Origin of the sequence: Streptomyces sp. GESEQ-35, from assembly GCF_017948485.1 — a bacterium.
Lineage (GTDB): Bacteria > Actinomycetota > Actinomycetes > Streptomycetales > Streptomycetaceae > Streptomyces.
Window position 1 is genome coordinate 1 of record NZ_JAFFSX010000034.1, and the last position, 56,905, is coordinate 56,905.

Below are 56,905 nucleotides of genomic sequence, written 5' to 3' on the forward strand. Positions count from 1 at the left end.
AGAGGGACGAGGCGGTTCCTCGGCTCCGCAGCCCGCCTGTCCCCGGCCACCGTGACCCGCCTCACGCAGCAGCGGCAGGCCGACCACAAGACGTTCGGCGGACGCGATCTGGTCGTGACGTTTCGTCAGTTCCCGTGCCGCACGGTCGGTGGAGCGGCGGCAGTGGGTGAAAAGCCGCACGGCAAAGGGGAGTTGCCAGGGGTTGCGGCGGACCTGTTTCGGCAGCCGGTGGGGGACATGACCCGAGCTCGGGCCGTGCGAGGATCGGATTCATGCAGGAGCTGGAGTGCCGCAAAGGGGAAATCGACAGCCTCAGGCAGCGTGAGCTGATGCGCCTGGTTTTCCGGGGCACGACGTTCCCGGCGGGCCCGTGCGTCGCGTGCGCTGACGTTGCATGACCAGCGCTGACGCTTTCCTGGAGACTCTCGCGACAAGCGGCCTGCCGCCCTTGCGTGGCCGACGGCACGTCGGCGACGAATTCCGCGCCGACGTCGTGACCCGTGACCTGGGGCCCCTGAGGTTGGCCGAGCTGGTGACCCCGGAGGGCGAGTGCTTCCGGGACGCGCAGTCCGCTCGCGCCGAGGACAGCGAGCTGTGGCAGATCGAGCTGGTGACGCGAGGACGGGTGCGTGCCGAGCAGGGCGGCAGCACTGCTGTGCTCGGGCCCGCCGACCTGGTCCTGATCGACCCGGTGCGGCCGGTCCGGTTCGCCAGTACCGCGACCACGCACGTGACCATGCTGGTACCGCGGCGCTCGCTGCGGCTCAAACCGGACGACGCCGCCCGGCTGGCCGGAGTGCGCATTCGCGGTGACCGCGGCCCCGGGGCCCTGGTGTCCTCGCTCGCACGGGACATGGCGCGATCCCTGGACGGGTTCCGCGCCGACGAGGCGGACAGGTCGGCGGCCGCAGTGATCGAGCTGATCGCGGTGGCGCTCTCGGCTCAGCTGGGCAACTCACGTCCGGTTGCCGACGACGCGTTGCGCACCCGGATCGTCGGCTTCATCGAGGCGAGGCTGTCCGACCGGGATCTCGGCCCGGCGAAGGTGGCCGCGGCGCACCACATGTCCGTACGCCAACTGCACAAGCTTTTCGAGAACCAGCCTCTGACGGTGGCGGCCCTGATTCGCCGGCGGCGCCTGGAGCGGTGCCACGCTGACCTGGCCGGAACCGACCGCACTGTCGCAGCCGTCGCCGCCCACTGGGGGTTCGCCGATCCGGCGCACTTCAGCCGACTGTTCAAGGCCACCTACGGGTACAACGCGGTGGCACTCACGTCCAACTACCGCGCACAGATGGTCAATGCGTCCGCTGACCGGCCCGCCGAGGATGGTGACTGAAAGCGTAAATAGCAGAAAGGCGATCTCATGGAACAGTCGGTCGAAGCGATGAGCGCGATCCCGGCCCGGATGAACGAGGGTTGGAACCATGGTGACGCCACCGCGTTCGTCGCCGATTTCGCGGAGGACGCCGAGCTCGTGGACTTCGAGGGAACCGTTCACAAGGGACGCGAGGCGGTGATCGCTTTCAATCAGCCGCTCTTCGACACGGTACTGAAGGGGTCCCGGCTGGTGCGGGGCGAGGTGCCGTTCGCCCGGATCGTCCGCCCGGGCTGCGGCGTGGTGCACCACCGCGTCGGCATGGTGATGCCGGGCGAGCAGGAGCCGCTGTCGAGCCGCTACTTCATGCAACTGCTCACGGTGGTGTGGCAGAACGACCGTTGGGAGGTCGCGACGCTGCAGAACGCGCGCCTGATCTCGTTGGAAACCGCGATGGCCCTGGACGCTCAGGCCGCCGCCGAGTAAGGGGCACGAAAGGATCACGCCCGCCGGCAGACTGCTCACGCCCGTGGAGCAGACCCGCCGGGCCGGGTACGCCACGAGAGTCAAAGGTGCGGCGAACCATGAAAGCTAGGGCATTGTGGGCCCGACCCCATGACCGCACGTTCACGGGCAACGTCCTATGCGCTTACGCGGTGTTGCGGGCGTTGCGCGACGTGCGCCGAGGCCGGTCGTGCCGCGGCGGAGATTCTCTTCCGCCGTATGGCGGGCGACACGAGCTCGGACCAAGTCGTACGCCTGCGGACCCGGTTGATTCCGCGCGGCTCGGGCGAGAGCGTTCCCGGCAGGGACTGGGGCCACCGGACGCCCTACAGCCGGTGGCCGCCCTCAGGAGCGGCACGTGGTCACTTGCCCCAGCCGCCCCCGACCACCACGCTCGACAGGTACGAGTCGCGCAGTGCCGTGCGCAGGCCGGGGACGGCGTCGTCGACCCGTGCCGCGAGCGCCTTGAGCGTCTGCGCGTGCTCGCGCCGCTCCTTGCCGGTGAAGACGCTCGTCACCTCGGCCTCGGCGGCGAGTACGGCCATGGTGACCTCCTCCGTCGGGCTCGTCGAGGCGTGACCGGCTCCGCGCAGGACGGCGTCGCGTACCCCGTCCCGCAGGGTGCGTACCGGACGGGGGTCGTCGACGGTGACCCGGTCGACGGGGACCAGCCCGAGCCGCTTCTCGCGCCGGACCGTGATCGCGTGTGTCGCGGCGAGCTGGTCGCGGACGGGTTCCTCCGCCGTGTGCGCCTTGTTGTGCACGAGCGAGAGCCAGCCTTTGGGCCTGTCCGCGGACACGTCGTGCCATACGTCGGCCAGGAAGGGGTCGGACGGTGGCTCGACGGCCGGGCGGACGACCTTGCCGCCCTCGGCGACGAGCTTTCCGCCGAAGGTGAGTTCGGCGAATACGCCACGGTGCCAGAAAGGCGATTCTCGAACCGTCGGGCGAGATCGACGCGCCGGCGCGTACGGGGGCCTCGAAGAAGTCCTCGACGGTAATAGGCGACGGGCTCTTGCGCGGACCGGCGGTCATACGGAATCTCCCTGTGGGATGGTCTCGGGCGGAGTCGGCGACTTGCTCGGACGACTTGCTCGGACGACTTGCGGACGACTGGCTCGGCCACGGCTCGCTCAGGTGACGGCGTCGCCGGTGGCCGCGCGGATCGCCTGGGCGTACCGCCGCGCGAGGGCCTTCACGTCGCCGAACTCCGCGGGGTCGGCACCGGCGAGGATCGCGGCGCCGATGTGCTCGTCCATCACCCGCACGACCGACACGGCGGCGGCCGCGTGCATCCGTACCTCCAGGTCGTCGGACGGGCGATCGAGCCGGGAGCCGATGACCGAACTCATCTCTCGTTCCATCTCGTCGCAGGCCATCAGCCACGCCGTGCGGAGCGCCGGCTCGGTGTCGGCGAGGCGGATCATCTTCATCGCGAGCATCTCGTCGGCGAGGTCGACGGGCGGCTTCTCGTGGCCGAGCCTGGTCAGCTCCGCGGCGAGATGGTCCTCCAAGGAGGTCTCCCGGAGCCAGCCGCGGAGCACGCTCATCAACGTGACGACGCCCTGCATGACGATCGGCTCGGCACAGCTCTCCTTGCTGCGGAAGTGCCGCCAGATCGTCCGCGTGGACAGGCCCACGGCCTGGGCGATCTGGTCCCCGCTCGTCGCGGCCACCCCCTGCTCCCAGAAAAGGCGGGCCGCGTCCCGGGAGATCTCCAGCCGCAGTCGCGTACGGCGCACGTCACTCATGCCCCCGCCGCCGCTCTTCTCCGTAGCCATGGAGCCGCCAACCTTTCTTGCGTCCTTGAAGGACAGTTTGTCACTTAGTGACGCGTGATGCAAGATGGGGGCATCGGCAGGGGGTGAGGTGCAGGCGACTGCCCGGCCGGCTCTCCGGCCACCGGGATACGTAGCTTTCACCGACGCGAAGGCGTTCTTGGTCGCGCCATCGTCGGTAGCGGATCACGTCGTCCACGACATCTCTGGAACCGGGCGGGAGCTTGCCATGGATAGTGTCCGGGTCGTCATCGACTCGCCTGATCACCTCTCTCGTATCGGCCTTGCGCACCTGCTGGAAATCGAGACGGGCGGCAAGGTCGAGGTTCTCGGCCCAGGCGATCCGGCCCGGGCGCACGTCCTGCTGTACGCGACCCACCGGTTCGATCCCGCGTCGGCGACCCGACTACGCCGGAAGGCCGTCGAGTTGGGCGTCCCCGTCGTCCTCGTCGTCGACGACCTCGACGAAGGGGACCTGCTGACCACCGTGCAATGCCGCGTGGTCGCGGTCGTGCTCCGCTCGGCGATAACGACCGACTTGCTGACCGACTATGTCGTTTGTGCGGCTGCCGGTGGCGCGGCGATGCCGGCGGACATGCTCGGAAACCTCCTGACCCAGGTGCGCGAGCTCCGCGACGAGCTGATCGCGCAGCGCGGTATGAATGGACTCGGGCTGTCACAGCGGGAACTCGACGTGCTGCGGCTGCTGGCCGACGGGCACGACACCAGGGAGATCGGCGAGAAGCTCGCCTACTCGGAACGCACCATCAAGAATGTTCTGTCCACCGTCCTGAACCGGCTCGGCCTGCGCAACCGGACCCATGCGGTGGCCAGCGCGATCCGATCCGGTCTCCTGTGAGCCGACGAGCAGGCGCGGTTCGGCGGCCCAGAACAATGGACACCACCGTCCTGCAGTCCCCTCGCCGACGCCGTGGCCGGACGCGTGGTTCCGTAAGGGGGAGTGCGTAACACCGAGGGGGAGACAGCCGTCCGATGAATCAGATCCTGTTCGCCGGGGCCATCGGCCTCTTTCTGACCCTGATCGGCACCCCGCTGCTGATCAAGCTGCTGGCTCGCAAGGGGTACGGACAGTTCATCCGGGACGACGGGCCACGGAGCCATCACGGCAAGCGTGGAACGCCGACGATGGGCGGCATCGCCTTCATCCTGGCCACTCTCATCGCGTACGCACTGACCAAGGTCGTCACCGGCGAGGGCGTGACCTACCCGGGCCTGCTGGTCCTGTTCCTGATGGCGGGCATGGGCGCCGTCGGATTCCTCGACGACTACATCAAGATCGTCAAGCGGCGTTCGCTGGGGCTGCGGGCCGGGGCGAAGATGTCCGGCCAGCTGATCGTCGGCATCCTGTTCGCCGTCCTGGCCGTCCAGTTCGCGGACGACCGCGGCCAGACCCCGGCCTCCCTGAGGCTGTCCTTCGTCACCGACTTCGGCTGGACCATCGGGCCGGTGCTGTTCGTCGTGTGGGCGCTGTTCATGATCCTGGCCATGTCGAACGGGGTGAACCTGACGGACGGTCTGGACGGGCTGGCGACCGGCGCCTCGGTCATGGTCTTCGGCGGATACACCTTCATCGGCCTGTGGCAGTTCCAGAACTCGTGCGCCAACGCGATGAACCTCACCAACCCCGCCTCCTGTATGGAGGTCCGCGACCCGCTCGACCTCGCCGTCATCGCCTCGGCGCTCATGGGCGCCTGCTTCGGGTTCCTGTGGTGGAACACCTCACCCGCCAAGATTTTCATGGGTGACACCGGCTCACTCGCCCTCGGCGGCGCCCTGGCCGGCCTGGCCATCTGCTCGCGTACCCAACTGCTGCTCGCCCTGCTGGGCGGCCTGTTCGTCCTGATCACCCTGTCCGTGGTCATCCAGGTCGGCTCGTTCAAGACGACCGGCAGGCGGGTCTTCAAGATGGCGCCGCTACAGCATCACTTCGAACTCAAAGGCTGGTCCGAAGTTCTGGTCGTGGTCCGCTTCTGGACCATCCAGGGCGTGTGCGTCATCGTCGGTCTCGGCCTGTTCTATGCGGGATGGGCGACGGGCTGAGACGGGAGTTTGCCGGCAGGGTGCAGGCCGTGCGCGGCCTCGCGGTCCAGCGGAGCGCCAGGCCCGCGTCAACTGTGCTGGGCGTCAGGCTTGCACGGTAGGCCGGACGACGATCTCGCTGATGTCGATGCCGACAGGCTGCTCGATCGCGTAACCGATCGCTGATGCGATGGCGGTGGGCGGGATGGCGATCTCGTCGCGCTGTTGGGCGGTGGCCGCCGCTGCTTCGGGACTCGCCCCCTTGCCCACACCTTCCGTGTTGGTGAACCCCGGTGAGACGAGGGTGACACGCAGGTGGGGTCCCGACTCCTGCCGCAGGCCCTCGGTCAGCACCTTCACCGCCGTCTTGGTGGCCGCGTAGACGCCCTGCGGGGATTTCACGACGTAGGCCGCGGTGAGGCGACGTTGACGAACTGGCCGGAGCCCTGCCGCCGGAAGACGGGAAGTGCCGCCCCGATACCGTTCAGCAGGCCGGTGATATGTGTTGCGACCATGGCGTCCCAGTCGTCCTGACGCAGCTCGTCAAACGGTGACACCGCCATCGTGCCGGCGTTGGAGACCAGGACGTCGAGCCGGCCGAACCGGTCGACCGCCGTGTCCGTCAGGCGCTTGAGGTCCTCGCGGCGCGTCACGTCGATGACGGCCCCGACGGCCGAGCCGCCCTGGACCGTGATCTGGTCCACCACCGCGTTGAGCCGGTCTTCACGTCGGGCCCCGAGCACGAGCCGGGCCCCTTTGCCGGCGAGGTAGGTCGCCGTCGCCGCGCCGATGCCGCTGCTGGCACCTGTGATCGCTACGACCTTGAAGGCCCGTTCGTGAGGGCGGTCAAGTCCGTTACCTCGCAGGAGCTGCTTCGGCGTCGTCACGAATGCCCGGCGGCCCGTCGGCCGGCTCGCGGGGGAGCGTCATCGTCGACAGTGTCCCAATCGGCCTCTCGGGGGGCCTATTTCACCGCGCCGCTGAGCAGTCCGCCGACGTAGTACTTCTGTAGCAGCAGGTAGATGACCAGGCAGGGGACGATGGTCACCGCGACGCCGGCTTGGAGGACTCCCCAGTTGACGCTGCCGAGGTTGCCGCTGGCGAGGACGCTGAGGCTGACCGGGAGGGTGAATTTGTCCTGGTCGGTGACGAGGATCAGCGCTGCGAAGAACTCGTTCCAGCAGGCGAAGAAGGTGAGCAGCGCGGTGGTGATGAGGCCCGGTACGGCGACCGGCAGGACGACCCGGACCAGCGCGCTGAGGATTCCGCAGCCGTCGATCAGTGCGGCTTCTTCCAGGCTGCGGGGGATCGCCGAGAAGGAGTTGCGCATCAGGAACAGCCCGAAGGGGAGCTGGAAGGTGGTGTAGACGGCGGTCAGTCCGAGGAGCGAGTTCTGGAGTCCGAGGTTGTTGAGGAGCAGGTAGAGCGGGGTGATGATCGCCTGGAAGGGGATCATGAAGGTGGCCAGGGTGGCGAAGAAGAGGAGGTTGCTGCCGGGGAAGCGCAGCCGGGCGAAGCCGTAGCCCGCGACGGTGCTGAGGACCACCGTCGCCAGGGTGGCGCCCAGCGAGACGATCAGGCTGTTGCCGGCATTGGTCAGGATGTTGATCCCCGTGTCACCGCCCAGGGACCGGAAGTTGTCCAGGGACAGTTCGTGCGGATAAAGGGTCGGCGGCGCGGCGGCGGCCTCGCCCGGTGCCTTGAGACTCTGCGAGAGCATCACGTACAGCGGGTACAGGAACAGCACGGCCAAGCTGGCGCAGACGGCCCACCAGGCGGTCCGGGGCAGCGACTGGCGGATGGCGGCCGGCAGGTTCCTGGGGTCCTTGGGGTCCCTCTCCACCGGACTTCTCCTCAGGTTTCGGGTCCTCACTGGTCGGAAGAGCGCAGTAGCAGCATCTGCGCCGCGCTGACCCCGACGAGCGCGATCATGAGCAGGGCGGACAGGGCTGAGCCGTATCCGAGTTGGAACTTGATGAAGGACGTGCGGTAGATCTCGTAGACCGCGGTGATCGTCGAGTTCGACGGGCCGCCGCCGGTCATGACGTAGAACTGGTCGAAGGCGAGCAGCGAACCGGCGACGGAGAAGACCAGGACCAGGGCCAGTGTCGGGCGCAGCAGCGGCAGGATGACGTAACGGAAGGTCTGGAGGCGGCTCGCGCCGTCGATTCGGGCGGCCTCCTCCACATCGACGGGGATCGACTGGAGTCCGGTCAGCAGCAGCAGCATCTGAAGGCCGACGATTTTCCAGGTCACCATGCCGATGACCACGAGCAGCGCGGAGTTCGATCCGGCGAACCAGTTGGTCGTACGGCTGCCGAGGCCGAGATGGTCGGCGAGGTCACCGGCCGGACCGATGTCGGACTGGAACATGAAGAGCCACAGAAAGGCTGCCGAGGCGAGGCCGACCACGACCGGCAGGAAGTACACGGCCTGGAAGAAGCGGGCACCGCGGCGCCGTTGCCGGACCAGCAGGGCCAGTCCGAGGCCGAGGACGAACAGCACCGGTGTGGTGATGAGCGTGTACTTGACCGTGAAGACCACGGCGGTGCGGAACTCGGTGTCGTGCAGGGCGTCCCGGTAGTTCTCCAGGCCGATGAAGCGGTGCTCTCCCAGCAGTGGCCAGTTGTGGAGCGACATCCACAGCATCATGACGAGCGGGACGAAGAAGAAGAGCGTGATCAGCGCCAGGGCCGGTGTCGTCATCGCGATACCGGCCAGCCGGCGCCGCCCGGCCCGGGACAGTGACCGCCGGCGGCCGCGGTGGCGGTCTCCGTTCATGGCGCGTCGTCGATGATGGACTGGGCGGCCTTCTGCCCTTCCTCCTGCGCCTGGGCGATGTCGCCGTCGAAGACCGCCCGGTTGATCATTTTGACCCAGGGCCCGTTGCTGTCGTTGAACAGCGCGTTCTCGACCGTGCTGTACGGCGTACGGCCCTTCTCCATCGCCTCGCCGAGCACCTTGTACCGGGGATCGAGCGGGGTGTAGATCTTGTCGATCAGATCGGTGCGTACCGGAACGATGCCGTTGTCCGCGAGGACCGTCTGCGCCTGCTCGCCGGTCGTCCACTTGATGAACTCCTGTGCCTGCTCCTTGTTCTTCGCGTTCTTGGTGACGGCGATCTCGTCGCCGCCCGCGAAGGAGGCCGAGCCGCCGTTCTTGCCGGGCAGCGGAGCGACGCCGTAGTCGACTTTGTCGTCCTTGTTGAGGACCTGCACGAAGAAGGCGCCGAGCGGGGTCATGCCCAGCTTGCCGCTCTGGAACGCGGCGGGCTGGTTGGTTCCCGCATCGGTCCTGGACTGGGCCGGCATCGTGCCGTCGGTGTACAGCGTCCGGTAGAAGGTGAGGGCGTCGGTGACCTCGGGTGTGTCGAACAGGGCCTTCTTGCCGTCGGGGCTGAGCACATCGCCGCCGCTGGCCCAGATGTGCGGCGTGAACTCGAAGACCTGGCAGCCGCCGCACTGCCCGGCGATGGCATACCCGTAGGTGCCGTTGCCCAGCGCGCGGATCTTCTTCGCGGCAGAGACGATCTCCGCGTAGTTCGTCGGGGGCTTGTCCGGGTCGAGACCGGCCTTCCTGAACAGGCCCTTGTTGTAGAAGAGGACGGACGCTTCAGCGGTGAACGGCAGCGCGTACGTACGGTCGTTGTACGTGGCGAGCCTGCGGTGGGCCGCGCTCAGGCCGTCCTTGTACGGCAGCTCGTTCGCCAGCTCCGTGATGTCGTCGAGTACGCCGGTGGAGGCGAAGTACGGCAGATACACGAGGTCGATGGAGGCGACGTCGGGTCCGGAACCGCCCGCGGCCGCGGTGCCGAACTTCTGGACGAAGTTGGCCTGGGGGACGACGGTCACTTTCACCTTCGTGTCATGGTCCTTGTTCCAGGCGTCCGCGACGAGGCTGATGAAGCCCTTCTGGCTGTCGCGGGCCCACAGGGTGATGGTTCCCGAGTCGGAACCCGAGTCCGAGTCCGAGCCCGAGCCGCCGCACGCGGTGGCGAGCAGCGCCACGGACGTCAGCAGCACACCCGCTGCCCTTGCTCTGCTGGTTCTCATGACTGGCGGTCCTTAAGAGGTGGTGGGGGTCGCCTTCAGCTCGTGGGCAGCCAGACGCGCATGCTGCCGTCCTCGCGGTTGGCCCAGGCGTAGTAGGGGATGGCGGTCAGTTCGAGAGGTGGGTCCGTGGGGGTTTCCTTGGGACCGGTGGCTGGAGCCGTGCGGTACGGCCACCAGCCGCCGTGTCCGGCGGGGCGGGACCGCAGCCAGCCGGAGCCGATCACGGTGGTGACCCCGCCCAGCAGGTCGGGGCGGTGCTGGACGGTCAGTCCCGCAGTGGGGTCGAGCACGATGTCGTCCAGGCCGGGAGCACCGGGCTGGTCCACCTGCTCCAGGCAGTGGACGAGCGGGCCGCGTTCGACGGCCACGCAGCCCCGCACGGCGTCGACCCTGGGGTCGGCCTCGGTGAGCCGCGGCTCCATGCCGAGGTTCAGGACGACCGTGTCGCCGGGCTGCCACGCGCGGCGGATCCGCAGCCAGCCGTCCTGCGACACCTGGTCGGCGGGCTTGGCCCCGACCTCCAGCGTGTACTGCTCGCACCAGTGCGGCACCCGCAGCGACAGGGTCCACTCCCCGGTGCCCGCCTCGTCGACGGTCACCGCGATGCGGCCCTGCCAGGGGTAGTCGGTGTTCACCCGGACCGCGACCCGGCCGCCGTCGGTGAGTCCGCCGTACGAGCCGGTGGCGTACTGGTGCAGTTGTAGACCGTCGGCGTCGGTGGTGGCCAGGTAGTGGGGCAGGCTCGCGAGCAGCCGCATGACATTGGGCGGGCAGCAGGCGCAGGTGAACCACGGGGTGCGGCGCGCTGAGTTGTCCCCGCCCTGGGACTCGTAACCGTCGCGCACCTGGAGCGGGTTGACGTACAGCCAGCGCAGTCCGTCCAGGGAGACTCCGGCCAGGAAGCCGTTGAAGAGCGTGCGCTCGATCAGGTCCGAGTAGCGGGTCTCGCCGGTGAGCAGGGCCATCCGCCAGTTCCACTGGATCGAGGCGACGGCCGCGCAGGTCTCGCAGTACGCACGCTCGTTGGGCAGTTCGTACGGGTCGCCGAAGTCCTCCGACTCGTGGTGGGCGCCGAGGCCGCCGGTGAGATGCGTCTTGGTGGTGGTCATCGCCTCCCACAGCCGCTCCATCGCGGCGCGCAGTTCCGGCTCGCCGGTCTCGGCGGCCACGTCGGCGACACCGGCCAGCAGATAGAGCTGTCGTACGACATGGCCGGTCACGGTCTCGGCCTCCCGCACCGGGATGTGGTCCTGGCAGTACGCGGGGCCCGGGGCGACGGCGTGTGCGTCGCCCAGCATGGGGCGCCCGTCGCGCAGCAGGCCGTGCCCGCGCCGGTCGACGAAGTACCCGGCCAGGTCCAGATAGCGCCGCTCGCCGGTCTCCCGGTAGAGCTCCACCAGGGCGGTCTCGATCTCGGGGTGCCCGGGGATGCCGTCGACGGGCTTGCCGGGGCCGAAGGTGTCGTCGATGTGGTCGGCGAAGCGGCGGGCGACGGTGAGGAGATCCTCGCGTCCGGTGGCCCGGTGGTGGGCGACGGCGGCCTGGATGAGGTGGCCCGCGCAGTACAGCTCGTGGCCCCAGCGCAGCTCGACGAAGCGAAGTGTGGGTCTGACCACCTGGTAGTAGCTCTGAAGGTAGCCGTCGTCCTGCTGGGCTTCGGCCAGCAGGCGGATCATCCGGTCCATGTCCTCGGCCTGCGCGAACTCCTCCTTCCGGTCCGTGTCCGCCAGCTGCCAGGAGGCGGCCTCCAGCCACTTGGTCACATCGGTGTCGAGGAAGGGCAGCTCGCCCCGGTACTCGCCGGTCGCCGTTCCGGCGGCCAGCCGGAGGTTGTGCAGATTGCCGACGGAGTCCAGCAGGGCCGGGCCCTGGGGGATGCTCACCTCGGCGTTGACGCGTCGGCGCTCGTGCCAGAAACCGCCGGTGACGCGGGCGGACTCGGCCGGCCGCAGCGCGACCTGTGCCCGGTCACCGAGCCGGACGGGGCCCAGTGCGGGGGTGGGGGCGGGGGGCGGCCCCGGGGACGGAGGGAGAGACATGGACGTGCTCCCTGGGTGACGAGAATATCCGGGTTATTTATCTACATTCGCCTACAGACTGCTCCGTATCGTCGCGCCATGCGAGGTGCGGGGGTCTAGAGGTGCGGGGGCCTATGGGGCGTGGCGGCACCGGTGACGGCGCGCCGGTGGCGAGAACGCCGGTGCGCCGAGGGCGGGCGTGGAGCACTCTCTCGCGCCGGGGAGGCGGACGCCGTCCCGCTCGCGAGTGCGCGTGAGCCGCCTGCGGGGTGGGTGTTCCGGCCCCGGCCGTCGCTGCCCGGCGCGGTGGCCGGTTCGCACGGGGAGCGGCGAGGCGGGCGCCGGGAGCCGGAAGGCCGGCGAGGCGGGAGCCGGAAGACCGGCGAGGCGGGAGCCGGAAGACCGGCGAGGCGGAGTCGGCGTGGTCGGGTGGTGTCTGGTCCTGCCACGTCGGGCGGCGGAGTTCCCGGATCGCGGGATCTCGATGCCTGGTGCACTTTGGCCGGATATGGTGGTTGGAGCCTACAGAGCGCGACCCGACGGCTGCGGGGTGAGCGACGATGGCACATCACGACAGGGCTGTTGTTGCCACGCCCTTTGATCACGGTTCCTCGGCCGACATGGCCACGGCCACCGTGAGCCGGCAAGGCATCGTGACGAGCTGGAGCGAGGGCGCTCGGCGCCTGCTGGGCCACCCCGCCACGGAGGTCGTGGGCGGCCTCGTCACCGATTTGCTCGCCGTGGACCCCTCGGACGCCGCCTGGGCGGGACTGGCCGGGGCGGAGGCGTGGAGCGGGACAGCCGCCGTCCGCCATCGGGACGGTCGCCGGCTCGATCTCGGTGTGCGCGCCTTCCCGTCGCTGGACGGCGAGGGCAAGGCCAGCGGATTCGTCATGGCCTTCGCACCGGACCCGGTCGGGAACGGCGGCTACCGAGGGACGCTGGAGCGGTCGTTCACCCAGGCCCCGGTCGCCATGGCCATGTTCGACACCGAGCTGCGGTACCAGTGGCTCAACGACATCACCTGCGACATGATCGGCACCGGAAAGGCGCAGCTGCGCGGACGGCGGTACGCGGACACGGTGCCCGACGACGACGCCGGACGCGGATTCCTGCGACACCTGCGCCAAGTCGCCGAGACCGGGACACCGACGCGCTACGACGACATCGTCGCCGGACGTGCCTGGAACATCGAGATGTGGCCGGTCAAGGATCCCTCGGGCCGGGTACGCGGCGTCGGCACCGCCTCGTTCGACAGCAGCGAACAGCAATGGGCGCGGCAGCGGCTGGCTCTGCTGAACGAGGCCGGCACCAGCATCGGCACCACCCTGGACGTGGTGCGCACCGCCCAGGAACTGACCGAGCTGGTCGTGCCGCGGCTCGCCGACTTCGTCAGCGTGGACCTGCTCGACTCGGTCCTAGAGGGGGAGGAACCGACGGCGGAACTCATCGACGCGGCCGTCGTCCTGCGCCGGGTCGCGCACCGGTCCGCCGTCGAGGGTGTCCCCGAGGCCGCCGTCGAGCTGGGCGCGGTCGACACCTACCCGGCGTACTCACCGCCCGCCCGCTGTCTGGCCGCCGGCCGCTCCCTGCTGAGCGGGCTGGAGGATCCCGATTTCGTCCGGTGGATCGAGGGCGACGACGTCAGGACCGGCAACGTCAGGGGCGCGGGTGTCCACTCGGGCATGGCCGTACCGTTGCGCGCCCGCGGGATCACCCTCGGGGTGGCCGTCTTCTGGCGCCGACTGCGTCCGGAACCCTTCCGGCCGGACGACCTGGTCCTCGCCGAGGAACTCGCCGGCCGGGCCGCCGTCTGCGTGGACAACGCGCGGCGCTACACCCGCGAATACACCACCGCGCTCACGCTACAGCGCAGCCTGCTGCCTCGGGGACTTCCCGGGCAGGCGGCCGTCGAGGCCGCCTTCCGCTATCTGCCGGCGGGCTCCCGGGCCGATGCGGGGGGCGACTGGTTCGACCTGATCCCGTTGTCCGGAACCCGGGTCGCCCTCGTCGTCGGCGATGTGGTCGGCCACGGTGTCCGTGCCGCCGCCACCATGGGGAGCCTCCGTACGGCCGTCCGGACCCTCGCCGACGTCGACCTGCCGCCCGACGAACTCCTCACTCACCTCGATGACCTGGTCACTCACCTCGCCCCCGACGACGCCACGACCGCCCGCGACGAACAGGACACCGACGGGATCAGCGCCACCTGCCTGTACGCCGTCTACGACCCCGTCTCCCGCCGCTGCACCTTCGCCAGCGCCGGGCACCCTCCACCCAGCGTCCTCCACCCCGACGGCACCGTCGTCACCGTCAGCCTCTCCCCGGGCCCCCCGCTGGGCGTGGGCGGCCTGCCCTTCGAGGCCACCGAACTGGAACTGCCCGAAGGCAGCCTGATCGCCCTCTACACCGACGGCCTCCTCGAAGCCCGCGGCCGCGACATCGACGTGGGCCTCGCCCGGCTGCGCCAGACCCTGGCCTGCCCCTCCCCCTCGCTCGAGGTCACCTGCGACACCCTGATCGATTCGCTGCTGCCGGCCGCCCCCGCCCTTCGGCCGGGAGCCCCCGCTCACATCCCCCGCCCTGCCGACGACGTCGCCCTGCTCGTCGCGCGCACCCGGGCCCTGCACACCGACCAGGTCGCCACCTGGGGCCTGCCCCCCGATCCGGAGATCGTCGCCGACGCCCGGCTCCAGGCCTCCCGCCAGCTCCAGGCCTGGGGGCTGGAGGAAGCGGCGTTCGTCACCGAACTGGTGGTGAGCGAACTGGTCACCAACGCCATCCGATACGGCGCCGTCCCCATCCAGCTCAGGCTGATCCGCGACCGCACCCTGATCTGCGAGGTCTCCGACGGCAACAGCGCCGCTCCTCATCTGCGCCGCGCCCGCACCTTCGACGAGGGCGGGCGCGGGCTCCTCCTGGTCTCCCAGCTCACCCAGGGCTGGGGCACCCGCCAGACCACCGGCGGCAAGACCATCTGGGCCGAGCAGCTCCTGCCGACGAGCCACTCATGACGAACTACGCACGAGGAGACCGGTGAACACCGACGCCACCAAGGAGACTCCGCCGACCGGCCGGAGCCGCGCGCTCGGACTCGTCTTCCCGCCGGCCGGCGACCGCTACACGGGGATGCAGCTGGACTTCGTCGGCCGCGTGGCCGAGGCGGCCCAGGCATACGACTACGACGTGCTGCTCACCACCGGCAGGGAGGTCGGCGACGCCCCGTTCCAGCGGATCCTGGCCGGACACCGGTTGGACGGCCTGATCCTGATGGAGATCCGGTTGGAGGACGCCCGCGCCGTCCACCTCACCGAGCTGGGCTTCCCCTTTGTCGCCATCGGACAGCCCGGCCTGGAGAAGACCTGGTGGGTGGACCTGGACTGGGTTGCCCTCGGCCGTGCCTGCGTACGGCACCTGGCCGACCTGGGCCACAGCAGGATCGCCTTCGTCAACCGGTCGGAACAGCTCTTCAAGGCCGGGTACGAGTCCGCGCACCGTGGGCTCGAAGGGTTCGACCAAGGTGTGGAGGAGCTGGGGCTCACCGGACGCGCGTACCTCTGCGGGGACGACGCCGCCGCGGGCGAGACGTGCCTTGAGCGGATCCTGCTGGAGGACCCCGCCACCACCGCGCTGGTGACCCTGAACGAGGCGTCCCTGGGCGGCGTGTACCGCGGGCTGACCCGCGCCGGTCGCGTCGTACCGCGCGACTTCTCGGTTGTCGGCCTGTCGGCAGGGCCCTGGGCGGAATCGGTGACCCCGCCGCTCACCGCGGTCGACGAGCCGGTCGGCGAGATCTGCCGGGCCGCCGTCGAGCTGCTGATGGAGCAGCTGGACACGCCCGACGCCGCTCCCCGGCACGTCATGCTGAGACCGCTGGTCTCCATCCGCTCCAGTACCGGCCCCTGCCACTCGGTACCGGGTGCCGATTTCTGAGCCGAGCAGGCCCGCACACCACACCCGATCTCGTTGAGCACGATCTCGCACCCGGGGAACGGGTGGTGCCGTCGGTTTTCAGCTCGTGCTCGCCGATCGGGACGGCGGCACGCGCGTGTTCGGCCGGCTCGCATGCCTCGACGACGGGGACTCATCACCGCGGCTCCCCCGCGTGGTCAGCCGCGCAGGAAATACAGGACGGTCATGATCACGGCGGTGGACAGAATGACGCCCCGCAGCAGCCGGGCGGGGAGACGGCGGGCGAGGTGGGCGCCGGCGTAGCCTCCGGCCACCGCGCCGACCAGCATGGAAATGAGGACGAGCGGAGCGCTCAGGGTGTCCGAGGCGATGAGGAACAGCACGGTCGCGCTGAGATAGATGGCGGCGAGCTGCGCGATCCGCATCGGATTGCTGACCGCGGCGTCGAGACCGAGGCCGATGCTCCACAAGGCCATCATCATGATGCCTACGGCACCGCCGAAGTAACCGCCGTACACGGCGAGGAGGAACTGGCCGATCAGGACGGCGCGGGAACTCATGCCGACCGAGCGGCCGAGCGCGGTGTTCAACGCTTGCGAGAGGCGCCGTCCGAAGGCGAGGATCACCGTGGCGAAGGCGAGCAGCCACGGCGCCGCGGCGTCGAACGACGATGCCGGCAGCGCCAGGAGCAGACCGCCGCCGACTCCGCCGCCGATCACACTGACCGCTGTCAGCGACTTCGTGGACGTCGTCCCGACCGGGGCGAGTTCGCGTCGGTAGACCCACGCGCCGGCCACGGCCCCGGGCACGAGGGCGACACGGGACAACGCGTTCGCCGTCACCGGCGACAGGCCCAGTGCCACCAGGACGGGCAGCGCCACGAACGTGCCCCCGCCACCGATGGCGTTCAGCGCTCCGGCGGCGGCACCGGCCAGCAGGACAAGCAGTATCTCGGACACACGGCGAGCATCACCCCGTGGGAAGGGAGTCCACAATGCGTAATCGACGGACCCAGCCTTAGGCTGGGCCATAGGCTGATGCGGTGCGTTATGACTTGGACGACCTGCGGCTCTTTGTGCACATCGTGACGGAGGGCTCGATCACGGCGGGCGCTCACCAGATGCACCTGAGCCTGCCTTCGGCCAGCGCCAGGGTGCGCTCGCTGGAGCTGCACGCCGGTGTACCGCTGCTGATCCGCGGCCGGCGGGGCGTGCGGCCCACGCCGGCGGGGACGACCCTGGCCCGCCACGCACGCGACGTGCTCGCCCGGACCGCGCGGCTCGAAAGCGCCGTCGCGAGCTACACGCGGTCCCCGACCGCTCCGCTGACCCTGCTGGGCGGCGGCTCCGCGATGCATGGGCTCGTGCCGCGGGCCCTGGTCTCGTTCCTCCGCGCACACCCGGACGTCGACGTCACGGTGTCCGAGAGCCGCACCCCGCACACGGTACGGATGCTCGCGGACGGTGAGGCGGATCTGGGGGTCGTCCTCGACGACGAGGCCCGCGACCGCGGCCTGCCGATGGAACCCCTCGGCGACGACTCCCTGGTCGTGATCGGCCAGGCCGGAGGGATCCTCGACGGGCGGACCGCACTGACCTACGGCGAGGTCGCCGAGCACCCTCTCGTCGGGCTCGACGCCGACTCCTCGCTGCGCCGCTGGATCGAGAAGCACCTCGGGCCACACGCTCCGGTGGTGCGCTACCGCACCACCGTCGCCGACCTCAACGTCGTCGTCGCACTCGCTGCCGCCGGCGTTGGACTCGCCGTAGTGCCGCGTCGCGCCATCGACCGCCACCAGCCACTCGACATGTGCGAGCTCCAGGAACCCTGGGCCCGCCGCCACCATTTGCTGGCCTGGGGCGTCAAGGACCGAGCCTCACCGACGGCCACCGCGGCCCTCGCCCATCACCTGCGCCAAGCGGCACTGTCCGAACCTTCCTCCCACGACGCACTCGAAGACTCCGCCGGCCGGCCGCCCTTCCCTGACAGCTGACCGTTTCGCTCCGCATGGTTCCTGATGAACGCGGCGAACTGACACACCCCCACGAACACGGCCGCCGCCCCTGGGAGGGGACGGCGGCCGCTGACGGATCGGAGAGATCGAACGGATCGGGGAGATCAGAGAGCCCCGCCACGCAGCCTCGCGCTGATGGTCCTTCCAGCTCGCTGGACGACATCGGCGAGGCGGTCCAGCCGGTGCGCGGGATCGGTCACCACGCACAACGCCGCCACCGGGGAACCACCGAAACCGGTCAACGGCACGGCCACGCAGCACACGCCCGCCACCAACTCCTCCCGGTCGAATGCGACACCCTGGTCCCGGATCGCCTTCGCCTCCCGCTGCCAGGTGGCGGGAAGCGGCCCCAACGGCAGCCGCGGATGTGCTCCGGCCACCAGCACCTTGCCCGCCGCGGTACGCCACGGCCACGTGACCTCGTCACGCAGCCGATCGCGTACGTCATCCGGCGTGGACGACGTCCATTCCACGACCAGTGTCTGGCCCTCCCACAGCACGCTGACACCGACCATGGCATCCGTGACCTGCGCCAGACGGCGGGCCGGTTCCCGTGCGGCCGGCCGGAGTCCGGGGTGGGGCTGCCATCGCTGACCGAGCGAGAACATCCGTGGCCCCACCCGGTATCCGCCGGCGAAGCGTTCCACCGCCCCCACGTCCACCAGTTGTTCCAGTAGCCGGTAGGCGGTGGTTTTGGGCAGTCCGCAATCGGCTGCCAGCCTGGTCAAACCCGCGTCGCCGGCCCGCTCCACCGCTCCCAGCAGCCCGAAGGCGCCTTCCAGCACGCTCCGTCCACCGGTGTCCGCAGAGGGCACGTCGACCGACGCGGGCCGTCGGCCCCACGGCCTCACCGAAATCCCTTGCGTATCCCTCGTATCCGTCGAGTCGCATGTCGCCGTGCTGTGCCTCTCGTTCACGCTCATCGCCCCCGTCGCTGTCCCCCGTTTGCGACACCTGATTTCCTGGCGCCACAACCGTTGCGAAATCGCCGCGTGCATATGCGCTTTCGACCGCTGCATCAGCGTGGACCGCGAGCGTGGGGCGGAACGTTGTCGATAGCTTGTCGCTCAGCACTAGGACAGGTCCTAGGCCCTGTCGGATGCGCAACGGTGAAAAGCGATCTGCACGGGGGTGCGGACATGGTGGTGCATTTACGACTGCTGGGCCCGGTGGAATTCGCGGAACGCGGGCGGGCGAGAGAAGTAGGACCGCCGCAGCGCAGGGCCGTGCTGGCCGCGCTGGCCGTGGACACCGCAATGCCGGTGGCGGCCGACTTACTGATCCAACGCGTCTGGGGCACCGATCCCCCGGACGGGGCGCGCCGGGCACTGCACGCACACATCGCCCGGATCCGAAGGCTGTGCGAGACCACCGGCGACGCGGACAACGTGCGGTTTCGTCTGGTGCGCCGCTCGGGCGGATACCTCCTTGAGGCGGACCCGGACCGGGTGGACATCCTCCGTTTCCGGCATCTGGTAAACCAGGCACGCGAGGCAGGCCGGAGCGACAAGGAGCGGATGTCACTTCTGAGCGAGGCTCTCGGGCTCTGGCGCGGGGAGCCACTGGCAGGGCTGAGCGGCCAGTGGGCGGCCCGCGTGCGCGAGGCCTGGCGACGGCAGCACGTGGACGCCGCTGTGGAGTGGGCGCAGTTGGAGTTGCGCGCCGGTGGCACCGTCACCGTGACAGGGCTGCTCAGCGATCTGCTCGGCGAATATCCCATGGCGGAACCCCTCACCGAGGTGCTGATGCGTGCGCTGCACGCCGCCGATCGGGACGCGGAGGCACTTGGCTGCTACGCCGCTCTGCGGCAGCGCCTCGCAGAAGAACTCGGCTCCGACCCCGGGCCCGGCCTCCAGGCCGTACACCAGGCCATCCTGCGAGGAACCCTGCCCCAGCACTCACCCCGGCCGACGCACCACGGGACGGACGAACCCGCCACCGCCGCCCAGTCACCCGCCCCGGCGACGACATCCGCCGTCCCGGCCCACGGGGAGCACTTCTGGGGGCCGGCGGGCGGGGTGCCCGCGCAACTGCCCATGGGCGTACGTGGCTTCACCGGACGGCAGGAGGAGCTCGCCTACCTGGACGGAGTCCTCGCCTCGGCGGCCGACCAGCCGTCCGCCGTGGTGATCTCCGCGGTGTCCGGCACCGCGGGCGTGGGCAAGACCGCGCTGGCCGTGCACTGGGCGCGTACGGCACAAGGCGCCTTCCCCGACGGGCAGTTGTACGTCAACCTGCGGGGATTCGCCCCCGGAGGCCCGGCGATGAGCCCGGCGGAAGCCGTGCGGGGTTTTCTCGACGCCCTGGGTGTGGAGCCCAGCCGTATCCCCGCCCGGCTGGACGCGCAGGCAGGCCTGTACCGCAGTCTGCTGACCGGACGGCGGATGCTGGTGGTGCTGGACAACGCTCGTGACGCCGAACAGGTCAGGCCGCTCCTGCCCGGTGCGCCCGGCTGCATGGCGCTCGCGACCAGCCGACGGCAACTGACCGGACTGGCCGCGGCCGAGGGCGCCCACCTCCTCACGCTCGGGCTGCTCTCGCGCGCAGAGGCCCTGGACCTGCTGACCACGCGGCTCGGTCCGCACCGGACCGCGGCCGATCCCGCAGCCATCACGGAGATCATCGACCGCTGCGCCGGACTGCCCCTGGCACTGGCCATCGTGGCCGCCCGAGCCGCCGCGCAACCCGGTCTGCCGCTCGCCCGGCTCGCCCAGGAACTACGCCTTGCCGAGAGCCGGTTGGACGCGCTCGACGGAGGAGACCCGGCCAGCCGGATACGTGCAGTGTTCTCCTGGTCGTATCGCGCGCTGCACCCCGAGGCCGCCAAGCTGTTCCGGTTCCTGGGGCTGCACCCGGGACCGGACATCGGGCTACCGGCGGCAGCCGCACTGGCGGGCGTACCGGTGGCGGAAATCCGTGCTCCGCTCACGGAGCTGGTGCGCGGACACCTGCTCGCGGAGCCCGCTGAGGGCCGTTACTCCTTCCACGACCTGCTGCGCGCCTACGCTGCCGACCTGGTCGCCACACATGACGACGACGCCGTCGGCCGTGGTGCGACCCGTCGGATGCTGGACCACTATCTGCACACCGCCCACCGGGCCGACGTACTGCTGACTCCCCAGCCCCATCCGGAGCCGCTGCCTCCTGCCGACCCGGGCTCCGCGCCCATGGAGCTGTCGGACCACCAGCAGGCACAGACCTGGTTCACGGCCGAGTATCCGGTGCTGCTCGCCGCTGTGCGGAAGGCGACGGCCGCCGGATTCGACACCCACACCTACCGGCTCGCCTCAGCCATCACCACCTACCTCGACCGGCACGGACACTGGCAGGCGCTGGCCACCGTCCAGGCAACCGCCCTGGAGGCCGCACGACGCCGGGAGGACACAGCGGGCCAGGCCGAGGCCCACCGCGGCTTCGGCCTGGCCCAGGACCGGCTGAACCGGCGCGACGAAGCACGCACCCACTACCTGCTCGCCCTGCAGCTGTTCGGCGCACTCGGAAACCATCCCGGACAGGCCCGCACCCACCAGCACCTCGCGCGGATGACCGCCGCTCAGCAACTCCACCAGCAGGCCCTCGACCACGCCCATCACAGCCTCACGCACTACCGGGCCGCCGGAGACAGGGCGGGGCAGTCGGCCGCGCTCAACCACGTCGGATGGCTGCACGCGCAACTCGGCGCCCAGGAGCAGGCCTTGGTGCACTGCCGGCAGTCACTCGCGCTGGCCCAGGAAACCGGCGACCTCAACGGGCAGGCCCATACATGGGACAGCCTCGGCTACATTCACCACCGCCTCGGCCGGTATGCCGGGGCCGTCGACTGCTACCGGCAGGCCATCGGACTCTTCCGCCGGACCGGCGACCTGCACAGCGAAGTCGCGGGCCTGGTCTGCCTCGGCGACATCCACCGTGCCACCGACCGCCACGACGCCGCCCACAGCGCCTGGAGCCGCGCCCTGGCCATCGCCGACGAACTCGGTCTCCCGGACACGGATCCGCAGCGTGCCGGCCTGCTCCACCGGCTCCGCCCCCTCCAGGTCCGCGCCTTGCCCCGGTCCGCTCAACGGAACCGGCCGTGACACGGCCGGTCCCCGGCACCACGCTGCCTACCGGCAATTCATCGCACATCGGTTCATAAAACGTCGGAACTCGCACGACACGACTTCAGAAACACACGGGGGTGTGTGCATGCAGATCGTGGACAACGTTGGCTTGTCCGAACTCGTGGGCCGTGACCTGGAACGTCACGTACTGGAAGAGGCGCTGGACGAGGCCCGTCACGGGCGCGGCCACACGGTTCTCATCACCGGCGAGGACGGCATCGGGAAGTCCCGACTGGCCCTGGAAGCGGCCCGGTCCGGACGCCGGCACGGTATGCGGGTGCTCGAAGGGCGGACGAGCCCGGTCGGCCCGACGGTGGCGCTGCGGCCCCTGGCCGAGGCGCTGGCGTGTCTGTTCCGCGACGGACAGGGGCCCGACGGTAAGGCCCTCGGCTCCTACCGCGCCGTCCTGGGCGGCCTCGTACCCGAGTACGCGCCCGCCGCCGAGCGTGAACTCCCGCCCGCCGAAGGGCCCGATGACGCCGAGCCGGACGCATCCCCGGTCCTGCTGGCCGAGTCCGTCCTCCGTCTGGTCGCGGCTGCCGGGGAAGGCCGGGGCAGCCTGCTCGTTCTCGAAGACCTCCACGACGCCGACGTCGGCACGCTGGCCGTGGTGGAGTACCTGGCGGACAACCTCGCCCGCCAGGGCATCGTCCTCCTCGTCACGTTCCGTTCCGGTCCGGGCGCCCCCTGGGACCTGGCCCGCGCCCTGACCCGGCGGCGCAGCGGCACGCTCCTGGTGCTGCGCAGGCTCGACCGCGCCGAAGTCGAACGGCTCGCCGCGTCCCATCCGGACACGGGCGTCACGGCCCTGCCCGCCGAACTGCTCGACGACCTGTACCGCGACAGCGGCGGCAACCCGTTCATCGCCGAGGAACTGCTGCGCACCATGGTCGCCACCGGCCACTTGGCGCACGGCCCCCAGGGGCATCGGCCGGTACCGGGTGCCGACGCCGGGGTCCCGCTCGCCGTCGAGCACAGCATCGTCCAGCGCGTCGGCCGGCTCGGGCCCGAAGCGCACCGGCTGCTGTCGGCGGCGGGCGTGATCGGCGAGCGGTTCCCCGTCTCGGTGCTCCGGCAGGCCCTGGGTATGACGGAGACCGAGATGTTCGGGTATCTGCGATCGGCCGTCGCGGCCGACCTGCTCACCGCCGACGGACCGACCTCCGACTGGTACGCCTTCCGCGGCCCGATGACCGTCGCGGCCCTGCTGAGCCGGCTCACCCCGACGGACCGGGCCGCCCTGGCCGGGCAGGCCGCCGAGGCGGTGGGTGAACTGCATCCCGGACTGCCGGGCGAGTGGTGTCTCTTCGGCGCCGCCCTCAAGCGCTCCGCCGACGACCGGCCGGGCGCCGCGAGGCTGTTCGCCGAGGCCGGTCGGCGGGCGCTCATGGGAGGCCGGGCCGAAGCCGCGGTCGGCCCGCTGACACAGGCATGGGAACTCCTGGACGACTGTGACGACACCCGGTTGCGGGCCGACGTCCTGGCCGAGCTGATGTCGGCGCTGGCGGCGAGCGGCCGGACCGAGCGCGGCCTGGGGCTCGCCGCCGCCCTGGACGAGCTGGGCGGCCCGGCCGTGGACGCGGAACGCGTGGCGACCCTGCACACTCGGCTCGCCTGGCTGTACCACGCCGACGGGCAGCGGGCCGAAGGGCTGACCCATGTCGAGGCCGCGCTCACCGTGCTGGGCCCGGACGCGGAGGACCGGCAGACCGCTCAGGTCGAGGCCGTATGGGCCCGGCTGATCGTGGACTCACCGGAGCGGGCGCAGCAGCTCGCCACCCAGGCCGTCGGCAAGGCCGAGCGGGCGGGCCTGCCGGCGCTCGCCTGCCTGGCATGGCAGGTACGTGGTCTCGTCGCACAGCAGCGAGGCTCGCGCGACGCGGCCCTCTGCTTCGACCACATGCAGGCCGTGGCCGACGGCCACGGACTGCCCCTGTGGCGGATGCGCGCGATGTTCCACCGCGCCGGTCAGCAGTGGCTGGTCTCCGGAGACCGGGCCGCACTCGTCCGGGTACGTCGGCACGCCGGGCACCTGGGCGCGACGGCGCTGCGCACCGGCGTCGACCTTCTGCTGTCCCTGGACCACGTCCTGCGCGGCGAGTACACAACGGCCGACGCCCTGACCGAGGCCGAGGCGGGGAGGGCCGTTCTCTCCGGCAGCGACGCGCGGTTCCTTACGGCGGTCCGCGCGATCAGCGCTGCCCACCAGGGGCGGCTCGACGCGCCGGAACACGTGCCCGTTGGAGGAGAGGTCGAGCCGTCACCGTGGACGCCGCTCACCCGGGGGCTGGGCGAGGCGGTGCGCGCGCTGTTGGCGGAGGACCGTGACCGGGCCCGCCTCGACCTGGCCGATGCGGCGGCCGAGGAGGCCGTACTGCCCGCGCCCTATCCGCTGGCCGGACAGTACGGGCTGGCCCTGCTGCTGGATGTGCTGGCGAAGGACGCCGACTGGCCGCGCTATCACGAAGTGGCCGCCACCGAGGCGAGTCAACTGCGGTGGAACCGGCACTTCTTGCTGCTGGCGAAGGCCGTCCTGCTGGGCCGTGAAGGGCGGGGCGCGGAGGCGGCCGTCGCCAGGGAGGAGGCCACGGCGCTCGGGGAGCCGTACGTGATGGCCGCACATCTTGGTCTGCGGCTGGTCGCCGAGGCCGCCTGCGCCGACCACTGGGGCGAACCGGTGCGGTGGCTGCGCAGGGCCGAGGAGTACTTCCACCAGGCAGGGTTTCCGGTGGTCGCGCGGGTCTGCCGCACACTGCTGCGGCGCACGGGTGTGGTGGTGCCGCAGCGCGTGGACGCCGGCCGGGTGCCGCAGCGGCTCCGGTTTCTCGGCGTGACGGAACGGGAGTACGAGGTACTCCTCCTGATGACGGACCGGCCGGACAACCGCAGCCTGGCCGCCCGGCTGTTCATCTCCCCGCGTACGGTCGAAAAGCACGTCGCGAGCCTGATCCTCAAGACCGACCAGCCCAACCGGGCGGCGCTCAACGCGTACGCGGCCCGAATACACCGGGACGAGCGGTAGACGCCGTGGGCGGCCCTGAGAGCCGAAGAGCCGCCCACGGCAGTCTCAGTCGCCCGACTGAAGGTTCTTCTCCAGCCACGTGACGACGGTCTCCACCACCTCCTCGGGCGGCGGCATGGTGATCCCCTGCGCGTTCTCGCGCCGCCAGAGCTCGTAGACCACCTGCTCCTGCGGATCGACCACGGTGTGGCCGTCGGCACGCAGCGTGGCGACGTGGCGCCTGGTGGGTTCCTTGACCCACATGGAGCGGTTCATGTTCGGGAAGAAGATCGCCGGCCGGTCCGCGGCCAGCAGGACTGTCTGCGCCGGAGTGGCGGCCAGGCCCAGTGCGGCGGCGGCGAGCGTGTTGGCGGTGGCGGGAAGCACGACGATCGCCGCGGACCGCTTCGCGAACTCGGTGGGATTGAGTGCCGGGTCGTCGCTGGTGTAGGCCTCGTCGGCATGCCAGGCGGCGACCTGCGGCTGGATGAACCGCGTGGCGCTGCCGGTGAGCAGCACCCGCAGGTCCAGGTCGATCTCCTGGCGCAACCACATGAGGTAGACGGGGAGTTGACTCGCCGCGCTGGATCCGCAGGCGATCACTGACAGAGCGTCATCTCGCATGTGCTCACCCTGCCCCCGCCGGGCTCCGTCCACATGGGGGCCAGGCCCCCATGTGCGGTCTCCGCGCGCCTCAGGAATATGGGGGCATTCACCCCATGTCGTACGGCGGCGCCGCTGGCAGTGTCGATGTCGTTCACCGGGCCGCGCTTCCGGCGGCCTCTCCGTGACAGCAGCGATCAGCGCAGGGAGGTGAATCACATGAAGAAGATCTCGGTCCGCAAGCCCGGGTCCATCAAGCTCACGTCTTCGGCGTCGCTCTACAGCCCCGACGGGTGCTGACGTAGCCGGTCCGTACCCGTACTCGCCGTGGGTCGTCGGGTGGGGTACGGACCGCATCACTTGCAGACGCCCTTCGAGCCGGCGAGGAGGCCCGGGTCACTCATGACAGCCGTCGAATTCCACCCGCTGACGTTCGTCGACGAACCCGACGGCGTAGTGGTGGGCCGCTCCGACACGCAGTCCTACGCCGTGTTGCCCGACGACGGCGCGGCCCTGCTGCGCCGGCTCGCCTCCGGTATGACCCTGGAGGAAGCCGCCCAGTGGTACCACGCGGAGTTCGGCGAGTCCGTCGACATGACCGACTTCCTCGACACCTTGCGCGAGCTGGGCTTCGTCAGGGAGGGAACGGACGAACCCGCCCGACTGGCGCCCCTGCGGCTGCGGCGACTGGGCGCGTGGGCGTTCTCGCCGGCGGCCTGGGTCGCATATACGGCCCTCGTCACCGCGTGCGTCGTCATGCTGGTGACGCACCCGGGGGTCAGGCCCCACGTGGACCACGTGTTCTTCAGCCCTTCGCTCGTCGTCGTGCAGGTGTCGCTGGCGCTGGCCCAGGTCCCGGCTGTGAGCTGGCACGAGTTCTTCCATGTCCTGGCCGGGCGGCGGCTCGGAGTGCCGACCCGGCTGTCGATGAGCCGGCGGTTGTACTTCCTGGTGGTGGAGACCGACCTCGACGGGCTGTACGGCGTCCCGAGGCGGAAGCGGTACCTGCCGTTCCTCGCCGGGATGCTGGCCGACGTGCTGTTGTTCAGCGCGCTGACCGTGCTCGCGGTGTCGGGGCCGTCGTGGGCGGCCGGGCCGTCGCTGGCCGTCGCCTACACGACTCTGCTCCGCCTGGCCTGGCAGTTCTACTTCTTTCTGCGCACCGACCTGTACTACGTGCTCACCACCCTGCTCGGCTGCTCCGCCCTGCACGACGCCACGTCCACCTATCTGCGCACGAGGCTGAGCAGGCTGCCGGGAGTACGGCCGCCCGACCGCGGCGACGAGTCGCAGTGGTCGCCGCGGGACAGGCTCATGGCTCCCTGGTTCGCGTTGGTGACGGTCTGCGGCGTGGGTTTCCTGCTGGCCACCGCCGTGCTGGCCGTCGTACCGCTGCTGTGGGGCTTTGCCACCCGGATCGGACCGGAGCTGGCACACGGCACGGCCGGCGGAGCCGGGTTCTGGGACTCCGTCGTGTCGCTCACCCTGTTCGCCGTCGAAGTCGCCCTCCTGGTCCTGGTCTCGCGCCGCGAGGCGGCACGCAAGGGCACACACTCGCGATCGAAGGAGACTCCATGAACATCCGACTGTGGCGCTGCGGGCCCGACGCAGCGATTCTGGAACCGGCCGATGTGACGGTCAGCTGCCATCGGCGGCTGCGTGGTCCGTACACCGGGACCGGCAGCCTGATGCGGGCGCTGGTACCCGCGGTGTACGAACGGTGGCCCGGCCTGGTGGGCGACCACGCCATCGAGATCCTCTCCGTGGCGCCGGAGCTGAAGGAGCGCATCGGGGCCGCGCCGGGGACCCTGACGTCGTTGGCCGTGCCCGAGGAGCAGACACGTATCTACGCGCCGGTACGCACCCGTCGGCTGGCCCACGGCCTGGTCGAGTTCCTGGCCGCCTACGTCGCGCTGAGCGGTCTTGGCACCCTCCGGCTGGAGTTCGGGGACGTCGACGAGGCCGACCACACCGACCAGGAGTTTCTGGCGATCCTGCTACGGCGCACTCAGGGACGTCCGATCGCCGTCACCGTCGGCACCCGGGGCGCGGAACTCGTGGACGAACTCGCTGCCGCGCTCAGCCGGTACGCCCGTCCCGTCGACACACCCGTCGAGGACTCCGCCGCCGGGACCGTCCGCGATCAGGACCAGTTGCTCCGCGCGTACATCGACTCGGACGGCACTTCCGGCAACCCGGACGAACAGGGCGCCTACCGAGCCGCCGATCCCGCCGTCCGGGCCGAACTCCACGACGAACGGGCCGCGGAGCTCGTACGCCAAGGTGACTGGAGCCTGCGTCTCGGAGCCGTCCCCTACCACCTCGAACATGGCCGCGACCCGGCGGAGGCGGGTGGCGAGGCCTTCCTCGATGCCGCGTCCTACTGCGCCCGCATGGGGTTCTGGCACGTGGTACTCGACCTCTCCCCGCGAGGCAGGGCGGCGGCCGGCCCCGAACGGGCGGAGACCTACTGGCACCTCACCGGCAAGATGTCCACGGCACTCGCCCTCCTGGGCCGCAGCGCTGAGGCCGAACGCTTCTACCTGGAGGTGCGAGGCCGGTACAGCCAGCCGCTGGCCCAGACCTTCAGCGGCTACGCCCTGGCCATGCTCTACACCCGCCTTCACCCACCGGAGCGGCGGGACCACCACCTTGCGAAGGCCTACGTCAACAGCTCGGTCGCCGTGGCGGCCCTGCTGCCGGACCCCGAACTGCGGACCTTCCACACGGTCTTCCAGCGGAACGGGCTCGCCCTGGTCGAGATGCACCTGGGCAACCTCGACGAGTCCTTCCGCCTGGTGGACGAGGGGCTGCGACAGATGGACCGGGAACTTCCGCCCGAACGGCACCGGGTCCACCGGTCGGCCCTGATCCACAACCGGGCCAGGGTCCTCGCGGCCCTCGGCCGGCTCCCCGAAGCCCTGGCCGACTTCACCGGGGTCATCGAGATCGACCCGAACTACCCCGACTACTACCTCGATCGTGCCGCCCTCCTGCAGAAGCTGGGTGACACCTCCGCCGCCCTGGCGGACTACGACACGGCGATCACGCTGGGTCCGCCGTTCTGGGAAATCCACTTCAACCGAGCCGACCTGCGGTCCCGGCTGGGCGACACCGACGGCGCGATCGCCGACCTGGCGCGCGTCGTCGAACTCGAAGCCGACCAGCTCGACGCCCGCGTCAACCTCATCGGCCTGCTCCTCGAAACCGGCGATGCCGACGCAGTGGACCCCCTCCTCAAGGAGGGCCTGCGACTCGCCCCCGGCGACGCGCGCCTGATCCTGGTACGCGGCCAACTCGCGTGGGAGTCCGACCGTGCAGACCTGGCCCGGCAGGACTTCGACCTGGCGCTGGAGGCGGACCCGGAGCTGGTTCCGGCGCTGGCGAGCCGCGCCGCGCTCGCCGTCGAAACCGGCGACTTCGACGCGGCGCTGAGCGACCTGACCCGCGCCGTCGAGACCGACCCCGACAACTCCGACCTGTTGTACAACCGCGGTTACGTGTACCAGGCGGCGGAACGCTGGGCGGCCGCTGTCGCCGACTACACGCAGGCGCTGGGCCTCCCTGACGCCGACGTGGGCGAACTGCTCCGGCAGCGGTCCGTGTGCCACCGAGAGCTGGGCGACCCGGCTTCGGAGCGCGCCGACCTGGACGCCGCTCGCACGGCGTCCGGCCAAGCCGTACCGGCCGGTGCGGCATGACCGCCCTCCCGCTGCCACCCGACGTGGCCCCGGCCCCGGGGCCCCTCCAGGACGACTTCCACCGGTTCATGCGCACGTGGGCCACGGGGATCGCCGTGGTCACCGGCCGACGGGCGGAGCGGCCCATGGGCTGCACGGTCACCGCGATCACCTCGGTGTCGCTGCGACCGGCGCTGCTGCTGGTTTCGCTGGCCCGGGGCAGCCGTACCCTGGCCGCGATCCAGGAACAGGGCGTGTTCGGCGTCAACGTGCTCTCCGCGGAACAGACCGGTCTCGCCGGCCACTTCGCCACGGCCCCCGGCGACCGGTTCGCGGAGGTGCCCCACCACTTCGTCGAAGGTGTGCCGCTCCTGAACGAGGCGCTGGCCACCGCCGTCTGCCAGGTCGAGCACACCATCACCGTGGCCGACCACACACTGGTTCTGGGCCACCCCGGCCGATACGGCGGCATCCGCGATCTCACGCCACTGATCCGCTTCGGGGGCGGCAACGTGCACCTGCCGAAATCCTGAGAGGTGCCGATCCTCACCATGGCGAGCGACGACATGATCGTCATCGCGTTCCGGGGACCGAGCCGACGAACATCAAGGACTGGCTGGACCGCTCACTCAGGTCACTCGGCTGTGCTCCCCAGCCCCGCGTCCCGTGCCAGCAGCGCCGCCTGGACGCGGTTCTCGCACCCGAGCTTCGTCAGGATCCGGCTGACGTACGTCTTCACCGTGGCCTCGCTGACGTGGATCCGTGTCCCGGCGTCGGCGTTCGAGAGGCCCTCGCCCAGCAGCGCGAGGACCTCCAGCTCCCGCTCGCTCAGGGACGCCAGCCGCCGTCGCGCTTCCTCGCCGCGCGCCGCCGCCTGCCCCGAGGCGAGCGAGTCGACCACATGTCGGGTGGCACCCGGGGAGAGATAGGCGTCCCCAGCCGCGGCGGCCCGTACCGCCTGGATCAGCTCGCCCGGCGCCGAGTCCTTCAGCAGAAATCCGGCGCCGCCGTGGCTCAGTGCGCGCAGGACGTTCTCGCGTTCGCCGAAGGTCGTCAGGATGAGCGGCCGTACGGTCGGCGCGGCACGCCGCAGCTCGGCCAGGGCGGACAGGCCGTCCAGCACCGGCATCTGGATGTCGAGCAGGGCCACGTCGACGGCGTGGGCCCGGACCAGGTCGACCGCCTCGCGGCCGTTGCCGGCCTCCGCAACGACGTCGATGTCGTCGGCGGAGGTGAGGATCATCCTGATACCCGCCCGGATGAGCGGTTCGTCATCCGCGACGAGGACCCTGATCACAACTCTCCCGCAAGGCTTCTGGTGAGGACGCGAAGAACGCCCCCACCTTACTCACGGCCCAAGGCACGCCATCTGACTAGGACTTGACCGTGTACGACTGCTTCTCGATCAGCTTTCCGTCCTTGAAGCAGAACCGGAAGACGGGCTCGTCGTCCAGGTTGTTGGCTATCTCCGTCGACATCAGGACCAGGCAGTCCGCGTCCTTCGGCTTCGCGGGCCCCTTGTCGCGCAGACCGTCGGTCAGGAACGACTTGCCGTCCGGCAGCTTGCCGCGTACCGCGGTCTCGGATTCGCCGACCTTCACCGACCTGTAGACGGACGGTTCGATCATGGCCTTGTTGCCCTCGTCCCACAGCTTGGCGACGCCCCAGACGGCCAGCGCTCCGAGACCGACGGTGATCACGAGTGCGGCGCCGCACCCGATCGCGATGCTCTTCTTCTTGCGTCCCATGGCGAGGTCGAGCTCCTTCTGCTTCTCCGGCGGACCGGACCAGTCGATGACCGCTCCACCGTCGCCGGGCCGCACCCCCTCGCTCTGCCCCCGGAAGTCGTTGGTCGCCGCGACGAACGTCGTCACGGACCCCGGGTCGTCTCCGTCGTGCGGCGCCTGCGACCCGTACGGCAGTACGCCCGCGACCCGGAATCCGCCGCCCGCCGCCGGCCCGGCGTGCACCATGCCGCCGACCAGCCGGGCCCGTTCCGTCAGTCCGGTCAGCCCCTGCCCGCCGCTCACCAGGAGCCGCCGCCCGCCACCGGCCGTCACGGGCACCGGCCCGTTGGCGACCTCGACGACCAGCGAGTCCGGCTCGTACCGCAGCTCCACGACGATCGCGGCCCCCGGCGCGTGCTTCAGCGCGTTGGTCAGCGCCTCCTGCACGATCCGGTACGCCGCATGGTCCGCGGCGGGAGCCAGCGCCCGCGCCTCGCCCGCCCGCCGCAGCTCTACGGCCGCCCCCGCGCCCCGCGACGCCTCCACCAGGCCGTCGATCCCGGCCACGCCCCGGGCCGCTGCCGCAGCCTCGCTCTCCCGCTCCTGCGCGTGCGTACCGTCGCGCAGGATGCCGACGGCCTCGCGCAGCTCGTGCATCGCGGCCACGGACGCGTCCCGCAGCACGCCGACGGCCTCGCGCTGCCCGTCCGTCAGCGTCCGGTCCACCTCCAGCGCGCCGGTGTGCACGGCGATCAGCGCCAGCTGGTGACCGAGGCTGTCATGCATGTCCTGGGCTATCCGCTGGCGCTCCCGCAGACGTGCATGGGACTCGATGATCTCGCGTTCACGCAGCAGTTGGGCGTTGTGCTCGTGCAGCGCGTGCATCAGCGTGCGGCGTTGGGTGCGGTAGCGGGCGGCGAGGCCGGGCACGACGGTCGTCGCCAGGAACGCGAGCGTGGTGAACACCAGCGTCGGCGCCGCCGAGAGCACGGAACCCTCCTGGAGGACGGACAGCCCCGCATAGAGGACGTACGAGACCGCGAACGCCGCCAGCGCCCGCCGCGGCGCCTTGATCCTCGGGCCGGCCGACCAGCCCGCGATCATCAACAGGACCCAGAAGCCGCTGAGTACGCCGGCGAGCGCGCCCGCGAGAACGAGCGCGCTCGCCGGGAGCGCCCGCCGCAGCAGGGATATCGCGGCAGCGGCAACCGCCACGGCGACCGTCGGCAGAGTGCCGTCGTCCACCACGCTCAGCACCCCGAACAGGGCGGCCACGATGGCCAGGACCGTCTCTCCGACGATCCGTCGCCGGGACCACATCCCCTTCGCGACCAGGCGTTCGAGGGCATCGCGGGCCGTCGTCGTCACATTCACAGGCCAACCGTAGGGGCCGACGCCCGTGCCCACAGCATCCGTTCGTCGCACCCGCGTCCGACGAAAGTCGTACCGGGCGGCGGATCTCCTCCCTCACTTCCGGCAGGCCGGATTCCCGTTGGGCAGCCTTCCGGACTCCAGGTACGCGTTCACCTTCGCGTCCACGCAGGCGTTGCCGTACTCGCCGTACACGCCGTGGCCGATGGCTCCGTGCAGGGTCAGCAGACGGGAGCCGGTCAGCAGGCGGTGCATGGCCCTGCTGCCCCGGTAGGTGGTGGCGGCGTCGCCGGTGGCGGAGACGATCAGTGCCGGGGTGTCGTTCGCGATCCGGGTCGGCTGCTCGCGCGGCGGCTCGGGCCAGAAGGCGCACGGGGCGATGTTGTTGTTCACCGGTCCGAAGAGGGGATGGCGGTCCCGGCTGCGCTCGATGTCGCGCCAGTAGACCTCGGGGTCCCGTGGCGCGGCCACGTCGCCGCAGATGATCGCCGCCGCGGGGCTGCCGAAGTGCGAGCTCGCGGGGTCGAGCACGAACTGGAGGGCGCCCTCCAGCTCCGGGGTCGGCGCGACGACGATCCCCTTCGCCGCCTTGTCCAGGACCCGCACGGTGCCCGAGAACGCGGCCCGGTCGCCCTCGCGGTCGCTGCCGACGCCGTTCGAGATCAGATACGGCACCACGTGCTCGTCGACCTCATGGGAACCGACGCGCAACGGCCGGTCCGTCGCCGCCTCGACGATCCGCCCCACGGTGGCGAGCACGGCGTGCCGACTCGCGCCCAGGCCGTAGTCGTCGTGCCGCGCCGCGGCCCAGGACGCCCACGCGCGCAGCGCCCGCTCGGTGGGGACCTCCCTGCCCCGCAGCAGTCGGGGACCCCACGTGCCCGGATCGCCGGCGCTGTCGAGCACCACCCGGTCCGTCCGGCCGGGGAACATCTGGAGATAGACGGCGCCGAGATAGGCGCCGTAGGAGTAGCCGAGGTAGGAGATCCGGCGCTCGCCCAGCACCGTCCGGACGATGTCCATGTCGCGGGCGGTGTTGCGGGTGGTGGCGTACGGCAGCACAGCGCCGTGCCGGGCGGCGCACCGCTCGGCCAGGTCCCGCTGGAAGGAGACCTGGCGGTCGAACGCGGCTCGGCCGGTCCCGGCCGAGCGGATCCAGATACCGGTGGGCCAGCCGCAGCCGAGTGGCTGACTGCGCCCCACGAACCGTGGGTCCATGCCGATCAGGTCGTACCGCGAGCCGACCTCGCCCAGGTACGTACGCGTCTCCAGCGGCATGCCGAGGGTCGGCTCGGCGGGACCGCCGGAGTTGAGCATCAGGGTGCCGATCCGGTGCGCCCGGTCGGCCGCGGGTAACTTGGACAGGGCGATCTCCATGGTCGGGCCCGTCGGCCGGGTGTAGTCCATGGGGACGGTGACCCGGGCGCACCGGGCTCCGGCACCGTCAAGCGCGGTACCCACCTCGTCGTCCGATCCCTGGCGGCACTCTGTCCAGGTGACGTGCTGGCGGTAGTAGGCGGCGAGTTCCGTTCCGGGGTCGTCGGCGGCGTGTGCCGCTGTGCCCGAGGCGGCAAGGGTCAGGACCCCGGCGGCCGCGCCCAGGCGCTTCGCCAGAGAACCCCAAGGCAGCGCACGGGTGAGTGTTTTGCGTGTTTTCGTCGTCATGACGGCGAAGCTAGGTCCGGGGTGCCGGGCGAACAAGGGTGCGGACCGGCTTGCGGTCGGAGGTGGCGGCTGAGTTCGGCCGGGCCGGGGCCAAGGCCCGGCGCCCGCCGGTCACTTCGCGTCCGCATAACACTCCACCACCGCGGTGGTGAACGGAAACCGCACCGGCGTCTGACCGAACGTCAGCCGTCCCGCGAGGTCCGACGCCTCCCGGATCGCCGCCACGACCGCCTCGGCCTCCTCCTCGGGACAGTGCACGATCACCTCGTCGTGCTGGAAGAACACCAGCTCGGCCGGCATCCGCGCACAGGCCTGCCGCAGCGCGGCGAGCAGCAGCAGGGCCCAGTCGGCGGCGCTGCCCTGGACGACGAAGTTGCGGGCGAAGCGGCCGCGAGCACGGGCGTTCGTGGAGGCGTAGCCCGGCACCCAGCCGTCGCTGCCGGGCGGCGCGTCGACCGGGTCGTCCTGCGGAATCCCCGCCTCCTCCGCCGTGTCGTCGGTCGCGCCGGCCGCCGGGGGACACGTACGCCCCAGCCAGGTCCGTACGAGCCGCCCCTCCTCGCCCTCCCGCGCCGCGTCGTCGACGTACGCCACCGCCTTGGGGAAGCGGCGTCGGAGGGCGGCGAGGTTCTTCAGGCCGTCGCCGGACGTCTGTCCGTACACCGCTCCCAGGACGGCGAGCTTGGCCTGGGCGCGGTCGCCGGAGAAGGCGCGGTCGGAGACGGACTGGTACAGGTCGGTCTCCCGGCCGGCCACCTCCATCAGCCCGGGGTCGCGGGAGATGGCCGCGAGGACGCGCGGCTCCATCTGGTCGGCGTCGGCGACGACCAGCCGCCAGCCGGGATCGGCGACCACCGCGCGCCGGATGACCTTGGGGATCTGGAGGGCGCCCCCGCCGTTGGTCACCCAGCGGCCGGTGACGGTCCCGCCCGCGAGGAACTCGGGCCGGAACCGGCCGTCCCGGACCCAGTCCTGGAGCCAGGACCAGCCGTGGGCGACCCAGATGCGGTACAGCTTCTTGTACTCGATCAGTGGCTTCACGGCCGGGTGGTCGATGGACTCGATCTCCCAGCGGCGGGTCGATCTGACCTTGATCCCGGCCTGTGCGAAGGCCTTGACGACGTCGGCCGGCAGATCGGGTCGCACCCGGCGCCCGAACGCGGCCGACACCTCGTCCGCCAGCTCGGCCAGCCGCCGGGGCTCCCCACCGCCCGCGTACCGCTCGCCGAGCAGTTCGTGCAGCACCTGGCGGTGGACGTCGGCGCTCCACGGCAGCCCCGCCCGGTTCATTTCGGCGGCGACCAGCATCCCCGCCGACTCGGCGGCCGTCAGCAGCCGCATCCGCTGCGGGTGCGCCGCCCGGTCGTGCCGGCGCTGCTGCTCGGCGTAGACCTCGACGAGGTCGGCCAGCGGCACATGTGCGGACTGCGGCTCGAAGAGGGGCGACTGCGCGCCGGGTTCGGCGGAGCGCTGGGGCGGATCGGGCGGTACGGGGCCGCCGCGCAGCCGGGCCAGCGCGGCGGCGGCCGAGTGGGGCTCGCCCAACCGGCCCTCGTGGCCGAGCAGGAGGGTCTCGGCGTCCTCGATGTCGTAGCACCGCTCCACTCGCACCCCCGTGGCGAGCAGGCGCGGGTAGACCTCGGCGGTGGAACGCCAGACCCAGCGTGTGACCTCCGGCCGGCCGCGCACCGCCGCGGCGAGGTCGGGCTCCCGCACGACCGGTGCGGCGGGCAGCCCGTCCGGGCCGAGGGGGGCGAGCTCCGCGCCGCCGTCCTCGGCCGGAGCGAGTGCCCAGCGGTCGGTCATGCTGCGAGTGTGGCACCCGGGTCTGACAACGCCGTCAGCTCTGGGCTTCGCCGCCTTCCCCACCGTTCTCGTCGGCCTCGCTGATCTTCAGGAACTGGGAGAGCAGCTCGACGATGTACTCCTCCACCACCTGCTTGGTGAGGCCGAGGCCGGACAGGACGCCCGTGCCGTTCTCGAACTCCAGCAGGGCCAGCAGGATGTGCTCGGTGCCGATGTAGTTGTGGCCGAGGCGAAGTGCCTCACGGAACGTCAGCTCCAACACCTTCTTGGCGTCGGAACCGTAGGGGACGAGGTCGGGGACCTCGTCGGCGGCGGGGGGCAGGGCGGCGGTTGCGGCCTGGCGTACGGAGTCCAGGGTGATGCCCTGCGCCGTGAGCGCCTTCGCCGCGAGGCCGTCCGGGTCGACCAGCAGCCCGAGGACCAGGTGCTCGGGGCGGCCCTCGGCGTTGCGGGCGGCGATGGCCTCGTTGTGGGCGGCCATCACCGTGTTGCGGGCGCGCGGGGTGTAGCGGCCGAAGCCCTGTTGCGGGTCGAGGTCGGCCGACTCCTTCGGCACGAACCGCTTCTGCGCGGCCTGCCGGGTGACGCCCATGCTCTTGCCGATGTCGGTCCAGGACGCGCCGGACCGTCGTGCCTGGTCCACGAAGTGGCCGATCAGGTGATCGGCCACCTCGCCGAGGTGATCGCCGGCGATCACCGCGTCCTGGAGCTGGTCGAGGGGCTCGTCGTGGACCTTCTTGATGGCCGCGATGAGTTCGTCGAGACGTACGGATGACGTGATGGTCGGGTTCGTCGACATGTGTCAACCGTAGGTTGCGCTCCTGGGGGTGTCAACCGCCGGTTGACACCCTCGCGTGACTACTTCGGGGACGAGGCAACCAGCCGCACCGCCAACCCCGTGAACACCGTCCCGCTGAAGATGTTCAGCCCCCGGGCCACCCGCCGGCTCCGGCGGAGCAGCCTCGACAGCTTCCCGGAGAGCAGCCCGATGGACCCGTCCACCGCGAAGCCCATGACCACGATCGTGACCCCGAGGACCAGGAACTGCCCCTGTACATGGCCGAGTTCCGGATTCACGAACTGCGGCAGAAAGGCGACGTTGAAGAGGATCACCTTGGGGTTGAGCAGATTGGTCACCGCTCCCTGCCAGAACGCCCGGCCCCGTCCGGCCCCGGCACCCTTCCCCTCCTCCACCGGCACCGCCCGGTCCCGGAACGCCTTCACCGCCAGGTACAGCAGATACGCCGCCCCCGCCCAGCGCAGCACGTGGTACAGCGCGGGCAGTGCCAGGAACAGCGCCGACAGACCGAGCGCCGCGGCGACCGCGTGCACGAACATCGCGCACGCGACTCCGAACGCGGCCATCACCCCCGCCGTGGGACCGGCCCGGCCGCCCATCGCCACGATGAACATCATGTCGGGGCCGGGAGTGACACAGAGCGCGAAGGCGGCGACCAGAAACGTCGCGTACAAAGACATGTCCACCATGCGCGCCATGCTTGGAGCTGCGGATCAGGACGGCGACCGAGTTTCGGTGTGTGAGACGGCTCCATGGCACGATCGCCGGGTGAGCAGCACGTCCAGCACCGTCGAACGAGCCTTCCGGTCCGCCCTCTACGGCGACACCGACACCGCCCTCGACACCGGCGCGTCCCTCCTCGCCGCCGACCCGGGCGCGGATGCCGAACTCGGGCGACGGGGCGAGGAGTTCGTGGCGACGGCCTGGCGGCGCGGCTGGCAGCCCGCCGACGTCGTACGCCTTGTGCGGCGCGAGCTGGACGACGTACACGAGCGCCTCGTATCGGCCCTCATCCGGGCGCAGGCGTCGCAGGACCGACCGCGCGGCCCCCGCTGGACCGCACAACTCGACGAGCTGACCGCCGAAGACGCGCCCCGCACCGACCGGTTCTCGCACGCGACGGCGGTCCTGGAGCTGTACCGGCTGCTGCTGCGGCTGCCCGCGCTGGAGCCGCTGGACGAGCCGCGGCGGCAGCACCGGCCCGCGTCCCGCATGCTCACCCGGATCCGCGCCCTGCTCGCCAAGGCGGAGGCGACCGGATACCCACAGGAAGCGGAGGCGCTCAGCGCCAAGGCGCAGGAGCTGATGGCCCGGCACAGCATCGACGAGGCGCTGCTGTCCGCCGAGTCGCCCGCGGCGGACACACCGGGCGCCTGCCGGATCGGGGTCGAGCCGCCGTACGAGCAGGCCAAGGCGGTGCTGCTGGACGCGGTCGCCACCGCCAACCACTGCCGGGCCGTGTGGAACGAACCCCTCGGTTTCTCCACGGTCGTCGGCTTCGAACCCGACCTGGAGGCGGTCGAACTCCTCTACACCTCGCTGCTCGTGCAGGCGCAGACCGCGATGACGAAGGCGGAGGCCGCCCAGCGTGCGGGCGGACGCAAGCGGACCAAGACCTTCCGGCAGTCCTTCCTCGCGGCCTACGCCCACCGCGTCGGCACCCGCCTCGCAGCCGCCGCCGAGACCCAGGTGACCGGCGACCTGCTCCCGGTCCTCGCCTCCCGCGAACTCGCCGTCACCGGCCGCCTCGACCGTATGTTCCCGGAGACGACCACCACCCGGCTGCGCGGGGTCGGCGACGCGGCGGGCTGGACGGAGGGCGCCGAGGCGGCGGACCGGGCGCAGGTCGGGCGCCACAAGCCCCTGCGCTGAACCTCAGTCGCCGGCCTGCGTGAACCCGCTCAGCGAGGCGTCCGGCTCGCTTCCGCTCTTCAGCGCGACGACGCCGTACCCCCAAGGGAAGTCCCGGGGGCTGGTGTCGCCGGGCAGGTAGACCTTCAGCGTCTTCGCGGCGAGGCTCTTCCCGGCGCCCTCCTCGCCCCGCACATAGGTGAGAGTGAAGGACACGCCCGTGTCCTTGGCAAGGGTCAGTTTCTGTGACTTCGCGGCCTTGTCCACGGGGACCGTGCTGGTGGAGGCCCCGGTGTCCAGGTCGGCGGCAGGCAGGCCGTCCAGGGTGCACTCGGCGTCGCGGTTGATGATCGTGACGGGGAGGTTGCCGGTGTCCCCGGCGGCAGGTGCGGTGTTGGCGGGCCCGACCTGCACGGTGACGTTGTGCATCTTGCAGGGCGCACCGGGCTTGGTGCTCTCCTGGACGTCTCGCTCCTTGCCGCTGCCGCTGCCGCTGCCGCCGCCGTCGTCGCTACAGGCGGTCAGCAGAAAGGCCGCGGCGAGGGCGGTGACGGCGAGAGGTGTGGCGCGCATGGGGTTCCTCACGGGCGTGGGCGATCGCGTGCATGGATCATCACGCATGAACCTGAGGCGCGGTTGCCGACCCCCCCGCCCCGGAATCTCCCGGGGCCCCGGGAATCAGCCGAGGCTCGCCGTGGGCAGCCCCGAAGGCAGCTGTCCGCCCGCGGCCTTGGTGTACGTCTCCTCACCGAGCCCGTTCTTCCATGTCACCTTGAGCGTCGTCCCGTCGACGGAGTCGACCGTCCCCGCCGCCCGGTCCTTGTTGCCGTCGGTGCACTTCAGCTTGATCGTCTGCGTGCCGGACTCCTCGCCCGCGGTCCCGCTGCACACGGTCCCGCCGGTGGCGAAGAGCCCGGCCTGCGTGCCGGTGATGACCAGCGCGACGGCCTGGCCGTCGGTGGTGGCGAGCCAACTGCCCGCAAGGTCGTCGGACGCGGACGCCGACCCGCCGGTGCCGCCGCCCGTGTCCGCCGTTTCCGTCGCGGAGGCGGACGCGCTGGGGTCTGGCGTGGAGTCGTCGTCCGAGCCGCCGCCACCGCAGGCGGTCAGTATCAGCGCCCCCACCACACCCGCGACCGCGAGCCGCACGTTCGTCACCGAAGTCACTGCAAGCTCCCAAGCTCTGGCCGGAAGGATCGCAGCAAGCTACCAGTACTTACCGGTAGGGGGACCTACCAGGAGGACTTCCGGACCCCCGGCAGGTACCCCGCGTGCGCCTGTCCGCGCAGATTCACCCGCGACAGCCCGAAAGCGCGGAAGTAGCCGCGGGGCCGCCCGTCCACGCTGTCGCGGTTGCGCACACGCGTGGCGGCGGCATCGCGCGGCTGCCCGCGCAACTCCTTCTGGGCGGCGAGCCGTTCGGCGTCCGTCGAGGACGGCCGCCGGATGATCTCCTTCAGCTCGGCCCGGCGCTCGGCGTACCGCGCGACGATCTCCTGCCGCTTCCCGTTCTTGACGATCTTGCTCTTCTTCGCCATCAGACCTTGACCCCCCGCGCGCGGATACGGGCCACCGCGGCCTCGATGCCGATCGTGTCGACGGTCTTGATGCCCTTCGTGCTCAGCCTCAGCCGGACGTGGCGGCCCTCGGCGGGCAGCCAGTAGCGCTTGGACTGGATGTTCGGGTCGAAGCGACGGGAGTGCCGCCGGTGCGAGTGGGAGATCGTGTTGCCGAAGCCGGGCCGGGCGCCGGTCAGCATGCAGTGGGCGGACAAGGGTGACGCACCTCTCTCGATGGGGTAGTGCAAATGGAAGTCGTTTTCAGTAAGATACCAGCATGGCACGCAACGAACTCCGACCGGTCATCAAGCTCCGGTCCACGGCGGGGACCGGCTACACGTACGTGACCCGCAAGAACCGCCGCAGCGACCCGGACCGTATGACCCTGCGCAAGTACGACCCGGTCGCCGGCCGTCACGTCGACTTCCGAGAGGAGCGCTGAACCACCGCCATGCGCAAGGAAATCCACCCCGAGTACGGTCCTGTCGTCTTCCGCGACCGGGCGGCGAGCTACGCCTTCCTGACCCGCTCGACGATGACCAGCGACAGGACCATCGACTGGGAGGACGGCAACACCTACCCGGTCGTCGACGTCGAGATCTCGAACGTCAGCCACCCCTTCTACACCGGCACCGCCCGCGTCCTGGACACCGCCGGCCGCGTCGAGCGCTTCGAGCGCCGGTACGGAAAGAAGGGTTGATGCTGTCCGTCGCCATCGTCGGCGGGCTGCACGCCGACGCCCGCGAGGCGGCCGTCGAGCGGCTGCTCGCCGACGTGCCCGGCAGCGTCGTACTCCACCACGACCTGGCGACGGCCGCCGCCGGCACGGTCGTACGAACGGTCCGGGACGCCACCGGCATCCTGTCCGCCGGCGAGGCCCCGCTGGTCAACGACTGTGCCTGCTGCGCGCTGCGCGAAGACCTGGTGCCCGAACTCCTGCGCCTGAGGGATGCCGGGACCACCCGGCTCGCGGTCGTCGAGCTGTGGGACTCCGTCGAGCCCAAGGCGATGGCCGAGGTGGTCGCGGCCGGCGGGCTCACCGTCACCGGCGTGATCACCGCGGTCGACCCCGCGCTGCTGCTGCCGTACCTCGGCAACGGCGACGACCTGGCCGAGGGCGGCCTCGCCGCCGCGGCCACCGACCAGCGGACCGTCGCCGACACCTTCGCGCGCCAGCTGGAGTACGCCACGGTCCTCGCCCTCGTCGACTCCCCGGAGGCCGACGACGAGGACCGCGAGCTGCTCGCGCAGCTGCATCCGACGGCCCGTCAGGTCCCGATCGGCGGTACGGACCCGACACTCGCACACGCCGCCCTCGCCGGTTTCGACGTAGAGGCCGCCGCCGCGGCCCAGCACCCGGCGTGCGCCCTCCTCCCCGCCGACGCCGACGCGCACGGCGTCTCCACCTTCGTCTGGCACCGTCGCCGGCCCTTCCACCCGGAGCGGCTGTACGCGGCACTGGAGGACCTGACCTGCGCGGCCGCCCGCAGCCGGGGGCGGTTCTGGCTCGCCGACAAGCCGGACACGCTGCTGCACTGGGACGCGGCGGGCGGTGCCCTGTGCGTGGAGAGCGTGGGCCCCTGGCTCGCCTCCCTGCCGGACGCGGCCTGGGAGATGGTGCCGCCGGTGCGCCGCGCGGCCGCGGCGCTGGACTGGCACCCCGAGCACGGCGACTGCTGCCAGCACCTGGTCTTCACGTCCCCCGGCCTCGACCGCGACGGACTTCAACTGCTGCTGGAGTCCTGTCTGCTCACCGACGCCGAGTACGCCGCCGGGCGGGACGCCTGGAAGCAGCTGCCGCCCGCCTTCGACGCCTTCCTGGAGGTCTGACCCCATGGCCCGCAAGCCCGAACGCAAGCCCGCCAAGAACCGCCCCAACCCGCTGGACCAGGCCAAGGTCGAGTACATCGACTACAAGGACACCGACCTGCTGCGGAAGTTCATCTCCGACCGCGGCAAGATCCGCAGCCGCCGTGTCACCCGCATCTCCGCCCAGCAGCAGCGACTGCTGGCCCGCGCCATCAAGAACGCGCGGGAGATGGCGCTGTTGCCGTACGCCAGCAGGTGAGGACCCATAGGTAGGGAATTTCCTACGGTTGACGCGTAGGGAATTCCCTACCTATTCTGGGGTCCATGACCATCACACACGCTTCTTTCGTCACGCTTCCCGTCTCCGACCAGGACCGCGCCCTGCGCTTCTACACGGACGTCCTGGGCTTCGAGGTCACCGCCGACCGGGACATGCCCCAGGGGCGCTGGCTCCAGGTGGCCCCCAAGGGCGCGCAGACCGTCTTCACGCTCTCCGGTCCGGGCATGGGTGGTTTCCGGCCCGGTGAGACCCGGGGGATCATGTTGGTCACGACCGATGTCGACGCGGACTGCGCCCGGCTCACCGCGGCCGGGATCACCGTGCAGGGTCCGGAAGAGCTCCCCTGGGGCCGGATGGCCTCCGTCACGGACCCCGACGGCAACGGTCTGATGCTGCTGACGGAGAAGGAAGGCTTCTGACCGCACCATGACCACGACCGGGGCCGGGACGGACACCGCCGCCGAGGACCGCGTCTTCGCCGCGCTCGCCAACGCCACGCGCCGCGAGGTGCTGCGGCTGCTGCGCGACGGCGGACCCCAGTCCGTCCAGACCCTGGCCGAGCACTTCGACATGCGGCGCCCCAGCCTCTCCGAGCACCTGAAGGTGCTGCGGGACGCCGGCCTCGTCTCCGAGCAGCGCTCCGGCCGGCAGCGCATCTACCGCCTCGAAGCGGCTCCGCTCGCAGAGGTACAGGACTGGCTCCATCCGTACGAGCGGTTCTGGCGCGGTCGTATGAAGAAACTCGGCGAGCTGCTCGACCGCATGCCCGACGATGACGCGACATGAGCACCGCACCCGATGACGACCTCCGGGTCATCCGCGTGGACCAGTACTTCCCGCACCCGCCCGCCAAGGTCTGGCGCGCCCTCACCGACCCCGAGCTGCTCGTGCAGTGGCAGATGCAGGGGTCGGAGGGCTTCCGGCTCGAGATCGGCCACCGCTACACGCTGACGACCGTCCCGCGCCCCAACACCGGCTTCTCCGGCACCGTGGAGGTGCGCGTCCTCGCCTACGACGTCGAGCGGATGCTGAGCGTCCACTGGGCCGACAACGATCCGGGCAACCCGACGGACTGGACCATCACCTGGACGTTGGAACAGGAAGGGCGCGGAACGCGTCTGTTCCTAGTACACGAGGGATTCGACCCGGACGACCCGGCGCAGCTGATGGCACGGAAGATCATGGACGGCGGCTGGCGGTCGCATGTCATGCGATCTCTGGGGCAGACGCTGGAAAAGCTTCGGTAAGGGGTCGTCCGGGCTGTAACCGCAGGAACACCCCGCGTGCACGTGCATCTGCCCATGCGTCTGCACGGGAACAAGGTTATGATCCGGGTCAAGTTGACCATTGCATCAATGGCCTCACCAGCCAGTGCACCACCGGGGAGCGACCTGTGGAACACGACGTGTACGACGTGTACGACGTTGCCGACGCGTCCGGCGTGTACAACGGCATGGCCGCCACCCAACTGCACGGGGTGGCCTGGCAGAAGAGCAGGCACAGCAACTCGCAGGGTTCCTGCGTGGAGTTCGCGCGGCTGCCCGGCGGCGACGTCGCGGTGCGCAACTCGCGCTTCCCGGACGGTCCCGCGCTCGTCTACACGCGCGCGGAGATCGAGGCGATGCTTCTGGGTATCAAGGACGGCGAGTTCGACCACTTGGCAGCGGGCTGAGACCCGGTCGGCCGGGTGGCAACTGAGGGCGGTCGTCCCCTGACCTTGCGTAACGCGCGTAGAACCGCGGCCCGAAAGAGGGCCGCGGTTCCTCACTCGGAAGAATGCGGTGTCGGCAGCAGGAACAGCGCCCAGACGACCTTGCCGCCCAGCGTGCCGGCGAGCGGATGCCAGCCCCAGCTGTCACTGAACGAGTCGACCAGGAACAGACCGCGGCCGGATTCCGCCGAGAAGTCGTCCGAATCGCGCGCGACCGGACTGTCATCGCTCGGGTCGCGCACCGCGCACACCAGCCGCTCGGTCCAGCGCATCAGGTGCAGCCGCACGGGCGGTATCTGCTCCCCGATGAGCGGGGCGGGTGCCGGCAGGGCATGTCGCAGGGCGTTGGTGACCAGTTCGGAGACGACCAGGCACACGTCGTCGAAGCGGTCGCCCAGGTCCCACTGGTCGAGCGTTCTGCCGGTGAACTGCCGCGCCTCGCGCACCGCTTCGTAGCGGGCTGGCAGGGCACAGGAGGCGGCGTTGGACACGGCCGCGGGATCCAGCGGCGGAAGGCCCTGCCGTAACGGCTCGAGCATGGTCGATCCATTCGTCCCCATGCGAGGCACTCCCGGGAATCGCGGTCGTTGCGATGCAGATGCAGCGGTGACGCGGGACCATGGTTTCTGATGAGCCAACCAGATGCAAGGGCAGATGCACGTGCACGCGACCGAATTGGACCCTCCCGTACCGCTTCTTGGTCATTTTTTCTGCCCACTTCTCTCCTGTTGAGTGCCTCTCCTCCCTTGAACCTGAGTGGAATCTTTGGCTTCTTTCCATCTCTGTAATCGGACGAGTACTGCTCGGAGTGTTTTAGTGGCAGACTTCGGGCCCTGAAGACGGTTGGGGAGGCTGGCGAACGTGAGCGCGGGAGAGCCCGGATCGGTGGTGCGGCGGATGCTGCTCGGCTCGCAACTCAGGCGACTGCGTGAGACGCGCGGCATCACACGCGAGGCGGCGGGGTACTCCATCCGCGCCTCCGAGTCGAAGATCAGCCGGATGGAACTGGGCCGGGTGAGCTTCAAGACGCGGGACGTCGAGGATCTGCTGACGTTGTACGGCATCATGGACGAGGCGGAGCGAACCTCGCTGCTCTCCCTCGCCAGGGAGGCCAACGTGGCGGGCTGGTGGCACAGTTATTCGGACGTCCTGCCCAGCTGGTTCCCCACATATGTGGGCCTGGAGGGCGCGTGCTCCCTCATCCGCGCCTACGAAGTCCAGTTCGTGCACGGCCTGCTCCAGACCGAGGCGTACGCCCGCGCGGTCGTCCGGCGCGGTATGAAGGGCGCGAGCGCGGCGGACGTGGAGCGCCGGGTGGCGCTGCGCCTGGAGCGGCAGAAGTACCTCGTCGACGAGAGCGGCCCCGAGTTCCACATCGTCCTCGACGAGGCCGCCCTGCGCCGCCCGTACGGCGACCGCGAGGTGATGCGCGATCAGCTCCAGCACCTCATCGAGGTGTCCGAGCGGTCCAACGTACGGCTTCAGATCATGCCGTTCAGCTTCGGCGGCCACTCCGGCGAGAGCGGCGCGTTCACCATCCTCAGCTTCCCCGAGTCCGACCTGTCGGACGTCGTCTACCTGGAGCAGCTCACCAGCGCGCTGTACCTCGACAAGCACGAGGACGTGGCCCAGTACGAGAAGGCGCTCAAGGAGCTCCAGCAGGACAGCCCGGGGCCGGACGAGAGCCGCGATCTTCTCCGGGGTCTTCTTCAACTCTCTTGAAACACAAGTACGATGACTTGTGATCAGACCGTGAAGTCGATCGACGACGAGCGCTGTCGATCGGGTGTCTGCTAGGGATTGAGGGATCACATGTCGTCCTACTTCACCGACCTGGCTCAGCAGTACATCGACGGTGAGTGGCGCCCGGGGACAGGTTCCTGGGACATCATCGACTTCAACCCGTACGACGGTGAGAAGCTGGCGTCGATCACCATAGCCACGGTCGACGAGGTCGACGAGGCGTACCAGGCGGCCGCCCGCGCCCAGAAGGAGTGGGGCGCGACCAATCCGTATGCGCGGCGCGGGGTGTTCGAGAAGGCTCTGCGACTGATCGAGGAGCGCGAGCAGGAGATCACCGAGGTGATCATCGCGGAGCTCGGCGGCACGCATCTGAAGGCCGGCTTCGAACTCCACCTCGCCAAGGAGTTCCTGCGCGAGGCGATCCACCTGGCGCTGCGCCCCGAGGGCAAGATCATCCCGTCTCCGGTGGACGGCAAGGAGAACCGCGTCTACCGCGTGCCGGTCGGTGTCGTGGGCGTGATCAGCCCCTTCAACTTCCCCTTCCTGCTCTCCCTCAAGTCGGTCGCCCCGGCCCTCGCGCTGGGCAACGGCGTCGTCCTCAAGCCGCACCAGAACACACCGATCTGCGGTGGTTCCCTGGTCGCGAAGATATTCGAGGACGCGGGTCTCCCGGCCGGTCTGCTCAACGTCGTCATCACGGACATCGCCGAGATCGGCGACGCCTTCATCGAGCACCCGGTCCCGAAGGTCATCTCCTTCACCGGCTCCGACAAGGTGGGCCGCCATGTCGCCACCGTCTGCGCCTCGCTCTTCAAGCGCTCGATCCTCGAACTGGGCGGCAACAGCGCGATCGTGGTGCTCGACGACGCCGACATCGACTACGCGGTCGACGCGGCGGTCTTCAGCAGGTACGTCCATCAGGGCCAGGTCTGCATGGCCGCCAACCGTGTCCTGGTGGACCGCTCGGTCGCCGACGCGTTCACCGAGAAGTTCGTCGCCAAGGTCCGGACGCTGAAGGTCGGCGACCCGCGCGACCCGCAGACGATCATCGGCCCGGTCATCAACTCCTCGCAGGCGGACGCCCTTTCGGCCACCGTCGAGCAGGCGATCGCCGACGGCGCGACGGCCCTGGTGCACGGCACGACCACCGACAACCTGGTCGAGCCCTCGGTCCTCACCGACCTCCCCGCCGACTCTCCCCTCCTGAAGCAGGAGGTCTTCGGCCCGGTCGCCTTCCTCATCACCTTCGACGGCGAGGAGGAGGCCGTACGCCTCGTCAACGACACGCCGTACGGCCTCAGCGGCGCGGTGCACACCGGCAACATCGAGCGCGGCGTGAACTTCGCCAAGCAGATCGACACCGGCATGTTCCACGTGAACGACGGCACCGTCCACGACGAGCCGATCGTCCCCTTCGGCGGCGAGAAGAACTCCGGCGTCGGCCGTCTGAACGGAGACACGATGCTGGACGCGTTCACCACGGTGAAGTGGATCTCGGTACAGCACGGTCGGAGCGGGTTCCCGTTCTAGGGCCGGTCCGCCTTCGAGCTGGTTGCCCCGGCCGAAAGCTGAGGTCATAACCTGGACCGCATGTCAGCGATCCGTCTCCTCGTGCTCGGTGCGGTCCGTCAGCACGGGCGGGCCCACGGGTACCAGGTGCGCAACGACCTGGAGTACTGGGGCGCACACGAGTGGTCCAACGCCAAGCCCGGCTCGATCTACCACGCCCTGAAGCAGATGGCGAAACAGGGACTGCTGCACGCGCACGAGATCGCCCCGTCCACGGCCGGCGGGCCGCCGAGGACCGAGTACGAGATCACCGACGAGGGCATCGAGGAGTACCTCAGGCTGGTGCGCGAGGCGCTGACCTCGTACGACCAGAAGATGGACGTGAAGTCGGCGGCCATCGGCTTCATCGTCGACCTGCCGAGGGCCGAGGCGGTGGCGCTGCTCAAGGAGCGCATCCGGCGCATCGAGGAGTGGCGCTCCGCCGTCACCGAGCACTACTCGCCCGAGGAGGGCCCCGAACAGCTCGGTCACATCGGCGAGATCATGAATCTCTGGGTCCACACCGCCGACGCCGAGGCCGCGTGGGCTCTGGGGCTCATCGAGCGGATCGAGGGCGGGGCGTACACGTTCGCGGGGGAGGGTGAGCCGTTCGTCGGCGTCCTCGCCGAGGGGCAGGAGAACCCGTTCGCCACGGAGGAGCGGCACCCGGGGGACCGTCGCTGAGCCGAAGCGGCACTAATCAAGTTTGACCAATCGAGCTCGGGGTATTACCCTTCCGCTGGTAGTCAAAGTTGACTAGCGAGGAGTGGCATTGGTCGACACGGCGATCACCGTCGAAGGCGCACACAAGAAGTACGGCGACAAGAAGGCACTGGACGGGCTCGACCTCAAGGTCGCGCGCGGCACGGTGCACGGAGTGCTCGGCCCGAACGGCGCCGGCAAGACGACCCTGGTCCGCGTCCTGTCCACCCTGCTGCGGCCGGACGGCGGCCGTATCGAGGTGGCGGGGCACGATGTGCTGAGCGAGGCCCAGGCGGTCCGCTTCCGCATCGGCCTGCTCGGCCAGCACGCGGCGCTCGACGAGGAACTCGGCGGCCGCCAGAACCTGGAGATGTTCGGCCGCCTCTACCACCTGGGCGCCCGCCACGCGCGCGTGCGGGCTGACGAGCTCCTGGAGCGCTTCGGTCTCGCGGACACCGGACGCAAGGCGGTCAAGCAGTACAGCGGCGGCATGCGCCGCCGGCTGGACCTGGCCGCCTCCCTGATCACCGACCCGGAGGTGCTCTTCCTGGACGAACCCACGACCGGCCTCGATCCGCGCGGCCGCACCGAGGTGTGGGCCGCGGTCCGCTCCCTCGTCGGCGGCGGTACGACGGTCCTGCTCACCACCCAGTACCTGGAAGAGGCCGATCAGCTCGCCGACCGCATCTCGGTCGTCGACCGGGGCCGGGTCATCGCCGACGGCACGGCGGACGAGCTGAAGCGGCTGATCGGCGGCGACCGCATCGACGTCGTCCTGCGCGACGCCGGACAGCTGGGGGCCGCCGTGGCCCTGCTGCCCGTACCGAAGGACGACATCTCGGTCGACCTCGACCGCCGGCTGCTCAGTGCCCCGGTCACCGACCGGATGGCGGCGCTCTCCGGGGTCGTACGGGCCCTGGAGGCGGCCGGGATCGAGGCCGAGGACGTCGCCCTGCGGCGCCCGACGCTGGACGAAGTGTTCCTGCACCTGACGGCTGACCGCGTGAAGGAGGCCGTGTGACCACATACGCACTGACCGACTCCTGGACCATGACCCGCCGCGAACTCGCCCACTGGGCGCGGCAACCGGTCCAGGTGATCGTCGGGCTCATCTTCCCCGTGATGCTGCTGCTGATGTTCGGCTACCTCATCGGCGGCGGCCGGGGGGTGCAGGGCGAGTACCTCGACTACCTGGTGCCCGGCATGCTGGCGCTCACCATGGCCTTCGGCCTGGAGGGCACGATGCTCGCCGTCACCCAGGATCTCAACAAGGGCGTCATCGACCGCTTCCGCTCGATGCCGATGACCAACGGGGCGGTCCTGGTGGGCCGTTCGACCGCCGACATGCTCCAGTCGGCGGTCAGCCTGGTCGTGATGATAGGCGTCGGGTACGCGATCGGCTGGCGGGCGAGCGGCTCGGTGGGAGGGTTCCTGGGCGCGCTCGGCCTGTTGCTGCTGTTCCGGTTCGCGATGCTGTGGATCGGCATCCACCTGGCGATGGTGGCGGGGAAGCCGGAGATGCTGCAGGCCGTCCAGATCCTGGTCTGGCCGGTCGGCTTCCTCTCCAACGCCTTCGCCACCCCCGACTCCATGCCCGCCTGGCTGGGCACGGTCGTCGAGTGGAACCCGATGTCCCAGACGGCGACCGCCGTCCGGGACCTGTTCGGAACCCCGGGCGGCGAACCGGGCCACGTCTGGGCGGCGGTCGTCTGGCCACTGATCCTGCTGGCGGTGTTCTTCCCACTGGCGGTACGGCGGTTCGGGCGGTTGAGCCGCTGAGAGGGACTGGTGGGGGCGGGTGCGGCAGCGCCCCGTAGGGGCGCGGGGAACTGCGCGACCAGCCCCCACCGGCCCGCAGCAAGCGAACCGCTCATCCGGCGGAGCCCTCAGTGATGGAAGCCGGTGGCCGCCTCCTTGTCGTGCGTCAGGGGGTGCGGCTGCCGGCGCAGCTCCGGCAGCAGGCTGCTCAGGTCATCGAGGAACAGCTCGGCGAGGTCGGCCGAGAAGCCGTTGCGGCAGACGACCCGCACCACGGACAGGTCCTCACGGTTCGGCGGGAAGGTGTACGCCGGTACCAGCCAGCCCCGTTCCCGCAGCCGCCGGGAGACGTCGAAGACGTCGTACGCCTTCACGTCCGGGCCGGTCGTGAAGGCGAAGACGGGCAGCTGGTCGCCGTGGGTCAGCAGCCGGAAGTCACCGAGCGCCGCCACGCGTTCGGCGAGGCCCCGCGCCACGTCCCGGGTGGACTGCTGCACCGCCCGGTAGCCCTCGCGGCCCAGCCGCAGGAACGTGTAGTACTGCGCGACCACTTGGGCGCCGGGGCGGGAGAAGTTGAGCGCGAAGGTGGGCATGTCGCCGCCCAGGTAGTTCACACGGAAGACGAGCTCCTCGGGCAGTTCGGCGGGGGAGCGCCACAGGGCCCAGCCGACGCCCGGGTAGACCAGCCCGTACTTGTGCCCGGAGGTGTTGATCGACGCCACGCGCGGGAGGCGGAAGTCCCACACCAGGTCCTCGTCGAGGAAGGGCGCGACCATCGCACCGGACGCGCCGTCGACATGCACCGGAATGTCGAGGCCGGTGCGCGCCTGGAGGTCGTCCAGGGCCGCGCACAGGTCCGCGATCGGCTCGTACGAACCGTCGAAGGTGGAGCCGAGGATGCCGACGACCCCGATGGTGTTCTCGTCGCACAGCTCGGCGGCCGCCTGCGGATCGAGGTGGAACCGGTCGCCCTCCATGGGGATCAGACGCGGCTCCACCTCCCAGAAGTTGCAGAACTTGTCCCAGCAGACCTGGACGTTGACGCCCATGACGAGATTGGGACGGCCGCCGGTGTTCCGTTTGCTCCACCGGCGCTTCAGGGCCATCCCCGCGAGCATGCACGCCTCGCTCGAACCGGTCGTCGAACAGCCCACCGCGGTCGAGGGATCCGGCGCGTGCCACAGGTCGGCGAGCATCGCCACACAACGCCGCTCCAGCTCGGCGGTGCGCGGGTACTCGTCCTTGTCGATCATGTTCTTGTCCCGGCACTCCGCCATCAGGATCCCGGCCTGCGGCTCCATCCAGGTGGTGACGAAGGTGGCGAGGTTGAGGCGGGAGTTGCCGTCCAGCATCAGCTCGTCGTGCACGATCTGGTACGCCGTCGTGGGCGCCAGCGGGGTGTCCGGGAGCCGGTGCTTGGGCGGGGCCTCGGTCATGCCGCCGACCGGATTCGTCTCCCCGTAGAACGGGTTGACGGACACCGGGCGCTCGTCGGGCTTCTCAGGACCTTGGTGAAGCGGCATGAAAGTCTCCCAGGGAGGTTCAGCGGACCGGGGTTCCGTCCTCGCGCAGCTGCATCTGCGGCCGCCCCGTCACCAGCAGCCAAGCGGGCAGTGAGGCGATGCACAACAGGGCGAGGATCGCGGGCGAGGCCACCAGCACGGCGGCAGTGAAAAGGCTCACCCAGCCCTGCCGGGTGATCGCGAGGAGGATGCCCAGGACGCCGGTGGCGACTCCGAGCGACGGATGCACCCCGGGCACGAGGGCGTGCGCGCACAGCCCGAGGGCGGTGCCGATGAACACGGCGGGGAAGATCCGCCCACCGCGGAAGCCGCAGGACGCGGCGACGAGCAGCGCGGCCAGCTTCACGACCGACATGGTCGCGAACTCACCCGCCGACCAGCCGTCCGGATCGGCGGCCAGCTCCCCGACCTCGTCCAGCCCCTTGAAGAGCGTCAGATGCCCGCCCAGGGCCGCCAGCAGGCCCAGCACGAGCCCGCCGGCCGGCAGCGCCAGCATGGGGTGCCGGAGCCGGGCGAAGGCGCCATGGACGTACGGAAGGAGGCGGACCGCGCACATGCCGAGCAGGGCGGCCACGGACGCGATCACCAGGGCCGCCAGCAGATCGTCCCAGCCGGGATGGTCGAGGGCGGGCAGATCCAGGTCGAAGGCCGGCTCGGCCACCAGCGAGGTGGTCAGTGCTCCGGCCGCGGCGGCGACGAGCGGCGCGAAGACGCTGTCCCAGAGTGCGCCCTTCAACTGCCGCCCGGCCAGCGCCTCGGAGATGAGCAGCGCCGCCGCCACCGGCGTACCGAACAGCGCGCCGATCGTCGCCGCCTCGGCCAGCATCGCCCAGAGCCCGCCCGGCATCCGGGGCAGCAGCCGATGGCCGAGCCACAGGGCGAGCCCGACGTTCACGGCGATGATCGGGTTCTCGGGGCCGAGGCTCGGCCCGCCGGCCAGCATCAGCACGGTCGCCAGCAGCAGGCCCGGCAGCACGACGGGCGGCAGCGGCACCGCCTCCAGACCGGTGGTCGCCGGATCGGGACCGGCGTGCCCGGGCACCTTCCACACCACCAGCCCGACCAGCACGCCGGTCGCGGTGAGCATGACGAGCATCCACAGCACGGAGTAGCGGCCCACGCCCAGCGCGTCCGGCAGGTCCTGCCAGAGCACGTCCTGGAGCTGCTCGGCCAGCGCCTCCACCCCGAGCAGGAGCAGGCTCGCGCCCACGCCGACGACGAGAGCGGGGAGGATCAGCGGCAGCAGTGCGCGTGCCGGGGTCGCCGGGGCGGCGGAAGGCTGCTGCGCGGTGTCCTGGGCCACGGGCTCACGATAAAGGGACAAACGGGACGCAACATCCTGGATTGTGCCCCTGGTGTGGGCGGCTGGGACAGGGACTTGCACCTCACGTGGCGTGAGGGCCCAGCCTGAAATGCGTACCCAGAAGGGAGCGGAAGTGAGCTATTCGGTGGGCCAGGTGGCCGGATTCGCCGGCGTGACCGTGCGCACGCTGCACCACTACGACGACATCGGCCTGCTCGTCCCGAGCGAGCGCAGCCACGCGGGCCATCGGCGGTACAGCGACGCCGACCTCGACCGGCTACAGCAGATCCTGTTCTACCGCGAACTCGGCTTCCCGCTCGACGAGGTCGCCGCCCTGCTCGACGACCCGGACGCGGACCCGCGCGCACATCTGCGCCGCCAGCACGAACTGCTGACCGTCCGGATCGAGAAGCTTCAGAAGATGGCGTCGGCCGTGGAACAGGCCATGGAGGCACGCAAGATGGGGATCAATCTCACGCCCGAGGAGAAGTTCGAGGTGTTCGGGGACGTCGACCCGGACCAGTACGAGGACGAGGTGCAGGAGCGCTGGGGCGACACCGACGCCTATCGGCAGTCCAAGCAGCGCTCGGCCTCCTACACCAAGGAGGACTGGCTGCGGATCCAGCGCGAAGGTGAAGAGGTCACGCAGCGCTTCGTCGCCCTGATGGAGGCCGCCGAGTCCGCGCAGTCCGAGGCGGCGATGGACGCCGCCGAGGAGCACCGCCGGTGGATCTCCCGCAACCACTACGACTGCGGATACGAGATGCACACCTGCCTCGGCGAGATGTACGTCGCGGACGAGCGGTTCACGCGGAACATCGACCAGGCAAGGCCGGGCCTCGCGGCCTACCAGCGCGAGGCGATCCTCGCCAACGCGGCCCGGCACTCCTCCTAGCGTCCTGGCCCGGGCGTTGCCCTACTCCCGGGTCAGGACCACCGCCGTCCCGTACGCGCACACCTCCGTGCCCACGTCCGCCGCCTCCGACACATCGAAGCGGAACATCAGCACTCCGTTGGCTCCACGCGCGCGTGCCTGCTCGACCAGTCGCTCCATGGCCTGGTTCCGGGTCTGCACCAGCGTCTTCGTCAGCCCCTTGAGCTCGCCGCCGATCATCGACTTCAGCCCGGCGCCGATCTGACTGCCCAGGTGCCGCGACCGTACGGTCAGCCCGAAGACCTCGCCCAGGACTTCCTGGACGCGATAACCGGGGACGTCGTTCGTCGTGACGACCAGTACATCCGGCTGGGGCCCCTGGCCGCCGCCGTAGTCCTCAATGCCCATGCCCCACAGCTTCGCCTCAGTCGGCCCACAGTGCATCCTGGAGACACCGGTGGAACCTGGGACGGACACATTGCGTTGATAGCTTTGTCCGGCCCAACTGGACGCCGTACTTCCCAACCCCTCAGGAGCCCGGAACCGTGACGACGATGGCCCTCGGACCGAGCTGGCTGGATCCGAACACTCTGCTGGACAACTTCGGGATCTGGGGCCTGCTCCTCATCGTCTTCGCGGAGTCGGGCCTGCTCATCGGCTTCTTCCTGCCGGGTGACTCCCTGCTGTTCACGGCCGGTCTGCTGATCACGTCGAACCAGCTGGACTTCCCCCTGTGGGGCGCCATCGCCCTGATCTGCGTCGCCGCGATCCTCGGCGACCAGGCGGGCTACATGTTCGGCAAGAAGGTCGGCCCGTCGCTGTTCAACCGCCCGGACTCCCGACTCTTCAAGCAGGAGAACGTCACCAAGGCCCACGAGTTCTTCGAGAAGTACGGCCCGAAGTCCCTGGTCCTGGCCCGCTTCGTGCCCATCGTGCGCACGTTCACGCCGATCATCGCCGGCGTCAGCGGTATGCGGTACCGCTCGTTCCTGATCTTCAACGTCGTCGGCGGCATCCTGTGGGGCGCCGGTGTGACCCTGCTCGGCTCCTGGCTCGGCAAGATCGACTTCGTGAAGCAGAACATCGAGGCGATCCTCATCCTGATCGTCCTGATCTCCGTGGTCCCGATCATCATCGAGTTCCTGCGGGCCCGCTCCAAGAACAAGAAGAACCCGCCCCAGCAGGCCCCCCAGCCCCAGCAGATGCCCCAGCCCCAGGTCATGGACGACGCCACGACCCAGCTCCGCCGCATCCCGCCGGCCGACCAGGACCAGCAGCAGTACGGCGACCAGCAGTACGGCGACTACTACAACCAGCCCCAGCCCCAGCAGACGTACGCCCCGCAGTACCCGCAGCAGTACCCCCAGGGCCAGGGCTACCAGCAGCAGTACCCGTACAACGACAACGGCTACCCGCAGAACTGAGGGTGCGCTGAGCGCCCCGACAGGGGCGCGGGGAACTGCGCGATCAACCACAGACAACCCGCAGTCGCGGTGGGACAGCAGCCCCCGAGCTCCCAGGCGCTCAGAAACCCCGCGTCCGCTTGGCCGCACGCCGCCCCGACCCGGCCCCGCCGGGAATCCGCAGGAACAGCCGGGAGATCTCCGACCCGAGATTGACCCCGATGGCGATGGCCATCGCCAACGACGCGGCCTTGGCCAGCGAAACCAACCCCGCGTCCATCTGGTTCTGCGCGATCGACAACAGCCCGAAGTAGGTCGCCGATCCCGGCAGCAACGGCCCGATCGCCGCCGTCGTATAGGGCAGCGCGGAAGCGAACTGGTACCGCGACAACAGCTGCCCGAACAACCCCACCAGCCCCGCCGCCACGGCCGTGGAAGCCACGGGCGAGATCTCGCCGACGTAGTGCATGGCGCCGTACACCGACCACGCGACACCGCCGTTGAGGGTCACGGCGAGCACGGTGGATCGTTCCTGCTGAAGCAGCACGGCGAAGGTCAACGACAGCAGCATCGACGCGCCGATCTGCAACAGCGGCTCGGCTTCCCCCAGCGCGGCGTCCGGATTCAGCTCGGCGCCCAGCTTCACACCGAAGTACAGAACCACGAGCACCCCGACGACGATGCCCACGAAGAGGTACATGACCTCCAGCAGGCGTGCGGCAGCGGTGATGTAGAAGCCGGTCAGACCGTCCTGCACGCCCGCCACGAGCGCCCGCCCGGGCAGCAGCGCGAACAGCCCACCGGTGATGACGGCGGACGCCTTCACGTCGACGTCGGCGACCGTCAGCGCGACCCCGATCGCCGCCGGAGGCATCGCGGCGATCGTGAACTGGTAGAACTCCGGCAGCCCGCGCCCCGCGCACAGCCACGCCAGCCGGTCGCCGAGCATGGCGCCCAGCGCGGCCGCGACGAACACGACCAGATCACCGCCGACGAGCACGGAGGCCGCCCCCGCGAGCAGTCCGCTGGCCAGGGTCAGCACCCAGGTGGGGTACGGGTGCCGGTTACGGCGGATCTCGGCGAGCCGCCGGTACGCCTCCTCCAGGGAGATCGAGATCTCCGGGTCGCTGAGGTCGTCGACGAGGTGGAACACGGCCGCGAGGCGCGTGTAGTCGGTGCCCCGTCGGCGTACGGTCCGCGACGCCGTCACCGGGTCGTCGACCAGGGACGGCTGGTAGGAGATCGCCAGCAGCGTGAAGGTGACGTTCGGCTCGCAGCGGTCCAGCCCGTACGACCGGCAGACCGCGAACATCGCCGTCTCGACGTCCTCCGCGCCCTCACCGCCCGCCAGCAGCAACTCGCCGATACGCAGGGTCAGGTCGAGCACGCGGGGGACGGCCGGACCCTCGTCCTCCACCTTGTGCACCGATTCCGGCGCGGGCCGCTCGGCCACCGGCAGGCGCAGCATCGTGCGCATCCGGTCCTGCCAGGGCACGTCCTTCGTCAGGCTGACCGCAGGGATGCCGCTCGGCGGCGTGAACGCGGCCGGCGCGTGCCTCGCGTTGTACATCCTCGGCGTGGTGAACGCCGACCCCTCCAGCTCGTCGGCCGACGGGTGGGAGACATCCAGTCCCTCCGGTACGGCGAACTCCGACGTGGTCTCCGGCTCGACGAGGCTCCCCTTGGGCACGGCCAGCCCCTGCGGGATCGCGAACTCCGACGTGACCTCGGAGTCGTAGACACTCCTCGCCTCGTCCGACCGCGGCTTGCGGTCCTCCGCGTCCGTCACTGCGCAGCGCTCCCTGTACGACCCGAATCGCAAGCTCAGTATGCGCACCCACACGCGTAGGGGCCGCACGCGCGCGTGCGGCCCCTACGCGTGTGGCAGGGGTCAGTGACCGCCCTGCTCCTCGGCGCGCTTGTAGGACCGCTCGATCTCGGCCTCGGCGTCCGTGCGTCCCACCCAGTTGGCGCCCTCGACGGACTTGCCGGGCTCCAGGTCCTTGTAGACCTCGAAGAAGTGCTGGATCTCCAGGCGGTCGAACTCCGACACGTGGTGGATGTCGCGCAGGTGCTCCACCCGCGGGTCGTGCGCCGGGACGCACAGCAGCTTGTCGTCGCCGCCGGCCTCGTCCGTCATCCGGAACATGCCGATCGCGCGGCACTTGATGAGGCAGCCGGGGAAGGTCGGCTCGTCCAGGATGACCAGCGCGTCCAGCGGGTCGCCGTCCTCGCCGAGGGTGTTCTCGACGAAGCCGTAGTCGGCCGGGTAACTGGTCGAGGTGAAGAGTCGACGGTCCAGGCGGATCCGACCGGTCTCGTGGTCCACCTCGTACTTGTTCCGCGAACCCTTCGGAATCTCGATCGTGACGTCGAACTCCACCGGTGGCTCCTCCATGATCAGCACATAGTTCTGGTGGTTAAGTGTCCCTCACGCAGGTGTGTGATCG

Annotated in this window: 53 protein-coding genes and 2 pseudogenes; 28 read left to right on the forward strand and 27 right to left on the reverse strand. The window is 70.3% G+C overall.

Features of this window, described 5'->3' with window-relative positions:
* The coding region (locus tag KCH87_RS42375) for a hypothetical protein (RefSeq protein WP_210593278.1) at positions 1-180 on the reverse strand (180 nt) is incomplete at its 3' end.
* A 214-nt stretch (positions 181-394) separates the two neighbouring features.
* Between KCH87_RS42375 and KCH87_RS42380 the strand changes: the two genes are divergently transcribed.
* A complete protein-coding gene (locus tag KCH87_RS42380) occupies positions 395-1,339 on the forward strand; it encodes a helix-turn-helix domain-containing protein (protein ID WP_210593279.1) in 945 nt (314 codons plus the stop codon).
* 27 nt (positions 1,340-1,366) lie between these two features.
* A complete protein-coding gene (locus KCH87_RS42385) occupies positions 1,367-1,804 on the forward strand; it encodes an SgcJ/EcaC family oxidoreductase (RefSeq protein WP_210593280.1) in 438 nt (145 codons plus the stop codon).
* Between the two features lie 380 nt (positions 1,805-2,184).
* Here KCH87_RS42385 and KCH87_RS42390 read toward each other — a convergent pair.
* A pseudogene (locus KCH87_RS42390) lies at positions 2,185-2,718 on the reverse strand (GPP34 family phosphoprotein); the annotation flags it as partial.
* A gap of 237 nt (positions 2,719-2,955) precedes the next feature.
* Positions 2,956-3,603 (reverse strand): TetR/AcrR family transcriptional regulator, encoded by a 648-nt coding sequence (locus tag KCH87_RS42395; protein WP_247197639.1) that lies wholly within the window; start codon positions 3,601-3,603, stop codon positions 2,956-2,958.
* 88 nt (positions 3,604-3,691) lie between these two features.
* On the opposite strand from KCH87_RS42395, the gene KCH87_RS50590 reads away from it, so the two are divergent.
* Complete coding sequence (locus KCH87_RS50590; protein ID WP_210593281.1) at positions 3,692-4,459, forward strand: LuxR C-terminal-related transcriptional regulator; 768 nt, start codon at positions 3,692-3,694, stop codon at positions 4,457-4,459.
* Between the two features lie 134 nt (positions 4,460-4,593).
* Positions 4,594-5,661, forward strand: coding sequence for a phospho-N-acetylmuramoyl-pentapeptide-transferase (gene mraY, locus KCH87_RS42405; protein ID WP_210593282.1), 1,068 nt, complete (start codon positions 4,594-4,596; stop codon positions 5,659-5,661).
* Between the two features lie 84 nt (positions 5,662-5,745).
* On the opposite strand, the pseudogene KCH87_RS42410 reads toward mraY, so the two are convergent.
* The 5 genes and pseudogenes from KCH87_RS42410 to KCH87_RS42430 form a co-directional block, all read right to left on the reverse strand.
* Positions 5,746-6,506 (reverse strand): annotated as a pseudogene (locus KCH87_RS42410) (SDR family oxidoreductase).
* Between the two features lie 98 nt (positions 6,507-6,604).
* The gene (locus KCH87_RS42415) at positions 6,605-7,483 is read right to left on the reverse strand and encodes a carbohydrate ABC transporter permease (RefSeq protein ID WP_210593283.1); all 879 of its coding nucleotides are present in this window, start codon (positions 7,481-7,483) and stop codon (positions 6,605-6,607) included.
* Positions 7,484-7,509: 26 nt separating this feature from the next.
* A complete protein-coding gene (locus tag KCH87_RS42420) occupies positions 7,510-8,421 on the reverse strand; it encodes a carbohydrate ABC transporter permease (protein WP_247197640.1) in 912 nt (303 codons plus the stop codon).
* On the reverse strand, positions 8,418-9,692 hold the full coding sequence (locus KCH87_RS42425; RefSeq protein ID WP_210593284.1) for a sugar ABC transporter substrate-binding protein: 1,275 nt from the start codon (positions 9,690-9,692) through the stop codon (positions 8,418-8,420). Before KCH87_RS42425 ends, KCH87_RS42420 begins: the two co-directional genes overlap by 4 nt.
* Positions 9,693-9,727: 35 nt before the next feature.
* Positions 9,728-11,731, reverse strand: coding sequence for a glycoside hydrolase family 127 protein (locus tag KCH87_RS42430; RefSeq protein ID WP_210593285.1), 2,004 nt, complete (start codon positions 11,729-11,731; stop codon positions 9,728-9,730).
* A 599-nt stretch (positions 11,732-12,330) separates the two neighbouring features.
* Here KCH87_RS42430 and KCH87_RS42435 point away from each other — a divergent pair.
* Together KCH87_RS42435 and KCH87_RS42440 are read left to right on the forward strand one after the other, a co-directional pair.
* On the forward strand, positions 12,331-14,724 hold the full coding sequence (locus KCH87_RS42435) for a SpoIIE family protein phosphatase (RefSeq protein ID WP_210593286.1): 2,394 nt from the start codon (positions 12,331-12,333) through the stop codon (positions 14,722-14,724).
* A gap of 22 nt (positions 14,725-14,746) precedes the next feature.
* Positions 14,747-15,643 (forward strand): LacI family DNA-binding transcriptional regulator, encoded by an 897-nt coding sequence (locus KCH87_RS42440; protein WP_210593287.1) that lies wholly within the window; start codon positions 14,747-14,749, stop codon positions 15,641-15,643.
* A gap of 176 nt (positions 15,644-15,819) precedes the next feature.
* On the opposite strand, the gene KCH87_RS42445 is transcribed toward KCH87_RS42440, so the two are convergent.
* Positions 15,820-16,581: a TSUP family transporter gene (locus tag KCH87_RS42445; RefSeq protein WP_210593288.1), complete on the reverse strand. Its 762-nt coding sequence runs from the start codon at positions 16,579-16,581 to the stop codon at positions 15,820-15,822.
* An 83-nt stretch (positions 16,582-16,664) separates the two neighbouring features.
* Between KCH87_RS42445 and KCH87_RS42450 the strand changes: the two genes are divergently transcribed.
* Positions 16,665-17,615, forward strand: a complete 951-nt coding sequence (locus KCH87_RS42450; RefSeq protein ID WP_210593289.1) for a LysR family transcriptional regulator — start codon at positions 16,665-16,667, stop codon at positions 17,613-17,615.
* Positions 17,616-17,740: 125 nt separating this feature from the next.
* Here KCH87_RS42450 and KCH87_RS42455 read toward each other — a convergent pair whose 3' ends face one another.
* The gene (locus KCH87_RS42455) at positions 17,741-18,421 is read right to left on the reverse strand and encodes a helix-turn-helix domain-containing protein (RefSeq protein WP_308299048.1); all 681 of its coding nucleotides are present in this window, start codon (positions 18,419-18,421) and stop codon (positions 17,741-17,743) included.
* A gap of 354 nt (positions 18,422-18,775) precedes the next feature.
* Between KCH87_RS42455 and KCH87_RS42460 the strand changes: the two genes are divergently transcribed.
* Complete coding sequence (locus KCH87_RS42460; RefSeq protein WP_210593291.1) at positions 18,776-21,715, forward strand: BTAD domain-containing putative transcriptional regulator; 2,940 nt, start codon at positions 18,776-18,778, stop codon at positions 21,713-21,715.
* Positions 21,716-21,824: 109 nt separating this feature from the next.
* Positions 21,825-24,761 carry a LuxR family transcriptional regulator gene (locus tag KCH87_RS42465; RefSeq protein ID WP_210593292.1) on the forward strand — a complete coding sequence of 979 codons (2,937 nt, stop codon included), beginning with the start codon at positions 21,825-21,827 and terminating at the stop codon, positions 24,759-24,761.
* Positions 24,762-24,806: 45 nt separating this feature from the next.
* Here the strand turns inward: KCH87_RS42465 and KCH87_RS42470 are convergent, their stop codons facing one another.
* Positions 24,807-25,364, reverse strand: a complete 558-nt coding sequence (locus KCH87_RS42470) for a flavoprotein (protein WP_210593293.1) — start codon at positions 25,362-25,364, stop codon at positions 24,807-24,809.
* A 381-nt stretch (positions 25,365-25,745) separates the two neighbouring features.
* Between KCH87_RS42470 and KCH87_RS42475 the strand changes: the two genes are divergently transcribed.
* From KCH87_RS42475 to KCH87_RS42485, 3 genes are read left to right on the forward strand one after another with little or no spacing between them, the layout of a single operon-like run.
* Positions 25,746-26,921, forward strand: a complete 1,176-nt coding sequence (locus KCH87_RS42475; protein WP_210593294.1) for a hypothetical protein — start codon at positions 25,746-25,748, stop codon at positions 26,919-26,921.
* Positions 26,918-29,044 carry a tetratricopeptide repeat protein gene (locus KCH87_RS42480; RefSeq protein WP_210593295.1) on the forward strand — a complete coding sequence of 709 codons (2,127 nt, stop codon included), beginning with the start codon at positions 26,918-26,920 and terminating at the stop codon, positions 29,042-29,044. The genes KCH87_RS42475 and KCH87_RS42480 overlap by 4 nt, the downstream gene beginning before the upstream one ends.
* Complete coding sequence (locus KCH87_RS42485) at positions 29,041-29,556, forward strand: flavin reductase family protein (RefSeq protein ID WP_210593296.1); 516 nt, start codon at positions 29,041-29,043, stop codon at positions 29,554-29,556. Before KCH87_RS42480 ends, KCH87_RS42485 begins: the two co-directional genes overlap by 4 nt.
* 101 nt (positions 29,557-29,657) lie before the next feature.
* Here KCH87_RS42485 and KCH87_RS42490 read toward each other — a convergent pair whose 3' ends face one another.
* From KCH87_RS42490 to KCH87_RS42515, 6 genes are all read right to left on the reverse strand, one after another.
* The gene (locus tag KCH87_RS42490; protein WP_210593297.1) at positions 29,658-30,320 is read right to left on the reverse strand and encodes a response regulator transcription factor; all 663 of its coding nucleotides are present in this window, start codon (positions 30,318-30,320) and stop codon (positions 29,658-29,660) included.
* Positions 30,321-30,396: 76 nt separating this feature from the next.
* On the reverse strand, positions 30,397-32,124 hold the full coding sequence (locus tag KCH87_RS42495; protein ID WP_308299049.1) for a histidine kinase: 1,728 nt from the start codon (positions 32,122-32,124) through the stop codon (positions 30,397-30,399).
* A gap of 93 nt (positions 32,125-32,217) precedes the next feature.
* The gene (locus KCH87_RS42500; RefSeq protein WP_210593298.1) at positions 32,218-33,786 is read right to left on the reverse strand and encodes an alpha/beta hydrolase; all 1,569 of its coding nucleotides are present in this window, start codon (positions 33,784-33,786) and stop codon (positions 32,218-32,220) included.
* 111 nt (positions 33,787-33,897) lie between these two features.
* Positions 33,898-35,592, reverse strand: a complete 1,695-nt coding sequence (locus tag KCH87_RS42505) for a bifunctional 3'-5' exonuclease/DNA polymerase (protein ID WP_210593299.1) — start codon at positions 35,590-35,592, stop codon at positions 33,898-33,900.
* A 34-nt stretch (positions 35,593-35,626) separates the two neighbouring features.
* Positions 35,627-36,391 (reverse strand): Clp protease N-terminal domain-containing protein, encoded by a 765-nt coding sequence (locus KCH87_RS42510; protein WP_210593300.1) that lies wholly within the window; start codon positions 36,389-36,391, stop codon positions 35,627-35,629.
* Positions 36,392-36,450: 59 nt separating this feature from the next.
* Positions 36,451-37,080 (reverse strand): LysE family translocator, encoded by a 630-nt coding sequence (locus tag KCH87_RS42515; protein WP_210593301.1) that lies wholly within the window; start codon positions 37,078-37,080, stop codon positions 36,451-36,453.
* Between the two features lie 79 nt (positions 37,081-37,159).
* On the opposite strand from KCH87_RS42515, the gene KCH87_RS42520 reads away from it, so the two are divergent.
* Positions 37,160-38,263, forward strand: a complete 1,104-nt coding sequence (locus KCH87_RS42520) for a DUF2786 domain-containing protein (protein WP_308299050.1) — start codon at positions 37,160-37,162, stop codon at positions 38,261-38,263.
* A gap of 3 nt (positions 38,264-38,266) precedes the next feature.
* On the opposite strand, the gene KCH87_RS42525 is transcribed toward KCH87_RS42520, so the two are convergent.
* The 4 genes from KCH87_RS42525 to rpmB form a co-directional block, all read right to left on the reverse strand.
* Positions 38,267-38,815, reverse strand: coding sequence for a DUF4232 domain-containing protein (locus tag KCH87_RS42525; RefSeq protein WP_210593303.1), 549 nt, complete (start codon positions 38,813-38,815; stop codon positions 38,267-38,269).
* A gap of 105 nt (positions 38,816-38,920) precedes the next feature.
* On the reverse strand, positions 38,921-39,409 hold the full coding sequence (locus KCH87_RS42530; protein ID WP_308299051.1) for a hypothetical protein: 489 nt from the start codon (positions 39,407-39,409) through the stop codon (positions 38,921-38,923).
* A 65-nt stretch (positions 39,410-39,474) separates the two neighbouring features.
* On the reverse strand, positions 39,475-39,780 hold the full coding sequence (gene rpsN / locus KCH87_RS42535) for a 30S ribosomal protein S14 (RefSeq protein WP_210593304.1): 306 nt from the start codon (positions 39,778-39,780) through the stop codon (positions 39,475-39,477).
* Positions 39,780-40,016 carry a 50S ribosomal protein L28 gene (gene rpmB / locus KCH87_RS42540; RefSeq protein ID WP_210593305.1) on the reverse strand — a complete coding sequence of 79 codons (237 nt, stop codon included), beginning with the start codon at positions 40,014-40,016 and terminating at the stop codon, positions 39,780-39,782. The genes rpsN and rpmB overlap by 1 nt, the downstream gene beginning before the upstream one ends.
* Before the next feature lie 62 nt (positions 40,017-40,078).
* Between rpmB and rpmG the strand changes: the two genes are divergently transcribed.
* The 8 genes from rpmG (at position 40,079) to KCH87_RS42580 (ending at position 43,562) form a co-directional block, all read left to right on the forward strand.
* Positions 40,079-40,243, forward strand: a complete 165-nt coding sequence (gene rpmG / locus KCH87_RS42545; protein ID WP_152776507.1) for a 50S ribosomal protein L33 — start codon at positions 40,079-40,081, stop codon at positions 40,241-40,243.
* A gap of 9 nt (positions 40,244-40,252) precedes the next feature.
* Positions 40,253-40,501, forward strand: a complete 249-nt coding sequence (locus tag KCH87_RS42550; protein ID WP_210593306.1) for a type B 50S ribosomal protein L31 — start codon at positions 40,253-40,255, stop codon at positions 40,499-40,501.
* Positions 40,501-41,631: a GTP-binding protein gene (locus tag KCH87_RS42555; protein WP_210593307.1), complete on the forward strand. Its 1,131-nt coding sequence runs from the start codon at positions 40,501-40,503 to the stop codon at positions 41,629-41,631. Before KCH87_RS42550 ends, KCH87_RS42555 begins: the two co-directional genes overlap by 1 nt.
* A 4-nt stretch (positions 41,632-41,635) precedes the next feature.
* The gene (rpsR, locus tag KCH87_RS42560; protein WP_210593308.1) at positions 41,636-41,869 is read left to right on the forward strand and encodes a 30S ribosomal protein S18; all 234 of its coding nucleotides are present in this window, start codon (positions 41,636-41,638) and stop codon (positions 41,867-41,869) included.
* Positions 41,870-41,934: 65 nt separating this feature from the next.
* Entirely contained in the window at positions 41,935-42,309 is a 375-nt protein-coding gene (locus KCH87_RS42565) for a VOC family protein (RefSeq protein ID WP_210593309.1), read from the forward strand.
* 7 nt (positions 42,310-42,316) lie between these two features.
* Entirely contained in the window at positions 42,317-42,676 is a 360-nt protein-coding gene (locus tag KCH87_RS42570) for a helix-turn-helix transcriptional regulator (protein ID WP_210593310.1), read from the forward strand.
* Positions 42,673-43,137 carry an SRPBCC domain-containing protein gene (locus KCH87_RS42575; protein WP_210593311.1) on the forward strand — a complete coding sequence of 155 codons (465 nt, stop codon included), beginning with the start codon at positions 42,673-42,675 and terminating at the stop codon, positions 43,135-43,137. The genes KCH87_RS42570 and KCH87_RS42575 overlap by 4 nt, the downstream gene beginning before the upstream one ends.
* 146 nt (positions 43,138-43,283) lie before the next feature.
* Positions 43,284-43,562 (forward strand): DUF397 domain-containing protein, encoded by a 279-nt coding sequence (locus tag KCH87_RS42580; protein ID WP_210593312.1) that lies wholly within the window; start codon positions 43,284-43,286, stop codon positions 43,560-43,562.
* Between the two features lie 92 nt (positions 43,563-43,654).
* On the opposite strand, the gene KCH87_RS42585 is transcribed toward KCH87_RS42580, so the two are convergent.
* On the reverse strand, positions 43,655-44,140 hold the full coding sequence (locus KCH87_RS42585) for an ATP-binding protein (protein WP_247197642.1): 486 nt from the start codon (positions 44,138-44,140) through the stop codon (positions 43,655-43,657).
* 358 nt (positions 44,141-44,498) lie between these two features.
* Between KCH87_RS42585 and KCH87_RS42590 the strand changes: the two genes are divergently transcribed.
* The 5 genes from KCH87_RS42590 (at position 44,499) to KCH87_RS42610 (ending at position 49,373) form a co-directional block, all read left to right on the forward strand.
* Complete coding sequence (locus KCH87_RS42590) at positions 44,499-45,323, forward strand: helix-turn-helix transcriptional regulator (protein ID WP_210593393.1); 825 nt, start codon at positions 44,499-44,501, stop codon at positions 45,321-45,323.
* Between the two features lie 90 nt (positions 45,324-45,413).
* Positions 45,414-46,874, forward strand: a complete 1,461-nt coding sequence (locus KCH87_RS42595) for an aldehyde dehydrogenase family protein (RefSeq protein WP_210593314.1) — start codon at positions 45,414-45,416, stop codon at positions 46,872-46,874.
* Between the two features lie 60 nt (positions 46,875-46,934).
* A complete protein-coding gene (locus KCH87_RS42600; RefSeq protein WP_210593315.1) occupies positions 46,935-47,576 on the forward strand; it encodes a PadR family transcriptional regulator in 642 nt (213 codons plus the stop codon).
* 88 nt (positions 47,577-47,664) lie between these two features.
* Entirely contained in the window at positions 47,665-48,615 is a 951-nt protein-coding gene (locus KCH87_RS42605; RefSeq protein WP_247197643.1) for an ATP-binding cassette domain-containing protein, read from the forward strand.
* Entirely contained in the window at positions 48,612-49,373 is a 762-nt protein-coding gene (locus KCH87_RS42610) for an ABC transporter permease (protein ID WP_210593317.1), read from the forward strand. Before KCH87_RS42605 ends, KCH87_RS42610 begins: the two co-directional genes overlap by 4 nt.
* A 107-nt stretch (positions 49,374-49,480) precedes the next feature.
* On the opposite strand, the gene KCH87_RS42615 is transcribed toward KCH87_RS42610, so the two are convergent.
* Together KCH87_RS42615 and KCH87_RS42620 are read right to left on the reverse strand one after the other, a co-directional pair.
* Entirely contained in the window at positions 49,481-50,875 is a 1,395-nt protein-coding gene (locus KCH87_RS42615; RefSeq protein ID WP_210593318.1) for a glutamate decarboxylase, read from the reverse strand.
* 19 nt (positions 50,876-50,894) lie between these two features.
* Positions 50,895-52,178 carry an ion channel protein gene (locus KCH87_RS42620; RefSeq protein WP_210593319.1) on the reverse strand — a complete coding sequence of 428 codons (1,284 nt, stop codon included), beginning with the start codon at positions 52,176-52,178 and terminating at the stop codon, positions 50,895-50,897.
* Between the two features lie 133 nt (positions 52,179-52,311).
* On the opposite strand from KCH87_RS42620, the gene KCH87_RS42625 reads away from it, so the two are divergent.
* On the forward strand, positions 52,312-53,073 hold the full coding sequence (locus KCH87_RS42625) for a MerR family transcriptional regulator (RefSeq protein ID WP_210593320.1): 762 nt from the start codon (positions 52,312-52,314) through the stop codon (positions 53,071-53,073).
* 21 nt (positions 53,074-53,094) lie between these two features.
* On the opposite strand, the gene KCH87_RS42630 is transcribed toward KCH87_RS42625, so the two are convergent.
* Positions 53,095-53,460, reverse strand: a complete 366-nt coding sequence (locus tag KCH87_RS42630) for a YbjQ family protein (protein ID WP_210593321.1) — start codon at positions 53,458-53,460, stop codon at positions 53,095-53,097.
* Between the two features lie 137 nt (positions 53,461-53,597).
* Here KCH87_RS42630 and KCH87_RS42635 point away from each other — a divergent pair, with 137 nt between their 5' ends.
* Complete coding sequence (locus tag KCH87_RS42635) at positions 53,598-54,476, forward strand: DedA family protein (RefSeq protein WP_210593322.1); 879 nt, start codon at positions 53,598-53,600, stop codon at positions 54,474-54,476.
* Positions 54,477-54,576: 100 nt separating this feature from the next.
* Here KCH87_RS42635 and KCH87_RS42640 read toward each other — a convergent pair whose 3' ends face one another.
* Both KCH87_RS42640 and KCH87_RS42645 read right to left on the reverse strand, forming a co-directional pair.
* Positions 54,577-56,244 carry a threonine/serine exporter ThrE family protein gene (locus KCH87_RS42640; protein WP_210593323.1) on the reverse strand — a complete coding sequence of 556 codons (1,668 nt, stop codon included), beginning with the start codon at positions 56,242-56,244 and terminating at the stop codon, positions 54,577-54,579.
* 102 nt (positions 56,245-56,346) lie between these two features.
* The gene (locus KCH87_RS42645; RefSeq protein WP_210593324.1) at positions 56,347-56,838 is read right to left on the reverse strand and encodes an inorganic diphosphatase; all 492 of its coding nucleotides are present in this window, start codon (positions 56,836-56,838) and stop codon (positions 56,347-56,349) included.
* Positions 56,839-56,905 lie beyond the last annotated feature (67 nt).

Excerpts from the sequence above, each read along its gene's own strand:
- KCH87_RS42570 (WP_210593310.1), top strand. The coding sequence starts at position 42,317 with ATGACCACGACCGGGGCCGGGACGGACACCGCCGCCGAGGACCGCGTC.
- KCH87_RS42630 (WP_210593321.1), bottom strand. The coding sequence starts at position 53,460 with ATGGGCATTGAGGACTACGGCGGCGGCCAGGGGCCCCAGCCGGATGTA.
- KCH87_RS42565 (WP_210593309.1), top strand. The coding sequence starts at position 41,935 with ATGACCATCACACACGCTTCTTTCGTCACGCTTCCCGTCTCCGACCAG.
- KCH87_RS42500 (WP_210593298.1), bottom strand. The coding sequence starts at position 33,786 with ATGACGACGAAAACACGCAAAACACTCACCCGTGCGCTGCCTTGGGGT.
- KCH87_RS42425 (WP_210593284.1), bottom strand. The coding sequence starts at position 9,692 with ATGAGAACCAGCAGAGCAAGGGCAGCGGGTGTGCTGCTGACGTCCGTG.
- KCH87_RS42585 (WP_247197642.1), bottom strand. The coding sequence starts at position 44,140 with ATGCTCGAGCCGTTACGGCAGGGCCTTCCGCCGCTGGATCCCGCGGCC.
- KCH87_RS42460 (WP_210593291.1), top strand. The coding sequence starts at position 18,776 with ATGGTGGTGCATTTACGACTGCTGGGCCCGGTGGAATTCGCGGAACGC.
- KCH87_RS42525 (WP_210593303.1), bottom strand. The coding sequence starts at position 38,815 with ATGCGCGCCACACCTCTCGCCGTCACCGCCCTCGCCGCGGCCTTTCTG.
- KCH87_RS42590 (WP_210593393.1), top strand. The coding sequence starts at position 44,499 with ATGCTGCTCGGCTCGCAACTCAGGCGACTGCGTGAGACGCGCGGCATC.
- KCH87_RS42475 (WP_210593294.1), top strand. The coding sequence starts at position 25,746 with ATGACAGCCGTCGAATTCCACCCGCTGACGTTCGTCGACGAACCCGAC.
- rpsN (WP_210593304.1), bottom strand. The coding sequence starts at position 39,780 with ATGGCGAAGAAGAGCAAGATCGTCAAGAACGGGAAGCGGCAGGAGATC.
- KCH87_RS42380 (WP_210593279.1), top strand. The coding sequence starts at position 395 with ATGACCAGCGCTGACGCTTTCCTGGAGACTCTCGCGACAAGCGGCCTG.
- KCH87_RS42555 (WP_210593307.1), top strand. The coding sequence starts at position 40,501 with ATGCTGTCCGTCGCCATCGTCGGCGGGCTGCACGCCGACGCCCGCGAG.
- rpmG (WP_152776507.1), top strand. The coding sequence starts at position 40,079 with ATGGCACGCAACGAACTCCGACCGGTCATCAAGCTCCGGTCCACGGCG.
- KCH87_RS42420 (WP_247197640.1), bottom strand. The coding sequence starts at position 8,421 with ATGAACGGAGACCGCCACCGCGGCCGCCGGCGGTCACTGTCCCGGGCC.
- KCH87_RS42435 (WP_210593286.1), top strand. The coding sequence starts at position 12,331 with ATGGCCACGGCCACCGTGAGCCGGCAAGGCATCGTGACGAGCTGGAGC.
- KCH87_RS42505 (WP_210593299.1), bottom strand. The coding sequence starts at position 35,592 with ATGACCGACCGCTGGGCACTCGCTCCGGCCGAGGACGGCGGCGCGGAG.
- KCH87_RS42470 (WP_210593293.1), bottom strand. The coding sequence starts at position 25,364 with ATGCGAGATGACGCTCTGTCAGTGATCGCCTGCGGATCCAGCGCGGCG.
- KCH87_RS42515 (WP_210593301.1), bottom strand. The coding sequence starts at position 37,080 with ATGGTGGACATGTCTTTGTACGCGACGTTTCTGGTCGCCGCCTTCGCG.
- KCH87_RS42385 (WP_210593280.1), top strand. The coding sequence starts at position 1,367 with ATGGAACAGTCGGTCGAAGCGATGAGCGCGATCCCGGCCCGGATGAAC.
- KCH87_RS42615 (WP_210593318.1), bottom strand. The coding sequence starts at position 50,875 with ATGCCGCTTCACCAAGGTCCTGAGAAGCCCGACGAGCGCCCGGTGTCC.
- KCH87_RS42510 (WP_210593300.1), bottom strand. The coding sequence starts at position 36,391 with ATGTCGACGAACCCGACCATCACGTCATCCGTACGTCTCGACGAACTC.
- KCH87_RS42395 (WP_247197639.1), bottom strand. The coding sequence starts at position 3,603 with ATGGCTACGGAGAAGAGCGGCGGCGGGGGCATGAGTGACGTGCGCCGT.
- KCH87_RS42480 (WP_210593295.1), top strand. The coding sequence starts at position 26,918 with ATGAACATCCGACTGTGGCGCTGCGGGCCCGACGCAGCGATTCTGGAA.
- rpsR (WP_210593308.1), top strand. The coding sequence starts at position 41,636 with ATGGCCCGCAAGCCCGAACGCAAGCCCGCCAAGAACCGCCCCAACCCG.
- KCH87_RS42430 (WP_210593285.1), bottom strand. The coding sequence starts at position 11,731 with ATGTCTCTCCCTCCGTCCCCGGGGCCGCCCCCCGCCCCCACCCCCGCA.
- mraY (WP_210593282.1), top strand. The coding sequence starts at position 4,594 with ATGAATCAGATCCTGTTCGCCGGGGCCATCGGCCTCTTTCTGACCCTG.
- KCH87_RS42575 (WP_210593311.1), top strand. The coding sequence starts at position 42,673 with ATGAGCACCGCACCCGATGACGACCTCCGGGTCATCCGCGTGGACCAG.
- KCH87_RS42465 (WP_210593292.1), top strand. The coding sequence starts at position 21,825 with ATGCAGATCGTGGACAACGTTGGCTTGTCCGAACTCGTGGGCCGTGAC.
- KCH87_RS42600 (WP_210593315.1), top strand. The coding sequence starts at position 46,935 with ATGTCAGCGATCCGTCTCCTCGTGCTCGGTGCGGTCCGTCAGCACGGG.
- KCH87_RS42485 (WP_210593296.1), top strand. The coding sequence starts at position 29,041 with ATGACCGCCCTCCCGCTGCCACCCGACGTGGCCCCGGCCCCGGGGCCC.
- KCH87_RS42550 (WP_210593306.1), top strand. The coding sequence starts at position 40,253 with ATGCGCAAGGAAATCCACCCCGAGTACGGTCCTGTCGTCTTCCGCGAC.
- KCH87_RS42595 (WP_210593314.1), top strand. The coding sequence starts at position 45,414 with ATGTCGTCCTACTTCACCGACCTGGCTCAGCAGTACATCGACGGTGAG.